50 protein-coding genes, 2 tRNA genes and 1 pseudogene (2 of these 53 running past the window's edge) are annotated in these 57,671 nt (G+C 48.9%); 30 read left to right on the top strand and 23 right to left on the bottom strand.

Annotated features, from left to right (window positions below; translation table 11 throughout):
* Positions 1-1,069, bottom strand: partial view of a two-component regulator propeller domain-containing protein gene (locus GRF55_RS11330; RefSeq protein WP_255563801.1) — the 5' portion only. 1,025 nt of this gene lie to the left of the window's left edge; 1,069 of the gene's 2,094 nt are visible here — the first part of the coding sequence; the start codon lies at positions 1,067-1,069; its stop codon lies beyond the left edge, outside the window.
* Positions 1,070-1,079: 10 nt separating this feature from the next.
* On the bottom strand, positions 1,080-1,286 hold the full coding sequence (locus GRF55_RS11325) for a hypothetical protein (RefSeq protein WP_220368497.1): 207 nt from the start codon (positions 1,284-1,286) through the stop codon (positions 1,080-1,082).
* Positions 1,287-2,170: 884 nt separating this feature from the next.
* On the opposite strand from GRF55_RS11325, the gene GRF55_RS11320 reads away from it, so the two are divergent.
* A complete protein-coding gene (locus tag GRF55_RS11320; protein ID WP_220368496.1) occupies positions 2,171-2,620 on the top strand; it encodes a hypothetical protein in 450 nt (149 codons plus the stop codon).
* An 84-nt stretch (positions 2,621-2,704) separates the two neighbouring features.
* Here the strand turns inward: GRF55_RS11320 and rdgB are convergent, their stop codons facing one another.
* The 4 genes from rdgB to GRF55_RS11300 form a co-directional block, all read right to left on the bottom strand.
* Positions 2,705-3,355 (bottom strand): RdgB/HAM1 family non-canonical purine NTP pyrophosphatase, encoded by a 651-nt coding sequence (rdgB, locus tag GRF55_RS11315; protein ID WP_220368495.1) that lies wholly within the window; start codon positions 3,353-3,355, stop codon positions 2,705-2,707.
* Positions 3,352-4,293: a YitT family protein gene (locus GRF55_RS11310; RefSeq protein WP_220368494.1), complete on the bottom strand. Its 942-nt coding sequence runs from the start codon at positions 4,291-4,293 to the stop codon at positions 3,352-3,354. The genes rdgB and GRF55_RS11310 overlap by 4 nt, the downstream gene beginning before the upstream one ends.
* A 49-nt stretch (positions 4,294-4,342) precedes the next feature.
* Positions 4,343-7,237, bottom strand: coding sequence for a leucine--tRNA ligase (leuS, locus tag GRF55_RS11305; RefSeq protein WP_220368493.1), 2,895 nt, complete (start codon positions 7,235-7,237; stop codon positions 4,343-4,345).
* 171 nt (positions 7,238-7,408) lie between these two features.
* Complete coding sequence (locus GRF55_RS11300) at positions 7,409-7,732, bottom strand: DUF4298 domain-containing protein (protein ID WP_220368492.1); 324 nt, start codon at positions 7,730-7,732, stop codon at positions 7,409-7,411.
* A 405-nt stretch (positions 7,733-8,137) separates the two neighbouring features.
* On the opposite strand from GRF55_RS11300, the gene GRF55_RS11295 reads away from it, so the two are divergent.
* The 7 genes from GRF55_RS11295 (at position 8,138) to GRF55_RS11265 (ending at position 13,750) form a co-directional block, all read left to right on the top strand.
* Complete coding sequence (locus GRF55_RS11295) at positions 8,138-8,575, top strand: hypothetical protein (protein WP_220368491.1); 438 nt, start codon at positions 8,138-8,140, stop codon at positions 8,573-8,575.
* A 384-nt stretch (positions 8,576-8,959) separates the two neighbouring features.
* Complete coding sequence (locus GRF55_RS11290; protein ID WP_220368490.1) at positions 8,960-9,202, top strand: hypothetical protein; 243 nt, start codon at positions 8,960-8,962, stop codon at positions 9,200-9,202.
* Positions 9,203-9,938: 736 nt separating this feature from the next.
* Positions 9,939-10,709, top strand: a complete 771-nt coding sequence (locus GRF55_RS11285) for a hypothetical protein (protein ID WP_220368489.1) — start codon at positions 9,939-9,941, stop codon at positions 10,707-10,709.
* Positions 10,710-10,853: 144 nt separating this feature from the next.
* A tRNA-Gly gene (locus tag GRF55_RS11280) sits at positions 10,854-10,926 on the top strand.
* A gap of 24 nt (positions 10,927-10,950) precedes the next feature.
* Positions 10,951-11,036: transfer RNA gene (locus tag GRF55_RS11275), tRNA-Leu, on the top strand.
* Positions 11,037-11,056: 20 nt separating this feature from the next.
* A complete protein-coding gene (locus tag GRF55_RS11270; RefSeq protein ID WP_220368488.1) occupies positions 11,057-12,739 on the top strand; it encodes a lipopolysaccharide assembly protein LapB in 1,683 nt (560 codons plus the stop codon).
* A gap of 9 nt (positions 12,740-12,748) precedes the next feature.
* Entirely contained in the window at positions 12,749-13,750 is a 1,002-nt protein-coding gene (locus tag GRF55_RS11265; RefSeq protein ID WP_220368487.1) for a TlpA disulfide reductase family protein, read from the top strand.
* Positions 13,751-13,756: 6 nt separating this feature from the next.
* Here the strand turns inward: GRF55_RS11265 and GRF55_RS11260 are convergent, their stop codons facing one another.
* From GRF55_RS11260 to GRF55_RS11245, 4 genes are all read right to left on the bottom strand, one after another.
* The gene (locus GRF55_RS11260; RefSeq protein ID WP_220368486.1) at positions 13,757-14,458 is read right to left on the bottom strand and encodes a hypothetical protein; all 702 of its coding nucleotides are present in this window, start codon (positions 14,456-14,458) and stop codon (positions 13,757-13,759) included.
* Between the two features lie 14 nt (positions 14,459-14,472).
* Positions 14,473-15,645, bottom strand: a complete 1,173-nt coding sequence (locus GRF55_RS11255) for a DUF4369 domain-containing protein (protein ID WP_220368485.1) — start codon at positions 15,643-15,645, stop codon at positions 14,473-14,475.
* A 113-nt stretch (positions 15,646-15,758) separates the two neighbouring features.
* On the bottom strand, positions 15,759-16,949 hold the full coding sequence (locus GRF55_RS11250) for an MFS transporter (protein WP_220368484.1): 1,191 nt from the start codon (positions 16,947-16,949) through the stop codon (positions 15,759-15,761).
* On the bottom strand, positions 16,946-18,121 hold the full coding sequence (locus tag GRF55_RS11245; protein ID WP_220368483.1) for a class I SAM-dependent methyltransferase: 1,176 nt from the start codon (positions 18,119-18,121) through the stop codon (positions 16,946-16,948). The genes GRF55_RS11250 and GRF55_RS11245 overlap by 4 nt, the downstream gene beginning before the upstream one ends.
* Positions 18,122-18,354: 233 nt before the next feature.
* Here GRF55_RS11245 and GRF55_RS11240 point away from each other — a divergent pair, with 233 nt between their 5' ends.
* From GRF55_RS11240 to GRF55_RS11205, 8 genes are all read left to right on the top strand, one after another.
* Complete coding sequence (locus GRF55_RS11240; protein ID WP_220368482.1) at positions 18,355-18,915, top strand: TPM domain-containing protein; 561 nt, start codon at positions 18,355-18,357, stop codon at positions 18,913-18,915.
* The gene (locus GRF55_RS11235; RefSeq protein WP_220368481.1) at positions 18,912-19,781 is read left to right on the top strand and encodes a TPM domain-containing protein; all 870 of its coding nucleotides are present in this window, start codon (positions 18,912-18,914) and stop codon (positions 19,779-19,781) included. The genes GRF55_RS11240 and GRF55_RS11235 overlap by 4 nt, the downstream gene beginning before the upstream one ends.
* Positions 19,782-19,816: 35 nt before the next feature.
* The gene (locus GRF55_RS11230; protein ID WP_220368480.1) at positions 19,817-20,401 is read left to right on the top strand and encodes a LemA family protein; all 585 of its coding nucleotides are present in this window, start codon (positions 19,817-19,819) and stop codon (positions 20,399-20,401) included.
* Positions 20,402-20,621: 220 nt separating this feature from the next.
* Complete coding sequence (locus GRF55_RS11225) at positions 20,622-21,761, top strand: helix-turn-helix transcriptional regulator (protein WP_220368479.1); 1,140 nt, start codon at positions 20,622-20,624, stop codon at positions 21,759-21,761.
* Between the two features lie 1,513 nt (positions 21,762-23,274).
* Positions 23,275-23,688 carry a hypothetical protein gene (locus tag GRF55_RS11220; protein ID WP_220368478.1) on the top strand — a complete coding sequence of 138 codons (414 nt, stop codon included), beginning with the start codon at positions 23,275-23,277 and terminating at the stop codon, positions 23,686-23,688.
* A gap of 56 nt (positions 23,689-23,744) precedes the next feature.
* Positions 23,745-24,137, top strand: a complete 393-nt coding sequence (locus GRF55_RS11215) for a hypothetical protein (protein ID WP_220368477.1) — start codon at positions 23,745-23,747, stop codon at positions 24,135-24,137.
* A gap of 59 nt (positions 24,138-24,196) precedes the next feature.
* Positions 24,197-25,660 carry a potassium/proton antiporter gene (locus GRF55_RS11210; protein ID WP_220368476.1) on the top strand — a complete coding sequence of 488 codons (1,464 nt, stop codon included), beginning with the start codon at positions 24,197-24,199 and terminating at the stop codon, positions 25,658-25,660.
* Positions 25,661-25,775: 115 nt separating this feature from the next.
* Positions 25,776-25,994 carry a hypothetical protein gene (locus tag GRF55_RS11205; RefSeq protein WP_220368475.1) on the top strand — a complete coding sequence of 73 codons (219 nt, stop codon included), beginning with the start codon at positions 25,776-25,778 and terminating at the stop codon, positions 25,992-25,994.
* Between the two features lie 150 nt (positions 25,995-26,144).
* On the opposite strand, the gene GRF55_RS11200 is transcribed toward GRF55_RS11205, so the two are convergent.
* A complete protein-coding gene (locus GRF55_RS11200; RefSeq protein WP_220368474.1) occupies positions 26,145-28,001 on the bottom strand; it encodes a DEAD/DEAH box helicase in 1,857 nt (618 codons plus the stop codon).
* Between the two features lie 358 nt (positions 28,002-28,359).
* Positions 28,360-29,904, bottom strand: coding sequence for a hypothetical protein (locus GRF55_RS11195; protein WP_220368473.1), 1,545 nt, complete (start codon positions 29,902-29,904; stop codon positions 28,360-28,362).
* 161 nt (positions 29,905-30,065) lie between these two features.
* On the opposite strand from GRF55_RS11195, the gene GRF55_RS11190 reads away from it, so the two are divergent.
* From GRF55_RS11190 to ispG, 5 genes are all read left to right on the top strand, one after another.
* Positions 30,066-30,713 carry a hypothetical protein gene (locus tag GRF55_RS11190; protein ID WP_220368472.1) on the top strand — a complete coding sequence of 216 codons (648 nt, stop codon included), beginning with the start codon at positions 30,066-30,068 and terminating at the stop codon, positions 30,711-30,713.
* Positions 30,714-30,821: 108 nt separating this feature from the next.
* Positions 30,822-32,348: an RNA polymerase factor sigma-54 gene (gene rpoN / locus GRF55_RS11185; protein WP_220368471.1), complete on the top strand. Its 1,527-nt coding sequence runs from the start codon at positions 30,822-30,824 to the stop codon at positions 32,346-32,348.
* The gene (locus GRF55_RS11180) at positions 32,341-32,976 is read left to right on the top strand and encodes a phosphatase PAP2 family protein (RefSeq protein WP_220368470.1); all 636 of its coding nucleotides are present in this window, start codon (positions 32,341-32,343) and stop codon (positions 32,974-32,976) included. The genes rpoN and GRF55_RS11180 overlap by 8 nt, the downstream gene beginning before the upstream one ends.
* Positions 32,973-33,479, top strand: coding sequence for a 5-(carboxyamino)imidazole ribonucleotide mutase (purE, locus tag GRF55_RS11175; RefSeq protein ID WP_220368469.1), 507 nt, complete (start codon positions 32,973-32,975; stop codon positions 33,477-33,479). The genes GRF55_RS11180 and purE overlap by 4 nt, the downstream gene beginning before the upstream one ends.
* A 13-nt stretch (positions 33,480-33,492) precedes the next feature.
* Positions 33,493-34,929, top strand: coding sequence for a (E)-4-hydroxy-3-methylbut-2-enyl-diphosphate synthase (gene ispG, locus GRF55_RS11170; RefSeq protein WP_220368468.1), 1,437 nt, complete (start codon positions 33,493-33,495; stop codon positions 34,927-34,929).
* Here the strand turns inward: ispG and GRF55_RS11165 are convergent.
* The 3 genes from GRF55_RS11165 to ychF form a co-directional block, all read right to left on the bottom strand.
* Entirely contained in the window at positions 34,926-36,467 is a 1,542-nt protein-coding gene (locus GRF55_RS11165) for an IS1634 family transposase (RefSeq protein ID WP_172774742.1), read from the bottom strand. The two genes, ispG and GRF55_RS11165, sit on opposite strands and share 4 nt — an antisense overlap.
* A 215-nt stretch (positions 36,468-36,682) precedes the next feature.
* A complete protein-coding gene (gene lgt, locus GRF55_RS11160) occupies positions 36,683-37,543 on the bottom strand; it encodes a prolipoprotein diacylglyceryl transferase (RefSeq protein ID WP_370626723.1) in 861 nt (286 codons plus the stop codon).
* Positions 37,544-37,579: 36 nt separating this feature from the next.
* The gene (gene ychF, locus GRF55_RS11155; RefSeq protein ID WP_220368467.1) at positions 37,580-38,680 is read right to left on the bottom strand and encodes a redox-regulated ATPase YchF; all 1,101 of its coding nucleotides are present in this window, start codon (positions 38,678-38,680) and stop codon (positions 37,580-37,582) included.
* A 131-nt stretch (positions 38,681-38,811) separates the two neighbouring features.
* Between ychF and GRF55_RS11150 the strand changes: the two genes are divergently transcribed.
* The 4 genes and pseudogenes from GRF55_RS11150 to GRF55_RS11135 form a co-directional block, all read left to right on the top strand.
* On the top strand, positions 38,812-40,803 hold the full coding sequence (locus GRF55_RS11150; protein WP_220368466.1) for a hypothetical protein: 1,992 nt from the start codon (positions 38,812-38,814) through the stop codon (positions 40,801-40,803).
* A gap of 81 nt (positions 40,804-40,884) precedes the next feature.
* Complete coding sequence (sufB, locus tag GRF55_RS11145; RefSeq protein ID WP_220368465.1) at positions 40,885-42,327, top strand: Fe-S cluster assembly protein SufB; 1,443 nt, start codon at positions 40,885-40,887, stop codon at positions 42,325-42,327.
* A gap of 23 nt (positions 42,328-42,350) precedes the next feature.
* Positions 42,351-43,406 carry a DUF4421 family protein gene (locus GRF55_RS11140; RefSeq protein WP_220368464.1) on the top strand — a complete coding sequence of 352 codons (1,056 nt, stop codon included), beginning with the start codon at positions 42,351-42,353 and terminating at the stop codon, positions 43,404-43,406.
* 71 nt (positions 43,407-43,477) lie between these two features.
* Positions 43,478-43,627: pseudogene (locus GRF55_RS11135) on the top strand (ATP-binding cassette domain-containing protein); the annotation flags it as partial.
* 101 nt (positions 43,628-43,728) lie between these two features.
* Here the strand turns inward: GRF55_RS11135 and GRF55_RS11130 are convergent.
* Entirely contained in the window at positions 43,729-44,820 is a 1,092-nt protein-coding gene (locus GRF55_RS11130) for a polysaccharide lyase family 1 protein (protein WP_220368463.1), read from the bottom strand.
* 47 nt (positions 44,821-44,867) lie between these two features.
* Positions 44,868-45,872: an IS30 family transposase gene (locus GRF55_RS11125; protein ID WP_255563874.1), complete on the bottom strand. Its 1,005-nt coding sequence runs from the start codon at positions 45,870-45,872 to the stop codon at positions 44,868-44,870.
* Between the two features lie 276 nt (positions 45,873-46,148).
* On the opposite strand from GRF55_RS11125, the gene sufC reads away from it, so the two are divergent.
* From sufC to GRF55_RS11765, 4 genes are all read left to right on the top strand, one after another.
* On the top strand, positions 46,149-46,889 hold the full coding sequence (sufC, locus tag GRF55_RS11120; RefSeq protein ID WP_220368462.1) for a Fe-S cluster assembly ATPase SufC: 741 nt from the start codon (positions 46,149-46,151) through the stop codon (positions 46,887-46,889).
* Between the two features lie 499 nt (positions 46,890-47,388).
* The gene (locus tag GRF55_RS11115) at positions 47,389-48,759 is read left to right on the top strand and encodes a sodium:alanine symporter family protein (protein ID WP_220368461.1); all 1,371 of its coding nucleotides are present in this window, start codon (positions 47,389-47,391) and stop codon (positions 48,757-48,759) included.
* Between the two features lie 254 nt (positions 48,760-49,013).
* Positions 49,014-50,165: a zinc ribbon domain-containing protein gene (locus tag GRF55_RS11110; protein ID WP_220368460.1), complete on the top strand. Its 1,152-nt coding sequence runs from the start codon at positions 49,014-49,016 to the stop codon at positions 50,163-50,165.
* Positions 50,166-50,197: 32 nt separating this feature from the next.
* On the top strand, positions 50,198-50,905 hold the full coding sequence (locus GRF55_RS11765) for a zinc ribbon domain-containing protein (RefSeq protein WP_255563800.1): 708 nt from the start codon (positions 50,198-50,200) through the stop codon (positions 50,903-50,905).
* Between the two features lie 98 nt (positions 50,906-51,003).
* Here GRF55_RS11765 and GRF55_RS11100 read toward each other — a convergent pair whose 3' ends face one another.
* Positions 51,004-51,945 carry a lysophospholipid acyltransferase family protein gene (locus GRF55_RS11100; protein ID WP_220368459.1) on the bottom strand — a complete coding sequence of 314 codons (942 nt, stop codon included), beginning with the start codon at positions 51,943-51,945 and terminating at the stop codon, positions 51,004-51,006.
* Positions 51,946-52,084: 139 nt separating this feature from the next.
* Positions 52,085-52,438 carry an MGMT family protein gene (locus tag GRF55_RS11095; RefSeq protein ID WP_255563799.1) on the bottom strand — a complete coding sequence of 118 codons (354 nt, stop codon included), beginning with the start codon at positions 52,436-52,438 and terminating at the stop codon, positions 52,085-52,087.
* Positions 52,439-52,663: 225 nt separating this feature from the next.
* On the opposite strand from GRF55_RS11095, the gene GRF55_RS11090 reads away from it, so the two are divergent.
* Positions 52,664-53,686 carry a C1 family peptidase gene (locus GRF55_RS11090; RefSeq protein WP_220368458.1) on the top strand — a complete coding sequence of 341 codons (1,023 nt, stop codon included), beginning with the start codon at positions 52,664-52,666 and terminating at the stop codon, positions 53,684-53,686.
* Here GRF55_RS11090 and GRF55_RS11085 read toward each other — a convergent pair whose 3' ends face one another.
* The 4 genes in view from GRF55_RS11085 to sufD are tightly spaced (at most 60 nt apart) and all read right to left on the bottom strand, a layout consistent with a single transcriptional unit that may run on beyond the window.
* On the bottom strand, positions 53,687-54,655 hold the full coding sequence (locus GRF55_RS11085) for a phosphatase PAP2 family protein (protein WP_255563798.1): 969 nt from the start codon (positions 54,653-54,655) through the stop codon (positions 53,687-53,689). It abuts the gene before it with no gap.
* Between the two features lie 26 nt (positions 54,656-54,681).
* The gene (locus GRF55_RS11080) at positions 54,682-55,728 is read right to left on the bottom strand and encodes an NAD(P)-dependent oxidoreductase (protein WP_220368456.1); all 1,047 of its coding nucleotides are present in this window, start codon (positions 55,726-55,728) and stop codon (positions 54,682-54,684) included.
* 10 nt (positions 55,729-55,738) lie between these two features.
* The gene (locus GRF55_RS11075) at positions 55,739-56,641 is read right to left on the bottom strand and encodes a cation diffusion facilitator family transporter (protein ID WP_255563797.1); all 903 of its coding nucleotides are present in this window, start codon (positions 56,639-56,641) and stop codon (positions 55,739-55,741) included.
* 60 nt (positions 56,642-56,701) lie between these two features.
* Positions 56,702-57,671 carry the 3' portion of a Fe-S cluster assembly protein SufD gene (gene sufD / locus GRF55_RS11070; RefSeq protein ID WP_220369707.1) on the bottom strand. 374 nt of this gene lie beyond the right edge of the window, so the window shows 970 of its 1,344 coding nt (coding positions 375-1,344); the start codon falls outside the window, past its right edge; the stop codon is at positions 56,702-56,704.

Here is a 57,671-nt window from a genome sequence, read left to right as displayed (position 1 = left end):
CAGGAAGCAGCGGACTGTTGTCAATATTATGGTGTTTTGAGAGTTTGCCGTCGATAAATTCATAGATGCCGCTCTTTCCGCTCACAGTCACATGGCTGCTGTTAGTGGGATCGACGTCGATGCTGAGCATGTCGTTGTATTGATGTCCGATGCGCGACTGGATATTCTCTTCGAAGCATGTCCATGTGTCACCGCTGAACGATTGTACGGCAGCCGGACGCCCCAGTTCGCCGTGTGCGCTATATCCGCCACCGACGGAGTAGAGCGTATTGTTGGTGAAGCGTATGAAACCGAAGTGGTTGTATTTCGGACCGTCCGGGCGGATGCCTTGAACCGTGATGGTTTTCGAACCGCCACTCTCGGTGTATGCCATCAGCGAGCCGTCGCTGTCGGCAGTCCACCAGCACTTGTTCTTCTCGTCATACACCGTCCGCTTGTCGAAACTCTTCGGCACATAGTCACCGCTGCGACTCCAGTTCTTCTTGTCTAACAGGTTCACTGTCAGCGGTGCCGACCACAATCCGTCGGTCTCGGAAGCGGCAAAGATATTGCCGTTTTCGATGTAGCAGTAATTCACCTTGAAGCCCAGGTTGTAAGAATCGCTCACCTCCACGTTCTGCACATTCACCTTCACGATGCCGAACCCCGTTGCCAAATAGGCATACTGCCCCTGTATATAGACGGTGTTGACAGTCTTGTCCTGCGTCATCGACTTGTTGTAGTAGTCGGACAGGTTTTCCGTCTCTCCGTCAGTGGAGAGCACGTCCATGTTTTGATTGTCGTAGATGATGAGTAGCTTTTTTGCTGCCGGACAGTAGTTGATGTGTGCAATGCCGCAGTCGGAGAGCGCATTGACCTTGTCATACACCTGCACGCTCTGGTCGTTGACGTTGTATGAGAACAAACCGCCCGAGCTGAGCACGTAAACCGTGCTGCCCGCAGGTTCTATCTCCGTGATGTCGCGATAGGCGTAGTAGATGTTCCACGAACCGATAACTGCCGCATGGGTGGCTATGACAGCCCATGCCATCAGCAAAAAAGCAAATATGCGTTTGAATATGCGTTTCATCAAATTCTTTTTATCTGTCGAACAACATCTGGTTGTTCTTGTTATGTTCATACTCCAAATATTCCTGTTCACGTTCATAAATGCCCATTGAGTGCTTGGTGTCGTACTCATCTTCCTCCTCATACAATTCCTCTTCCGGCGTACCGTAGTTGTATTGCTCGTTATATTCCCTGTACGTCCTTTGCATCTCAGCCTCTTCCCGCTCTCGCATCAGCATATACTTCTCAAGGGGATTCCGCCTTCCACAGCTGGTGGAAAGGACCATCAGAGACGCTAAGAGAAATGTCAAACCCCATTTAATCATAAACAGATGAAAATATTTAGATTAACGCATAAAAAGACTTTTTATTATCCATGCTACATGAACACTGCCCCGAAATTGCCTGCAAATGACCACTCAGGAATCATACAGCGAATACAAAATTAGCAAATAAAAAGGAGAAATCAATCGTTTAGCCTTATTTTTTTAATTTTATATAGATATAAATGGTGAAAATTAAACTTATTTTTGAATTAACTTTCAATTAAAAAGTAAAGAACGTTAATAAAACGACGGGTGTCCGAAAATTTCATGAATCGAACTTTTCAATTCTGGAAAAACAAATGAATAGTTTTTGAATAATAATAGTAAAAAGCCACTCTCGTTCAGTGAAAATTCAAGAATTGTCGGGCGAAAGTTGAACTTTGACCTCCCCAAAGTTGCCCTTTCAGGACGCAAAAGTTCCCGTTTTGGAGGTCAAAAGTGGCACTTTCGCTTCCCAAAGTGCCACTTTCAGGGGCAAAAACCTGCATTTTTGGAGAATATTCTTGATTATTTTGTAAATAGTTTTCGTGTGTGTTTCTTTTAATAAGTTGACTGATAATGTTTTACAAACCCCGATGCGCGAGGTTTGCCTGTACGGGTGCGAGGGAAAGTTCGGTGGAAAATATCGCAAGCATTCGCGTTAATAATTGTAAAAAAACGGCAGGAAATTTTTTCCGCCCGTCCAGTTTTCTTTAATGATTTCCGTTTTTCCCTTCTTTGTCTTTTCAACTATAAACCTGCGCTTTTTTGTTTTTAAAAAGAAAATAACTATCTTTGCACCAGTAAATTATGTTGGTATGAGAAGATTGGCGTTTATTCTTTCCCTTTATCTGTTCATAGGATTTGGAAAAACGGGAGCCCAGCAGCTGATACTGAAGAACTACGCATGGCAAGGCGATTCTGTCTACCAGGCAGTGAAAATCGTGCCGCCCATTTATTCATTGTGGAAAAAGAGCTATTTGCTGTCTCCTCCCGGACAAGAATCGACTGGAAGTGTCATGTTGCAAAATCAATATGCTTTGGTGAACGAAGTTGATGTCTCGCCATTTCGTTGCGGTCCGTTTTGGGTTCCTGCACCTCCCCCTTTATTTGAATGCAACCAATATTATGACACGGTGGGAGAGGCTGTCTTTTGCGGATTCATAGAAGGGGCTGTCAATGGAGTCTTTGATGCACTGATGCCTTCGAAGCCTACCAAGAAAGAGCGGCAGAGGGCATTGGCGAAGAAGATATTGTCACACTATTAGTTACACTTTTTTGTTTCGGGCGGGTTGATGCACCGATTGACCCCGATGTCGGGTGTTAGACCGGACGGGGTTGTATAATGATGATTACAGGTTTTTGTCCTTCAGGAACTCCGCGAGCTTTTGCATGGCTCGTGCGCGGTGAGAGATTTGGTTTTTGATGTCTGCTCCCAGTTCGGCGAATGTCTGTTCGTAGCCGTCGGGCTGGAAGATGGGGTCGTATCCGAAGCCGGTGGTGCCGCGACGCTCGCGGATAATCTGTCCGTTGACGATGCCCTCGAATTCCCATCTTTTTTCCATATAAAGAGGAATTTCTGTCGTTGTATCACTGGCGTCGATTACTAATGAGATGACTGTGCGGAAGCGGGCTGTCCGGTTGTCTTCGCCATCGAGTTTGCGGAGCAGTTTTTTCATGTTTGCTTCGCTGTCGTGGCTTTGCTGCGGGTCGCCGTCGATAGCGGCATAGCGGGCAGAGAGTACGCCTGGTTCGCCTCCGAGTGCCTCCACTTCGAGTCCCGTATCGTCGGCAAAGACAGGTATCTTCTCGTCTCTGAAATAATGGCTCCACACATATTCTGCCTTCTGGTAGGCATTTCCTTCGAGCGTATCGGAAGTTTCGGGCAGTTCTTCATGGCAATTGATGTCGGCAAGTGAGAGGATTTTGAACTCGTTGCCGAGGATTTGCTGTGCCTCCTCCAGCTTATGCTTGTTGTTCGTCGCAAAAACAATCTTTTTCATGCGGGTTTGTTTTCTTCTGTTTTCTTGGCTTTCACTTTGATGGCGTCGAATCCCTTTCCATAGACGCCGATGACCGAACTTTGCGAGACGAATGCGTCGGGGTCGATGGTCTTGATGATGCGGAAGATGGCAACGCTCTCACGCTTGCGGGTAAGGATGCAGAGCACCTTCGTCTCCTGTCCGCTGTACCAGCCTTGTCCGTCGAGCAGCGTGATGCCGTGCGAGGTTTCGGTACCGATGGCTTTGGCTATCTCGTTGTATTTTTTCGAAAAGATGAGGAATTGCACAGATTCGCGCCGCGCGTTCATCACGTAGTCGAGCATGAAGTTCATAACCACCATCGTGCAAAGTCCGAACACCACCATCTGTGCGCGCTGGAAGAGTTCGCCGAAGGCAGGGATGAAAAGACAGCTTCCGATGATGCACAGGTCAACGGTGATGAGTACGCGTCCGAGCGAAATGGGTTTGTATTTGTTGATACAAGCGGCGATGATATCCGTTCCGCCCGTGCTGCCGTTGTTGAGGAACACGACGGCGAGCGCCACACCGAGCATGATACTGCCGATGAGGAGCGACATGAAGTCGTTGCCTTCGCCCATCAGTTTGATGAGATTGCCGTTCTCGTCAGCCACCAGTGTCTGTGTGAAACTGAGCATAAACGAGAGCATGAAGGTGGCGTAGATGGTCTTTGTCATGAATCGGAAACCGATAATTTTCAGCGCAAAGACCAGCAGGATGGCATTGATGCCGAAATAGGTGTACTGAAGGGGGATGCCCGTGGCGTAGAAAACGATGGCAGACAGACCTGTTACGCCGCCCGACACGATGTGGTAGGGGAGCAGAAAGAATGTCCATGCCAGTGCGTAAACGACCGAGCCCAGTGTGATGACGGCATAGTCTTTCAGTTCACTTTTGAATTGTTGTTTGGTAAAATTCATATATTTTCTGTCTTCGATTATTTTTTCGTTTCTCTTTTTGCCGTCCGAATCAGCCTTTCACCACGATGTTGACGATGCGTTTCGGCACGATAATCACCTTCACCACCTGCTTTCCTTCCAGATATTTCAGCGAGCGCTCGTCGGCAAGCGCAGCCTTTTCAATCTGTCCGTTGTCGGCATCAGCTGGGAAAAGCATCTGGAAGCGTGCCTTTCCGTTGAACGAGATGGTGAGTTGCATTTCGCTTTCCACCAGATATTTCTCGTCCCATTGCGGCCATTGTGCATCGCAGACGCTACCTTCGTGTCCGAGCATTTCCCACAATTCTTCAGCGATGTGTGGCGCAAACGGTGCCAGTAGCACCACGACCTGTGAGAGCAGTGCGCGGTTGCGGCACTTGAGTTGCGTCAGTTCGTTCGTACAGATCATGAAAGCGGAAATGCTGGTGTTGTAGGAGAACTGCTCAATGTCCTGCGAAACTTTCTTGATGAGCTTGTGCACGCTCTTCAGTTCGTCGGCTGTCGGCTCACCGTCCCAGTGGCTCTTGTCTTGCCAGTAATTGTCTTCGGGCGTGAAGAGTTTCCAGAGTTTCTTCAAGAAGCGGTGGCAACCGTCAATGCCGTTCGTGTCCCACGGCTTCGATTGCTCCACCGGTCCGAGGAACATCTCGTAGAGGCGGAGCGTGTCGGCGCCGTATTTCTCGACAATCATGTCGGGATTCACCACGTTGAACATCGACTTCGACATCTTCTCAATCGCCCAGCCGCATTTGTAGTGGCTGCCGGTGGGAGCTTGGCTGCCTTTTGTGCCGTCTTCGAAGATGAATTCAGCGTTCTTGTATTCCGGGTTCCACGCCTTGAAAGCCTCGATGTCGAGGATGTCGTTCGACACAATGTTCACATCCACGTGGATGGGTGTGACGTCATACTGGTCTTTCAGTCCGACCGATACGAACGTCGGTTGGTCCTTCGCGTGCTCGTCGTTGATGCGATAGACAAAGTTCGAGCGTCCTTGTATCATGCCTTGGTTGACCAGTTTCTTATACGGCTCGTCCTTACAGCTGGTACCGATGTCGTAAAGGAATTTGTTCCAGAAGCGCGAATAAATCAAGTGACCGGTGGCATGTTCCGTTCCTCCGACGTAGAGGTCGACGTTTTGCCAGTATTCATCGGCATCTTTCGACACGAGCGCCTCGCTGTTGTGCGGGTCCATATAGCGCAGGTAGTAGGCAGAAGAGCCGGCAAAACCCGGCATGGTGTTGAGCTCGAGCGGGAAAATCGTTGTGTGGTTGATGAGCGATTTGTCCACCACGCACTCCTTCTCGGTGTCCCAAGCCCACTTCGTGGCGCGTCCGAGGGGTGGCTCTCCGCTTTCCGTCGGTTTATATTCGTCGATTTCAGGAAGCTCCAGCGGCAACTTCTCGATAGGCAACGCGTAGGGCATACCTTCTTTATAATAGACGGGAAACGGCTCGCCCCAGTAGCGCTGGCGCGAGAAAATGGCATCGCGCAGGCGGTAGTTCACCTTCACACGTCCGAGGGCGTGCGCCGTCACAAACTCTTTCGTGCGCTGAATGGCATCTTTCACGCTGAGTCCGTTCAGCGAAAAACCATCCAAGGTCTTCACACCGTCGCAGGGCGAATTCATCACGGTGCCCTCTTTGGCATCGAAACTCTCCTCAGAAATGTCGGCACCTTCAATCAGCGGTACGATAGGCAGGTTGAAATGTTTGGCGAAAGTGTAGTCGCGAGAGTCGTGGGCAGGTACCGCCATAATCGCTCCCGTGCCATAGCCAGCCAATACGTATTCGCTAATCCAGATGGGAATATTCTCTCCCGTGAACGGATTGACGGCATACGAGCCGGAGAAGACGCCCGTCACCTTGTGTCCCATCTGGCGCTCACGCTCCGTGCGCTTCTTCACATAATCCAGATATTCATCGACAGCCGCCCGCTGTTCGTCGGTCGTCAGTTGGCTGACCAGTTCGCTTTCGGGCGCCAGGACCATGAACGTCACGCCGAAAATCGTGTCGGCGCGAGTGGTGAAAATCGTAAACGACAGGTCGCTGCCAGCCACCTTGAATTGCATCTCCGTACCTTCGGAACGTCCAATCCAGTTGCGTTGCGTCTCCTTCAGCGAATCGGTCCAATCCACTTGGTCCAATCCGTCGAGCAACCGCTGTGCGTATGCCGAGACACGGAGGCACCACTGGCGCATCTTCTTCTGCACCACAGGATAGCCGCCGCGCACCGAAACGCCATCCACCACCTCGTCGTTGGCAAGCACGGTGCCCAGTCCGGCGCACCAGTTCACCATCGTTTCGCCCAGATAGGCGATGCGGTAATTCATGAGCACCTGCTGGCGCTCGCATTCGTTCATCGCCTTCCACTCGGCTGCCGTGAACGAAAGTTCTTCCGACTGTGCAGCGTCCAGTCCTTCAGTGCCTTGCTGTTCGAAATGCTCGATGAGCTTTGTGATAGGCTGTGCCTTGCCACAAGTGTTGCAATAGAACGAGTCGAACATTTTTACGAACGCCCATTGCGTCCACTTATAGTAATCAGGTGCACAGGTGCGCACCTCTCTTTCCCAGTCAAACGAGAAGCCGATTTTGTCCAACTGGCTCCGATAGCGGTCGATATTCTCGTTGGTCGTCTTCTCAGGATGCTGACCAGTCTGTATGGCATATTGCTCAGCAGGCAGACCATAGGCGTCGTAGCCCATCGGGTTGAGCACGTTGAATCCCTTCAGTCGTTTGTAGCGTGCGTAGATATCCGATGCGATGTATCCAAGCGGATGCCCCACATGGAGCCCTGCTCCCGATGGATAAGGGAACATGTTGAGTACATAAAATTTCTCACGCTGCTTGTCTTCTGTTACCCGATAGGTCTTCTGTTCAACCCATCTTTTCTGCCATTTTTTCTCAATTTCGCTGAAGTTGTAATCCATATTTGTAAAGTTCCGGTTTCTTGAAAATTCTTTTTACCCCGCAAAATTAAGTATAATTTCCGAGATTATAAGCCTGTATCATAAAGAAATTTCATTTTTAGTGCTGAGGTGCCGCCCATCTTGAACAAGTGCGCCTAAGGGGCAAGGCAGCGTTTTGTCTTCAAATCGAAGTCACATCTTCTTATTATTGCGACCTCGCTTCACAAGGTTTTGCATGCGGGCGATGAGGTCGTGATGGTCGGAGAGCAGGTTCCACACGCCGTCTTCCGACAAGACGCCACGCTTCAAATCGGCAGGCAACAACCCCTTTTCATCGTCAGCGAAGTCCTTTTTCCACTCATCGCTGCCATAATATTCGCCAAGTATGGTCGCCGCCTCTTGCATCTCCTCATACTGTTTCAGGGCAGTTGACAGCCTTTCTGCCGCTTGCGAAAGCTGGTCAAACCGTTCTTCCATCGCCTGTATGCGCTCTATTTGTTCATTGTTGTTCTTCATGGCATGAATGATTTGATGCAAAAATACAACGAAGTGGGCACAAAACAAAATAAAAGCCCGTTTTTATTCGGAACAGAACCGCCAAACGATAACACATTTATACATCTTTCGCTGTCGGGAAGGCGATTATGCAAATAAGTATTTCGATTTCCATACAGATGTATATTTATGTAGAAACATGTCCATTTCCGTATATTTATGTATATATTGGGGCGAAACATGAATAAATATGTTAATCTATTGGAAAAATAAAGCAATTATTTGCAGAAAGAGAGAGTCGAACATATATTTGCACCGAAGTCAAGCCGATGGAGGCAACAGAGAAAAACTGCCGCACGTTCCTTCTCGGGCGGCAAGAGTTTAATCAATCAATATCTATTATTAAATTATTAAAGTAAGACGATTATGAAAAAGGTAATGAATTTGAAGAGCATGATGCTGGCAGCGCTGGCAATGTTCGCAGTGAGCACGATGGCAGTAAACAATCATCACGATGGACCGGTCATCAACCAACAATGGGAAGTGGAAAACATCGCCGCATTCTTCAATAACGACAGCGCTCAGCTGGAGAAATACAGCGGCGTGGTGATCGACCTGACGGAAGCGGGCACCTTCCGCACTTACTACAAGTTCAAGGAAGACGAGAAATGGTACACGATGGGAAGCGGTCAGGCGGTTATTGAGCCGACCGACGAGACAACGGGCACCATCAAGTTGCAAGACGTGACCTTCAACTACACCCTGTCTGGCGAAAACCTCACGCTGACCAACGAGTCCACGACATTGAATCTGAAGCAGACGTCGGGATTCGCTGCAGCGCCTAAGACAAACACGACAGAGTAGGTCTCTGTCCCCGGGCAACACCTTTGCCCGCATTGGTGCAAAGACGTCCGCCTTTTAGCGCGGCACAGTCAGAAGGATTGCACATCGAACGCTGGAGATGGAAGTAAAAACCTATCCATCCAAACTCAAGAAGTCTCTCACCTCTTTTTCTCTCGGGAGGTGGGAGATTTTTTTTGTTTTTCAAAATAAATTCCTATATTTGCATTCGAGTTGTGGTTTATAATACCTTTAACGATAAGCAAAAGCCAACACTCACGTAATATACGGATGCAGCCACAATAATTTCTCGATTTATAATATATGAACTTCAAAAAAATATTAGAAAAGGCATCTGCTGCCATTGCGATAATAAGTATCGCTTCGGCTTTTTTTGTAGGATATGGAGTGGGATTAAGTAGTTTCAAATACTACATCATACTCGCCATCATCTTTGGTACCGTGGCATATATCTTTACCAAGGATGAAGAGACAAGCGGACACCATCTGTTTAATTCATTCAGCATTTCTGCCATGCTCTGTATCATCTTTTTTGTCCTATTGTTTCTTGGGAACTGTCTTGGCAGTTGTACAAAGGGTGGAGGTGACACTCGTCAGCAGCGCATTGAAATGGGATTATCACCATACTAAAGACAAAAAAGCTACGTTTTTTTATTCTTCAGGAGGGTAGGTCTCATGCTCCATTGTTTGCTTCGTTTAGGGGCGGATCGGTGTATCCGCCCGAATTTTTGCATCATCGGACTCGCGAATTGTTAAAATCGGGGCGGATTTTAAGTTAAAAGCGTTAATTTTTCGGCAAATATCTTGACAAGCGATTTTTGGGATTTTAGAAAATGAGTGGCGAGAGGGATGGTATGTTTCGTGGAAAGATATACGGTTTTGCTGTCGGTTTCGCATAAATGTTGCAAGAAATCGCCTTTTCTGTGCGCAAAAGTTGCACTTTTGGGAGGTAATAGTTAGACTTTTGGAGGGTGAAAGTTGAACTTTGAGGGTGCGAAAGTGGCACTTTCGCGCGCCCATCATCATCTTTTCGCAGCGAAAAAGCGGCATCGCCGCTGTAAGATTCTTTGTGTCAGACGATTACGGATGTTGCTGAAAACAGGCGGTTTTCCCGACCGCAAGATTTTATTTTTGAAATATCGCAAGCATTTGCATCGGGCGCGCCAAAACGGGCGTTTTTTAGTTGCAATATGAACACTAACTATCACCCTCGCCATTTCGTTCAAGCCGACACGCCATCCGGCTCCCCACATCGTCTTCCCGCAGGGGCGAATCGGCGTGTCAAAACGTATAATTCTATGTCAAAGATTTGGTGGTTTGTAAAGATTCAACTATCTTTGCAATGATAAACTTATCAAACGGAAGGATGGACGAGCTGAAAGACATTTATTTAGCAATAAAGACTGATGGTTTCAGGCAGTCAACTCTTCTGCAGATAGATCAACTAATTAATGAAATACAGAATGGGACAAGAGACTTTTATCGCTACGATTCTCCAGAGCATGCAGGATTCTGCACGGCAGGTAAGGTCCTCATTGGGGCGGCCATCGTCGCAAGCTACGCGACAGCAAGCATTACGGCAGGTCGCAATGCTGAAGGCGGCAAAGGAAGCCCGGCAAACTGGGAAATAGATGAATATCAGGAGACGCTCATAGAGCAGTGGGCTAAAGCCGCACAATTGTGGGTTGACAATTCGGAACAGATTCTCATTGACACCTTTGGACCGAAGATAGCTCAAGGTGCTGAAGCAAAAGTTTATTATAGGGATGGCGATACCTCTGTCATCAAAGAGCGTGCCTCTATTTATTCAACTACCCAAAAGGCTCTTGATGCCATCGTGCTTCATAATTACCTATTCCCCGAAACAGCTATGCATGTAATTGGATTTACACGTGATAGTGATAACCTCATGCGTATTATCCTTACGCAGCCATATGTTCGTTGCCAGAGGTTGGCAACGAAAGAGGAAATAGACAATATGGTGGCGGCAAAGGGATTTCGCGACAATTGTGACGGACAAGGCATTAGCTATATTTCAGAACGCTTGGCACTCGAAGATATGCACCCCGCAAATGTTTTTATTGATGATGTCAGTTCACGTCCGATTTGCATTGATTGTATCGTGAAATTTAGATGAGGGGGAGTTATTGTCCAATAATGGCATCAAACCTCGCAATTTGTTTTGGAATAAACCGTTGAAAACAAAAATGGACACACAAATTTCGGTAATTAAGAATAAATCATTATCTTTGCAGCCGAAAAACAAGGATAGCCTTGCTTTGCGGCAATAGCTCAGTTGGTAGAGCACGACCTTGCCAAGGTCGGGGTCGCGAGTTCGAGCCTCGTTTGCCGCTCATTATTTTGTTGGTTTTCACAATGCCGCAATGGTGGAATTGGTAGACACGAGGGACTTAAAATCCCTTGGCCAGTAATGGCTGTGCGGGTTCGAGTCCCGCTCGCGGCACATCAAAAAATAGATTGATTATGAGAAAACTCCTTTTTACAGTCATTTGTTCAGCATCCGTTTTATTATTCAATTCGTGTAGCAGTCAGCTGAAACCGCTCGCGGCAGAACAGTTTTTCACGACACCGACACCCATGGAGGTGAAGGGTGGGCAGATTCCCGTGGTTATCAACGGAAAGATTCCTGCCAAGTGGATGCACAAAAAGGCTGTCATAACGATGACTCCGGTGCTCGTCTCGGCTACGGGAGAAGAGCTGCAGAGAGGTGAAAGCGTGACTTTCCAAGGCGAAAACGTCATAGACAACCACCAGGTCATCTTCAAACAGCGGGGAACCAACTTCTCCCTGAACCACGCATTCGACTATACGGACGCCTATCGCAACAGCAATCTGCTGATGACATTTCAGGCAAAAGTGGGCAAGAGAAGCGTGAATCTGCCCCACCTGCATCTCGCCGATGGTGTGATGGCTACGTTGGAATTCTATAAAAGAATACTCGACGAGGACGGATTGTGCCTGTCGCCCGACTCGTTCCAGCGAATCACCAACCAGCGTTACGAGGCGACGGTGAAGTTCCTGGTCAATCAGGCTGAACTGCGGAAGAGCGAATTGAAAAACAATTCCGTGCAGGAGTTTGTGGCTTTACTGAAACGAATCAATGCCGACCGGGAAAAGCTGAACCTGAAAAACGTGGAAGTGCAGGCATACGCATCGCCGGAAGGAGGATTCTCGTTTAACGACCGACTGGCAGGAAAGCGGCAGGATGCCAGCAAAAATTACGTGGAAGACGTGTTGAAACAAAACAAGGTGGACGCCCAGGTGGCAGCACGCTACACAGCACAGGACTGGGACGGATTCCAGCAGCTCGTGAGAGCCTCCAACATCCAAGACAAGGAAGTCATCCTGAGAGTGCTTTCGATGTATGACGACCCGCAGCAGCGCGAGGAGAAAATGCGCAATATGGGAGTCGCATTCAGAGGACTGGCAGACGAGGTGTTGCCCGAACTGCGACGCTCCCGCCTGATTATCAACTATGAAACAATCGGACGTTCGGACGAGCAAATCCGTTCGCAATATCTTTCCGACCCTCAGAAACTCTCGGTGGAAGAGCTGCTCTATGCGGCAACGCTGACAGATGAAAGGGCTGAACAAAAACAAATCTATCAGAAGATAACGCAGGTTTATCCCGCCGATGCCCGTGCCTGGAACAATCTGGGCGTGTTGGCATTCAAGGAAAAGAATCTGGCTGAGGCAAAAAAATATGTTGAGCGCGCGCTGCAAGTCAACGGACAGCTGGCGGAAGCCCGTGCCAACAAGGGACTTCTGACGTTGGCAGATGGTGATTTGGCAGGGGCGGAAGCCGAACTTTCGAAGGCAGCCGGCGGCAATCGTCTTGATGAGGCGACAGCCATCCTCTGTCTGGCACAGGGCAAATACGCAGCAGCGGAAAGTCTGCTGGCTGACAAATCGACAAAAAGTGCGCTGCTGGCATGTATCCTCAACAAGCATTACGCCGAGGCAGAAAAGATTTTGGAAACAATGAAGAATGCAGACGCTACGACCAATTATCTGGCTGCCGTGCTGTATGCCCGCGAAGGAAACAACCCGTCGGCAGCAAACTGTCTGCAGCGTGCTTTCGCGCAAGATGCGTCGCTCAGGGCAGTTGCCGAGAAAGACATCGAATTGAAGAACGTAAGCAAATAGGAAAAAAGGATGCGAATCATACGGTCTCTGGCAATAGCGGCAGCAGTTCTCCTTCTGGCTTCATGTGGCGGGAAAAGCGGTTATTTTAAGATTGAAGGCCGTTTTCTTCACATGAATCAAAGTGAGTTGTTCGTCTATAGCCTTGACGGTACAATCAATGGATTGGACACGATTAAGGTGCAGGGCGGACGCTTTGCCTATGAGATGCCTTGTGAGAGTCCGACGGTGTTGGTCATGGTGTTTCCAAACTTTTCGGAGCAGCCTGTCTTTGCTGAGCCTGGCGGAAAGGTGGAAATCAATGCCGACGCGTCTCACTTGAAAGAAATGGAGATGACGGGAACGAAGAGCAATGAGCTGATGACCAAGTTCCGCCTGCAGATAGCCAATTCCTCTCCGCCGGAAATCTTGAAACATGCCGAAAACTTCATCAACGACCACCCGGAATCGCCCGTTGGCGGATATCTGGTGCGAAAATATTTCTTGCATGCTATGGAGCCCGATTATCAAAAGGCTGACAAGTTGGTGGCAACCTTGCTGGAGAAGCAGCCCAAAAACGGTCTGCTCGTTCAGATGAAACAACAACTCAGCGTGTTGAAAAGAGTCGGGAAAAACGCCGCAATACGCTCGTTTTCAGCAAAAGATGTCAACGGAAATACGTTCTCTGACAAGCAGTTGAACAAAGGAGTCGCCATTGTCAACGTGTGGGCATCATGGAATCATGAAAGCACGACGTTGCAACGGCAGTTGAAAAACCTGAAGCGAAAATACGGAGAGCGCCTGACGCTGCTTGGCATCTGTATTGATGGGGACGTAAAAAAGTGTAAGGAGATTCTTGAGCGGGACACGATTCGCTGGACGACAGTCTGCGACGGAGAAATGGTTGACGGACCGTTGCTTGAGACGCTCGGACTGATGGGGATTCCCGACAATATGCTCTTGAAGAATGGGCGTGTCGTGGCACAAGGACTCGACGAGCAGACCATCAAGGAAGAGTTGGAGAAATTGTTATGACCCCACTTATTTGAAGAAGTGCAGGATAAAGCGCGCCACTTCTTTTCCCAAATGTTTCTTTTGTTCGATGGAGCGCCATGCTGCATCAATGACCTGCGGGTCTTCTCCTTCTGAGTGGTATTCCAGAAGGTGTTGCTCATATTCGGGCACATACTCCGGATGTCCTTGGAAGGTAAGGATGTGGTTGCCTATGCGGACGGCATCGTAGTGGCAAAATTCGCTGCTTGCAAGACAGACAGCATCATGGGGCAGAGCCGTCACTTGGTCGTGGTGATTATAGAGCAGACTCAGCTTTTCGTTCGGAAAGAACCGCTTCATGTCGTCATCGTCAATCTCAGACTCCCGAATTCCCATGCCCCATCCGCCGGGATAACGCTTGACATCTCCTCCCAGCGCAAGACAGATGGCTTGGTGACCGAAACAGATTCCAACCAGTTTTGTATGCTGGCGTGCAGCCCGCTTAATCCATTCAAGCAGGTTTTCAATCCAGGGCAGCTGCGCATAGGCGCTTTGGTTGCAGCCCGTAATCAAGTAAATATCTTCGGGCGACAATTTCTCAGGGAGTTCTCCCTCAAAGGTGCGAAACTCGTCGAAGGTCACGTCTTCGGAGACCGACGAGAAAAGTTTCGTGAACATCGAAGTATAGGATGGGATATACTCAGGCAGCAGTCCCGGGAAAGTGTCGCACAGGAGGATATTGATTTTCATGTTGCTTGTCGGAATTAAAGCTGTGCAGCAATGTCTGCGTTAAGATCCTTGATTTGTCTGGGTGCCTTGATGACGGTATTTTCCCGATTGATGATAAAGTCGCAGGGAATGCTCTTGACCGTCGCCAGATATGCCTGTGTGCGTGTTCCGTTGTCGCGGACGCATATCCACGGCAAGGCAGCTGTCTGTGTCTTCCAGAAATGTTCGTCTTCATCGAGCGAAACTTGGTAGATTTCCAATCCCCGGTCATGATACTTGTTGTATAGTTCGCGCAGCATCATGATGCGCTGCGTGGAACCCTTCCCGGAAAAGAGATGAAAATCGAGCAAAACAACTTTTCCTGCGAGGTCGGTCAGTCGGCGGATGTTTCCCTTATTGTCGGTCAGGGCAATATCGATTAAGTTCGCCATCGACACTTTATCGGCATCAATTTCTATGCTTTGTTCCTGATTTTGCACGATGCGCTGGTCTTTCATGTTTTGGAGCGCGATGTTGTGGAGGTTCTCTCCGCGCAGCGAGCCTGGATAGTAGGTGTCCCAGCTGGTGGCAATCGCAGCGAAAGCCTTGACATCGTCAGGATTCTGGCGTGGATCGAACACCATCAAGTAGGAGTTTCCTACGACAATACCCTGGAAGAGCGCAAAATAGGCGTACGACTTCATGGGCTCTTTATAGATAAAGTTCTTTTTGATATCGTCCTTGTAGGTGTCTATCATCTTAAAAATACTGTCTTCTACGGCATTGATTCCCAGTTGCGGATTGTTGACAACGGCTTGTGCTTGCGCCTGCAGTGCCATTTGGCGAAGTGTGAGCTCCTTGATTTTCAGGTTATTCTCAGAGCCTTCAATCGTGTATTGGGTTGCCATGGACGGGTAGGCGGCATTGACGTTGACGGTCTCCGTCGAATCAATGGCGACGTTGATGATTTGACCGGCAATTCGCAACCGGTAGAACTCTGGGGCGTCTGGTGCAACTCCATCGAAAGAAAAGCCTCCGTCACCATCCAGCTTGACGGAATCAACGATTTGCGGACCGTCAAGCGACATGTTTTCAAAATAGAGCACCGAGTCTTTTGCTTGTGCGATTTTTCCCGTTACATGGAATTTCTTTTCCGAACAAGCGGTCATGGCTGTTACGACGAGCAGTGCATAGGCTGCCTTTGAAAGCGATTTCATTGTCAGTTTCATATTTCTTATTGTTTTGTTTCTCGTTTACTCTTTCGCCTGAGTATCAGGCAAACAATGTGGCGCAAAAGTAAGAAAAAAAATTAAGTGCCGCAAATAAAAGCCCGACGAATGTTCTACGGAAGGTGTATTCTGTGTTTGATGTAGGATTGCCGAACCAGCAGGAAATAGACGGCAACACCGGCAATATGCACGATGACCATGCTCCAGAATGCAGCACCATAGTCGAAAAGCTCTGCCAACACGCCACCGAGCAGGATGCCCAAGCCGACACCCAAGTCCCATGCCGTGAGCAGGGTAGAGTTGGCTGTGCCTCGCTCGTTGTGGTGCGCCATGCCGATAATCATGTTTTGGATGGCTGGCCACATGTGACCATTACCCAGTCCGATGAGCAGTGCCGAGCCATAATAACCCCACATGCTGTCGGAGATGGTAAAGAGCGTATATCCGATCGTGGAGATGAGTACGCCCTCGCTGGCATTACGGATGAGGCGTCCTTTGCGCAGCGCGGTGGCTCCCTGCAGACGGGAGAGGATAAGACCTAAGGAGAGGAGCATGAAATAGGTGCCTGTGCCACTGGTGATGCCCAACCGTTCTTTGCCGTAGATGGCGAGGTAGTTGCTCAGGATGCCGTAACAAAGTCCGAAGCAGGCGATGGCGAGAGCAAGCGTCCAGCCCCGTAAGAGGAAAAACCGGTCGAGGGAGAGGGGACGTTTGCCGCTTTCCGGCTCCCGCTGTGGAGTCTGGGTGGTTGCAACCACAGCCATGCCGAGAAAGGCAACGACAAATGCCATCCAGAAAAGCATCTCGAAATTGCCCGTCATTTTATAGACGGAGATGCCGATGGTGGGTGCTATGGCTGTGGCAATGTTGTTGCTTATCCCATAGAATCCGATTCCTTCGTTTCGCCGACTGGACGGCAGCACGTCGATGGCGATGGTGCTGTTGGCAACGGTAGCGCCTCCGAAAGGTGCACCGTGCATGGTCCGGACAATGGTAAAGAGTAAAAGGGTGGAAGCGGCGAGGTAGCCTAAAAAGAAAACGACGTTGAGCAACAGGCAGAAGAGCAAAACTGCTTTTCGCGAAAACGTGTCAACGATGTAGCCACTGAACGGGCGGAACAGCAGTGCCGTGATGGTGTAGCCCGAAAGGACCAGTCCGATGACGTCTTTCGTTGCCGCAAAATGTTCGCTCAGATAGAGCGGCAGCAGTGGCGTGAGCACATAGAAAGAGAAGTTGAGGGCGAAGTTTGAGAACATCACCTTATTATAATTAGCGTTCCAAAGCCGTTCTTTTTCCATTTTCATTCTTCATTTTTGCGACAAACGAGAAGGATGTGTTGCCGCTTGTTAGTTGTTGTTCCAAAAACATAAATGTCTCCTCCATCTTTCAGGTGGAGTTTTTGTTTCAGTTCGTGAGCGCTCATGGGGAAGTTTCTGACGCTTACATTGGCTTGTCGTATTTCCGTGAAAAGGGTTTTGAGCGACTGCTTATTCATCGATGAAATGGCGGAAATTTGAAACTTCCGTCCAGGAAACGACGGGATGTCTTTCTCTGAAACGAACAAGTGGCTATGCGGTGCGATGGCAGCCACGCCCCACCGGTGAGCCACTTCATCGAAACAGCCGGCTTTCATGACAGAACTGTTTGGCTCATAAATGAACTGTCCGCAGGCTGGTTCGGCAAATGTTCTTTCTGCCGGTTTTGTTTCCGGGAAGAACTCAAACACGTCATCGTCGTTTGCACAGACGACACGCAGTCGTCGTGCATCTTGGCGCGACAGCAATACCAGCAGTTCCTTGCACTCGTTCTTCGTGCTGACAATATGCACTTCGCAGACATACTCTAGCTGTTTTGTCGCCTCTCTCCAGTCGAACATCGGCGAGAGTTTGAGCAATAGGTAATCGCATTTCGTCAGTAAATGTCTGTGCAGAGAGACCACGTCGGGCGAACAGTCTTCCAGCGCATAGGTTCGTCTGCCGTTCAGGTCGCGTCGTGCTGGGTCAAGAAACAGCAGGGAAACGTGTTCGATGGAGTTGATATAGTCGATGGAATCGGCATTTTTTATATCAATATTGTCAATTCCGAGTATCGGCATGTTGTGTGTTGCCAGTTCGCAGAGGAGCGGTTGTTGTTCCACATACACGGCGTGTTCAAATTCCCGTGCCATGAATGAGAAATCCACTCCGTATCCTCCCGTTAGGTCAACCATCGTCTGCCGGCTGTTCAGCTTTCGGCAGAGTTGTGCTTTGTATTGTGCGGTGTGCTCGCTGGAGCACTGCTCCATATTCAAGTGTGGGGGATAGATGATGGACTCGGTTGCTGCCCATGTCGGCAACTTGCGCAAAGCCATTTGCCTGCCGCTGATTTGTTCGAGAGCAAACGTCAGGTCAACGCCCTCTGGAACGCTTTTAAGAGCCAGTTGGCGCACGTCATCTTCTGCGTGTTCTACGATATATGAAGCCGTTTCTCGATTCATGCCTGCAAAGGTACGATTAAGCGAGAACAAAACAAAAGAAAGTTTTTCTTTTTTTGTCGAGCGTGAGTACCTTAGGCGTGAGCCAAAGACGATTAAGCGAGGACAAAGCAAAAAGAAACTAATTCTTTTTGTGCTTTTCCGAAGGTGAAATGGTTTTTTCTTTAAAAGAAGTAGCCAATTGAAAATAAATGATTATATTTGCAGTCCAAACGATAGAAATAAAGCATACGGTTATGAAAAATTTCTTGTCTATTGTGGCTGTCTTGATTTTGATGGCAGCATGTTCGGGTAATAAAAAACCTGCAGGAGAGTTGATGAAAGACGAGTTGCCTTCTTGGGGAGCTGCCGACATTGAATTGGTTCACCAGAAAGACACGGCACAGTTTGTTTCTGACCCAGACGGGTTTATTCTTCCGAAAGATAAGGACAAGCTGAACAAACTCATGAAGCGCCTGGAGAAGAACAGCCAGATACGTTCGGCTATTGTAGTGGTCGGGCGCGCAAAGTCGGCTGACTTAAACAGTTTTGCCGAAGAGTTGGGAGAGCGTTATGCAACGGGTAACGGACCGCATCGCGACATGGTGATTGTTGTTGCTGTGGAAAATCGTCAATGGGGCATTTTCAAAGGCAGAGGCATGGGGCATGAGTTGCCCGACAGCTTTGCTGCGAAGGTGATGAACGAAAAGCTGATGCCCAGCATGGAGCGCAACAATCCGAATCAGGGTGTCGTAGAGATGTGCAAAGAACTGTACGATAAACTCAACAAGAAAAAGGACGAAGAATTTACTCAATGAATTCATTGATATCCCCCAAATATGTTTTCATAGGGTTTTGTGTCCTTTTCCTCTGTATCTTTGCTTTAGGCGGTAATTGCGGAGGCAGCCCGGAGAGAGAAGCGGTTCGGGAAGAGAAGGTTTGGAATGCGGAGAATATTGAAATGGTTCATCTGCGCGATTCCGACCAATATGTTTCTGATCCGGATTCCATCATGGACCCCATCATGCGCGATTCAGCGAACATGTATCTGAGGAAATTGGAGACAGAATGCGGCATACAGTCGGCGTTCATCATTGTCAGGCGAGTGCAGAATCAAGATGCGTACCGCATGGCTCAGGATGTGGGCGCCAAGTATGGCGTGGGAGGAAAGGAGTCGCGCTCGGGACTGATTGTTGTCATCGCGACGGAAGATAAGCAGTATTTTATAGCACCGGGACAGGGGCTGGAAGCCTATCTGACTGATGCGCTTTGCGGGGAAATCGGACGGGTGTATATTGCAGAGAACATGAAGCTCTACCAGCCTAATCTGGCGGTGGTTCAAACCTGTAACGTCATCTATAACAAGATGAAGACAGGAAAGGTTGTGATGACCGATCCTTCTGAAGAACCGGGCAGTTCGTTCTGGTCACTGGTCATTACGGTGGGTCTGTTCACTGCTATTTTTATTTTCATACGCAGGGCGATGAAAAACGGTGGCGGATTTGATGGAGGCTATGGCGGTGGCAGCTTGGGCGGCGGTCGGTTCGATACCGACGGAGGGATTCGTTTCCCGCGCGGTCCAAGATACGGCGGCGGTCGTGGAGGCTCCTTCGGTGGTGGCAGCCGCGGCGGGTCCTATGGTGGCGGAACGTTCGGGGGCGGCGGTGCCGGAGGAAGCTGGTGAAAGAAGTAAGTATCAACCATAAAATAAGGAAAACAATGAAAAAGAAGAGTTTTATTGGATTGGCAGTGGTTGCTGTAATCGTCTTGATGGCAATTTCTGCTTACAACGGAATGGTAAGTTCACAGGAGAAGGCTACACAGACGTGGGCTGACTTGCAAGCCACTTATCAGCGTCGGGCTGACCTGATTCCGAATCTCGTCAACACCGTGAAAGCTTACGCCAAGCACGAGAAGGAAACATTCGAAGCTGTCGTCAACGCAAGGGCAAAGGCAACGCAGATGAATATCGACATCTCCAACGCCACTCCGGAGCAAATCAAGCAGTTCCAGGAGGCGCAGGGCGAACTGAGTTCGGCACTCAACAAGCTCATGGCTATCACCGAGAATTATCCTGAACTGAAAGCGAACGAAAACTTTATGGCGCTGCAGGACCAGCTTGAGGGTTCGGAAAACCGCATCAACGAGGCACGCCAGAAGTATAACAAGGCAGTGACGGACTACAACACCAGCATCCGCAGCTTCCCCAAATCGCTCTTTGCCGGCGTGTTCGGATTCAAAACGATGGATAAGTTCGAGGCTGAAGCCGCTGCGCAGAAAGCTCCGACCGTGAATTTCGACTAACAGCGTGAGCTGACATGCAGTAGAAAAACCGCACTGAAAGGCATACCTTCGGTGCGGTTTCTTTTGTGTAAATTCGGAAGTATGGGAAATTACATGTTGTGTTAATAAGTGTTTAAATAGGTGTTTGTTAAGTTTTTTTTATTATTTTTGCAACCAAATTTGACGAGTTTGTTATAATGAAATAAAGCAATGCTTTAGAAAGGTAAGTCTATATAAGCGTATGCACACCTTATTTTATATAATGACGGGAATTGATTTGGTGGTGTCGATCGTGTTCTCGATACTCCTTTTCTTCGTGGGACGCAGCATCACAAATCCTGCCTTCCGCTTCCAACGGGTGGTGTTCCTCGTCCTTTCGTTCTTCGTTGCTGCATATTTGGCGATGGAACTGGGATTCTCCAAATTCAATGACAACCACCATGAGGTTCTGTCAATCGGCTCGTTGCTGATGATTTATTTCCTTTATGAGAGTTACTTTTTCTCGTTCACGGCGCTGTTCCATGCCGATTATCACAAGCAGAAGAGCTATCTGATTATGCTGAATGTCAACGTGCTCGTCATAGCCCTCCTTGCCTGGTGGAACATGTCGAAAGGGGATATTCACTCCTATTTCTCGCTCACGGAGTTCGCCGTAGGGGCTTCTCGCACTAATCTCCACTTCAGTGCACGCCTCTATCTCTTTGTCATGCTGCTGTTAAACATCATTTTCATGGCGCATCTGATTTATCAGATTTATAGGAAATACAGCCATGTGGTCAACGAGCTGAACATCAACACCTATGATAACCACGAGAAGCGGATGAGTGGCTACCTCACATTTTGGGGAATAGGCATTATCGTCCTTTTCATCGGGCAATTCTCCAATTCCATCCTCTTCCACATCGTTCTCAAGTTTCTGTTGCTGGCACTGATGGTTGCAACCTTTGCCGGGCATTTGAAGTTCCGTCAAGCCATCATCAAATACGATATTGTGGACAGAAAATTGAAGTTTAAGGACTTGGAGCGCAATGTCGAAGAGTGGCTTCAGCAGGAACCTTTCCCCCTACTGCAAAACAACATAACGATGGACGATGTCGCCGACACGCTGAATATATCGCGTGACGACCTTTCCAGTTTCCTGTCCGACGAGTTGGGTATCTCATTCAACGGATGGCTTGCTGAAAAGCGCATCACGCGCTGTGAGCAACTTCTTTTGAATACCGACATGACGCTTTCGGAGGTTGCTTATGAATGCGGTTATGCCGATTTGCCCACGATGAGCAAGGCTTTTAAGCGGAAATATGGCTTCCCACCCAGCAAATTCAGGGTCTATAAAGACGCTAAAAAACTGATGCAGATGCACGAAAATCCTATGAAGTAGGCAAAAAACAGGAAAGATATTCCAAAAAACGCTCCATGGATGCGGAAAAATTCGGATAAAATTATGTGTTTTTTGGCAATGAAAAGCTTATTTTATTGTAACAAATAAGAAATTTATATCTGACAAACGTGTTTTTCAAAGTGGGAGGTGTATTTTTATATAAATGCTTCAGAACTTCTGTAAATAAAGCATTTTACGATGATTTTAATATTTTGATTTATCATTAAAATCTGTGTGACAAATCGCAAAATCATGTTATGACAAGTTTTCAAATGCGTGTGACAACCTCCGAAAGCGAAAAAACCGATACCTTTGCGTCAGAATTATATAGACTCGTATTTTTAATTATTGCCTGTGAAGGTAGTAACTTTTAAACTTAAACATTTCACTTTTTATTTTAAAAGCTGAGAGTAATTTTTTATAATAGATATTTTTTGAGTAATTTTTTGCTACATTGCAGTCGAGATGATTCCGATGTAGCATTTTTCTCTCAGTCTAAGGTTGTAAATTGACGAACACAACATGATATATAAGGTCAGACGCATGTATAATGCAGGAAGTTCTTACCAGACACATGAGGTAATTTGAGAGAGACAGACTTAAATTGATACACAAGTTACGAATCAGATGCGGACTTCTCATTTCGGTGAGCGGTTCGTATTTTTTTTGTGCCTATACGCCAGCCACTCCGGGCGGTATCAATTTGGCGGCATCGGTTTGGTGGATGGTCCAGGGTGGGGAATGTGATTGGCGACGACTTGGTCTGAATATTTGTTAAAACTACGCTCATGTTGCGAAAAAGCGCAACATGTTGACTGGCAGTTGATGAATTAAAAGTGAATATAGTGTGAATAAAAGGTGGAAATCGGAGCTTTCTGGATGCAAAAGTCAGGGGGCTGTTTTCCAAAAGTTGAACTTTGGGAATGCGAAAGTTCAACTTTGAGGGCGCGAAACTTCAACTCTTAGGCAGTGAAAGTTGCACTTTTGCCGACCCTTTTGTGAATATTTCCGGTATATATGGTAAGTTTTAGGCATTCTTCGGGTGTTTTTAGACCCTCGAAACCCCGATGAAAACGGAATTTTTTCGTAGAATCGCCTATCTTTTTCTCGGTGGACTGATTGTCCGGAGAGACAGAAAAAAGGGCAGGAAGCGCGTTAATTTTTTTAAGAAAACAGCAAGGATTTTGCTTCCATTTCGTAATTTGCATTGTTCTTTTTCAGTGAAAAATGCGCCTGGCGTGACACATTTCAGGCGTGTCTTGTCGGTGACGGTAATAGATTCGTAGTGTTTTTTGAAAGGGAAGCAGCGGCGTAAGGGACACGAAGCGGTTCCTGTTTCTAAGTATCTGGTATGCGCCGTATGGAGATTGCAGGAATTTTGTCAGGAAAAGGCAGCGGCATGTTGTTTCTTGAGTGTTGTCTTTCTTTCCCTATATAATAATTATGTGTGGGAAATGTTTCGTTTTGTGCCGTTTTTTGTTTATCTTTGCAAATAATTATCAAAAACGGTAAGGTGAAAACAGTTCTGATGCGTCTCGTTTTTGTCGCTTGTTTCTTGTGCGGCTTCCTTGATTCCCATGCGGGCATCAAGCAGCAGCCGGTGGCTTTGAGCGGTGAGAAAGCAGACCTCTTGAGGGGGTGCGACGACAGCGACAAGAGTGCGGTTGAAGGCTGCCGTTCATCGTTCCGCGACATGTTGCGCCCGGCGTCATCGTCACATCGCGTCTGTTCATCCCGCCCTGTCCGCCTGTTGCCCACCTATGGCGGAAAGTCAGGATCATATACAAGTCCTTGGGCAAAAAGTAAATCGTTAAATCTTAGTAAGTATGCCAGTCTGCTCCTGTCGCGATATTGCACCTATTTTCGCGCTGGAGTTGCGTCTCCGCGTCGCTATTACGTGATTACGCTGAGGCGCTTGCTTTGTTAGTAAGTTCTTTCCGTAGAAGAAGTGGAAGAATCATTATTAACAAAAAACATTGAAACATGGCAAAAATAAAGAATTTACGGATATGGGAGACCCTGCGTTCCGATAGCCGTATCACAGTGAGCAGTTCGTTGTTCGGGCTGCGAACCACGGTTGTTTATCAACCGACAGGCAGCGTGGTGGATGCACGACTGCTGGAGTATACACCTGCTGACGGCGAGCGACTTAAGAAAATCCTCGAAGCGGTTCGCGAGTCACTCATCAGTGCGATTGGCGAATTTCACCCTACGCCGACCGTAAACGGCAATTACATTGCAGAGGTTTGCGTCTCGAGGGACCAGGCATTTGTCGCTTTGCAACTGAGTCAGTTCGTGCGCATGAGTTATGAACCTGTCACGGAAGTGCTCACCTTCGAGGGTGATGAGGCGCTGTTAATCAGCGAGTTATTCTAATCATTCGGTCCGCCGCTGCGCATAGGTGGGGCGGCGGACCTTAAAATAAAGATGGTCAAATGAATTTTACGGCAGAGAATATCTTTTTCATGGGTGCGGTGCTCGTTTTCGTGAGCATAGTCATCAGCAAGTGGGGCTATCGTTTCGGAGTGCCCACACTGTTATTGTTCCTTTTCACGGGCATGCTTTTCGGCAGCGACGGCTTGGGATTGCAGTTCCATAGCCATGAAGATGCGCAGCTCATCGGTATGCTTTCGTTGAGTGTCATCCTGTTTTCCGGCGGCATGGACACCAAGCGTCGCGACATCGAGCCAATAGTGGCTCAGGGGCTGATGCTCTCTACTGTAGGCGTGATTCTGACGACGGTCATCACGGGACTGCTCATCTATTACCTTTCCGAATGGACACAGCTCGACATCGGTCTGTCGCTTCCGTTGTCGCTGCTCTTGGCTGCCACGGTCTCATCCACCGATTCAGCATCCGTTTTCAACCTGCTGCGCTCACAGGGCATCGGGCTCAAGCACAACCTCCGTCCGACACTCGAGTTAGAGAGCGGGAGCAACGACCCGATGGCATACGTGCTCACCATTGCGCTGGTCAACCTGATTGTCTCCGCAGGCGAGTTTTCCGGTATGGAGTTGGCGACGAAAATCGTTGCCCAGCTGGCTGTCGGTGCGCTCTTGGGCTATCTGAGCGGCAGGGCGTTGGTGTGGATTGTGAACCACATCAACCTGCCCAATCCGTCGCTCTATCCGGTGTTGGTGCTGAGTATGATTCTCATCATCTTCACGCTGACCGACCTGCTGCACGGCAATGGCTATCTGGCGGTATATGTTGCCGGACTGGTTGCGGGCAACAGCCGGCTGTCGTACCGTCAGGAGACCGACACTTTCATGCAGGGGCTCACGTGGCTTTTGCAGATTGTGATGTTCCTCACGCTCGGTCTGCTTGTCAATCCGAGTCAGATGGTCCGGGTGCTGCTTGTGGCGGTAGCCATTGGTCTGTTCATGATGTTTGTTGCGCGTCCGATTGCCGTGTTCCTGTGTTTGCAGCCATTCCGCGTGCCGGTGAAAGCCAAGCTCTTTCTTTCCTGGGTGGGCTTGCGCGGCGCCGTCCCCATCATTTTTGCCACTTACCCAGTCATTGCGGGCATCGAGGATGCCGATTTCCTGTTCGATGTGGTGTTTGTCATCACGCTGCTCTCGCTCTCGCTGCAAGGCACCACCATCACGGCGTGTGCCCGTTGGCTCGGACTTGCCACGCAAGAGCCGAAGACGGGCAATGAGTTTGGAGTGGAACTGCCCGACAAACTCGGGTCGCGACTGTCAGAGATGACGCTCTCCGAAGCCGATCTCGCCAGCGGCAACCACCTCTCGGACATGCATTTTCCTGAAGGGACGTTGGTCATGATGGTCAAACGCGGCAATAGTTTTATCGTGCCCAACGGGCGTCTGGAGCTGCGCAAAGGCGACGTCTTACTGACCATCGAAAGTGACGAAAAGCCCCATTCCATCGAGACATAAAGGTTAAATCCACGCCTCTTTGTGGGGTGGTGAGAAAAATTGTGCATCAAAAATTTGGAGATGCTTTGGCGAAGTTTTAACTTTGCAGGCAGAAAACGTAAAAAAAGAATAAGATATGAACGCATTGATTTTTTTTGCGGCGATTGTTGCCGTTGCCCTGATAGGTTGGGCTTTTGCAGAACTGAAGAGTAAGGCTTGCACTTACCATAACGACGATGCTGAGTTGGAGGCACAGCAGCGTGTGCTTGACAGCCAGAAAGCGAATGATTACATCGAACAGGACATCAACGATGTGGTGAAGAGCATCAGCACCAAGGGCTTTGATGCCATTTAGTCAATCTCACCTTATTTATTATATAGGACAGACATACCTCTACAGCTTTACAGTGTAGGGGACGGTTGATGTGTCCACGCCTGAGAAGGAGACAACCCGGGGGATGTGAATCGGGCGAATCCTTTTTCCCGTTCCCATGCCGATTGGGGATTATTTTTTCTTTTTCTTCGGTTTTCTTCGTGCCCATCCCTCTTCCGAGAAGTCGGGCTCTTCGCCCACGAGTTGGATGTCGTGTCCTTGGAAGAATTGGCGCCAGTCGTCTTTTCTGCCGCTTTCCATGCGGATTTCCCGTTTGTTTTTTCTTCCTTTGCGCTTGCTGTTGCGCTCTTCTTTCGGCGGGGTTTGCTTTCCGTGCTTTGCTTTTCGCTGTTCGGAGGGGTTGTCAGCGTCGTTGCAGCGCACGTTGCGGTTTCTGTAGGCGGCACCGTTCAGTCCGTCCATCACGCGCCGTGCATCGCGTTCAGACACTTCGATGTAAGCGATTTTTGCGAGCAGGTCGATATGTCCCACAGCCACTTTTTTGCCTTCCACGTTGCGATTGATGAACTGCATGATTTCGCCCGGGTAGAATCCGTCGTCTTTTCCAAGGTTGATGAACAGCCGGCGGAATCCCTTTTCCGGTTTGCGGTTGCCGCCGTCTTTCCCTTTGTTCTTCTCTTTTTTCTCTCGTTTTGCGGGTTCCGGCTTTGATATTTCCGGAGCATCCGCATAGTAGGCGAGGAATTTCCCGAACTCGAGTGCGACAATCTTCTTGATGAGTTCCTCCTTCTCCATGTAGTCGAAGCGCCGGTTGATGTCAGCCATGAAGGGCGCAATCTGCTCTTCATCGACGTCGGTCTTGTCGATTTGGTCCATCACCTTGTAGAGTTGTTTGGTGCAGATGTCTTTCGGCGATGGGATTTCGCCTTCCACAAACTGTTTTCCGATTTCCTTTTCGATTGCCCTGATTTTGTGTTTCTCACGGCTGTGGACGATAGAGATAGACGTTCCCTTCTTTCCTGCGCGCCCTGTTCTTCCGCTGCGGTGGGTGTAGTTTTCTATGTCGTCGGGCAGTCCGAAGTTGATGACGTGCGTCAGGTCGTTCACATCGAGTCCGCGTGCCGCCACGTCGGTGGCTACGAGCAGTTGTGTGAGGTGCTGCCGGAATTTCTGCATGGTCAGGTCCCGCTGTTGTTGCGAGAGGTCGCCGTGCAGCGATTCGGCGTTGTAGCCGTCGCGTATGAGTTTGTCTGCAATCTCCTGCGTCTCGAGTTTGGTGCGGCAGAAGATGATGGCGAATATGCGCGGGTAGTAGTCCACGATGCGTTTGAGTGCGAGATATTTGTCTTTGGCGTTCACCATGTAATAGATATGGTTGACGTGTTCGGCGCCCTCGTTGCGGCTTCCCACCACGATTTCCTTCGGTTCGTGCAGGAAGGTCCGTGCGATGCGTTCAATCTCGCGGCTCATCGTGGCAGAGAAGAGCAGCGTGTTGCGCTCTTCCGGAACGCCCGAAAGAATCTCGTCCATATCCTCCTTGAACCCCATGTTGAGCATTTCGTCGGCTTCGTCGAGCACCACGTTGTGCACGTCGTCCAGCTTTGCCACGCCCCGTTTCATCAGGTCGATGAGTCGTCCCGGCGTGGCGACGATGATGTGCACGCCCCGTTTGAGTGTGTTGATTTGGTTGACGATAGACGTTCCCCCATAGACTGCCGTCACGCGGATGTCCGTCATGTACTTGGAAAAGTCTTTCAGGTCGTCGGTGATTTGGAGACAGAGTTCGCGTGTAGGACTGAGCACGATGGCTTGCGTCTTTTTCTCAGCCGTGTTGATGCGTTGCAGCAGTGGTATTCCGAATGCAGCCGTCTTTCCGGTTCCTGTCTGTGCGAGTGCAATCACGTCGTTGCGGTTGCCCAGCAGATAGGGAATCACCTCTTCCTGGATGGGCATGGGTTGTTCGAAACCGAGTTCTTCGATGGCACGCCGTATCTCTGCGCAAACTCCTAATTCTTCAAATGTCTTCATGTAACGTCTTTTTAATCAAACTTTTAAATCAGGCTGCAAAGGTACGATTAAGCGAGGATAATACAAAATAAAAGCCTGATTTTATTTTTATTGTCGAGCGTCAGTACCTTATGTAAAGGTACGATTAAGCGAGGATAATACAAAATAAAAGCCTGATTTTATTTTTATTGTCGAGCGTCAGTACCTTATGTAGTGGTACGAAAAATCGGTTGGAGAACGAAACAAATTCGTTTATTTCTTAAGATGCGGTGCTTGCCTGCTTCGTATTCGGGAAAAGCAAAGGAGACGGAGTTTACCATCAGACAACAAAAAAGCCCCTCGCAAGGGGCTTTTTCGTTTGTATGAATGCGTTGTCAGTTTATTTGTTCAAACGCTTCTTGCCGTTCTGAATCACAACACCCTTGTAGCTGTCTGTCACCTGCTGTCCTGCGAGGTTGTAGATAGGAGCGTTGGCGTCTGCAGCGTCGGCATCAATGTTCTTGATGGCTGTCGCATCGGCAGTCTTTTCGAAGCTGATGAGATAGAGCTGCGGAGTGGTGTTATATATGGCTCCCATACCCTCGAGGGTGTAGGTAGCACCCACCTCCAAGCCGTCAATAGCCACGTTGGTCCAGTTCTGGCGAACGATGAAATCGGTCTCATCGGCAGTGAAGGTCAAGTTCCTGCCATCAGCACTCTTGTAAACAGCATTTTCAATCTTCAGATATGCGTTCATGGATGAAACGAGAGGAAGCATTAACGGAGTGGTAATGGTTTCAGGTGTAACCGTAGCACCGCTGCTTTCTACCTGGAAGTTGTTTTGTGTGACAGCGAGTTCCAGCAGTCCGTTGTAGGTCTTCAGGTCGCCATAGATAGGAGCATATTCACCGCCACCCTGGTCGCTGGTAATGACATCGCCTTTTTGGAATCCCAAACCACTTCCAAAAAGCAGTAGGTTGTTATTGTAATCGTCTTTGATATAGGTGTAAGAACCGTTGACATAAGTCACTGTAGGATTGCTTACGAACAACATACCGCCTCCATAGTCTTCTACCATCCAGAGTGAAGTAGGAATGCCTGCACTCCAGTCTTCTTCACCTTTGTTTTCAAAATCTTCTAAGATTTCTGCAATATTCATGCGGCCTTTGTAAACATCGATGGTGTAGCTTTTTGTACTTGGCTGATAGGTTGTTGCATCACCAGCATATGAAGCAGTAACGTTCAACTTTCCATATGATTGGTTGGGAATTTCAATCTTATTGCCGTTGATGGTGGGAATGAGTTTGTCGTTTCCTGAAACTTTTTCAACAGCCCATGTTACAGCGGCACCGCTTACTGTGCTTCCGTTAGCTTTTACGGTAGCAGTAGGCAATGTCGGCATTTCGTTAGGACCATAGGTGAATTTAGTAACATAACCACCAGAAAAATCGATGGATGTAGCAGTACGGGTGTCTGTAGAAGCAGAATAATCGATAACGATAGTTTTGATTCTTACTTGTATGTTTGAGGTGTTAGCATTTCCTAATACAAAAGAAGATGCATTGATATTATATACCCCATCCGTACCAGTGATAGTACTTCCTCCTGCTGTTACAGAAACATTGTTGTAAGAAGCTCCTGTAAAAGTTATTGTAATGGAGTTAATTGTAGCATTTTCAAGAGAGGTCACGGTAATCGTGTTTCCACCATTCGCATGCCAATAAAGGCGAATGTCACCAGCTTTATTTAAGCCAGGGAAATTATTATTGCCTCCTTTGTCTGCCACAACAGACCATTTTGCTGCATCTAAACCTACGGTAGCAGCATCATTTTCCCCCGTCATGTTTCCTGTTTCTGTGCCAGAATATTGGAGAGTTACGCTTTCCGCAGCAACATTAGCTGCAAACACAAGCATCATTGTAAATAAAGTAAAAAGTTTTTTCATAAGCATTTTGTTTTTGTTATTAATAATTTATTGATGTGCAAAATTAGGTATTTCTTTTGAACTATGCAAACATTTTCGTAAACAAAAAGATTTTTTGTTTATATTTTGCTTTTTCGCTGATTTTTAATAACTTTGGCTGCGTAACGAAATGAAAGAAGATTATGGGAAAACATTTTAACTGGTCAGACGAATACTGGCTGCTGCTCATGCAGCTCTATCTGAAAAAGCCGACAGGCTTGAAACCACTATACTCCCGCCAGATGGTGGAGCTGAGTATGGAACTGCACATCCCTCCGCAGATGCTCTACGAACAGATGTTCCGCTTGCGACAGTTAGACACACCGCAACTGGAGCGCCTCTGGGCGAAATATGCGAAAAGTCCGCAACGTCTGGCGCGGGGAGTGAAACTGCTCCGCCAGATGAAAGGCTTCGGACAGGCAGGTATGTTCTACGACGGTGTGGAGGAAAACGAAACATTCGAACGCGACTTCCGCCCGATGGAAGGACATCCCCACCTCAAACCCGCCATGCTCATCCTCGTCCTCGACCTCTATTTCCGACTGACACCCAACACGATGGTGCCCGAGACGCCGGAGATTATCGAACTGGCTAAGAAGATGAAAATCAAGCCCGAAGAGGTGGTGGAACTGATGGAATGCTACCAGCATTGCGACCCTTACCTGAAGAGGAACGCGCCGGCAGACCATCCACTGATGGCGGCGTGCGAGCAAACATGGAAAAGGTTTGGCAACGACAGTCCCGAGAAACTGGCAGCCTTGGCAGCGCAAATGGTGGAATACTTTAAGTGAGGGGGAGATTTTTAGAAACCGAAAACTTGAACAAGTTTTTATCTCAACTGGTTTATAATCTCGGAAATTTTATCTAATTTTGCACATTATATTAAAGAGCGTCTCGTTATGCCTCAAAAACTTGTCAATATACAGGAGCAGAAACAACAGCAGGTGCAGCGCCTTACAGCGCAGCAAATGCTTAATGTGCACTTGTTGGAAATGCCGCTGACAGAACTTGAACAGAGTATCAATGCGGAGATTGATGATAATCCGGCATTGGAAATCAGTGAGGAAGGCAGAGAACTGAAAGGACAGAACGAGGAAGCGAGAGACGATAGCACAGAAGAAACCTTCGAACAACAGACGGAACGAGAGGAGCGTGCCGATGCCTTGGATGCAGCGTTGGAAAGCATTGGGAGCGACGACCAGATGCCCGACTATCACAGCCCTTCATACAGCAAGCAGACAGCCGAATATGAAGAAATAGTGTATGGAGACCCCGTGTCGTTCTATGACAAACTGAGAGAACAGATGGGCGAGCAAATGCTTACCGAGCAACAACGGGAAATCATGGAATATCTCATCGGTTCGCTCGACGACGACGGACTGCTCCGAAAAGAACTCGACACCATCGCCGACGAACTCGCCATCTACCACCACATAGATGTGAGCACGGCTGATATAGAGGAAGTGCTGCGTGTGCTGCAAACGTTCGACCCGCCGGGAATTGGGGCACGCAACCTGCAGGAGTGTCTCCTGCTGCAGATACGGCGTAAGCCAGACTCTGTATGGAAAGAACGTATGGAGAAAGTGGTGAGAAGCCATTTCGAAGCATTCACGAAAAAAAACTGGAACAAGATTGTTGCTGCACTGGGACTGACCGACGAGCAGGCAGAAACCTTGCAGACAGAAATACATCGACTGAACCCGAAGCCCGGAGCAGCGTTGGGAGAAACGGAGGGCAGGAGCATTCAGCAAATAACGCCCGACTTCATCGTGGATACAGGCGACGACGGAACGCTTACGTTTTCCCTTAACCGAGGCGATATTCCGGAGCTGCACATCTCACCCACCTTTACCGAACTGCTGAAAAACTATCAGGAAAATAAAGAGACGATGACCCGCAAAGACAAAGAGGCGCTGCTCTATACAAAAGAGAAAGTCAGCAAGGCGCAGGACTTTATCAATGCGGTCAGACAACGGCAGATTACAATGGTCACGACCATGAGGGCGATTATCGACATACAGCGGAAATTCTTTCAGGAAGGCGACGAGACAGAACTCCGCCCGATGAAACTCAAAGACGTGGCAAAGCGGACAGGACTAGACCTCTCTACCATCTCGCGCGTCAGCAATCTTAAGTATGTGGAGACACGCTGGGGAATCTTCCCGCTGAGATTCTTCTTCAGCGAAGGCTATACCACTGCCGACGGCGAAGAATTGTCAACACGGAAAATGAAAGTCATCCTAAAAGAAATCATCGACAGCGAAGACAAGGACGAGCCGCTGAGCGACGAAGCGCTCACTGCCATCATGAAAGAGAAAGGTTTCCCCATCGCCCGACGCACCGTGGCAAAATACCGGGAGCAGATGGGAATGCCCGTGGCGCGGATGAGGAGAGAGCGCAAAAAGAAACAGGAAAGTCATGAATAAACGGTTAATCATACAAGCAGCAAGGGTGTTGAGCATCATCTTCACACCTTTCTACCTGCCCTTGTTGGGGCTGGCACTGTTGTTTGTGTTCAGTTATCTTCGTATGTTGCCGTTCATGTATAAGATGCAACTGCTGCTGTTGGTATATGTCCTGACGATATTGATGCCCACTTATCTGATACGTCTTTACCTGAAATATCAGGGGTGGAGCCATTATCACCTTGGACAACGGGAGCGACGGATGGTTCCCTACGTGATTTCCATCCTCTCTTATTTTACCTGTTTTTATCTGATGAATATCTTGCACGTGCCCCATTTCGTCAGTAGCATACTCGTTGCAGCCCTTCTGATACAGATTATCTGCGCCATCATCAACGTGTGGTGGAAAGTTTCGACCCATACCGCAGCGATAGGTGGAGTGGCAGGAGTCCTGATTGCCTATGCGCATCTCTTCTTCTTCAATCCCCTTTGGTGGCTGTGTCTGGTGATATTGCTCGCAGGACTGGTTGGGTCGAGCCGCATGATTCTCCGTCAACACACGCTGCTTCAGGTAGTCGTCGGCTTCCTGACAGGGTTCGTCTGCGCCTATTTTTCCGTTATGAAATTATCTATCAATTTAATTATATGAAACCACTTGTAAGTATTATCATGGGCAGCACCAGCGACCTGCCCGTCATGGAGAAAGCCATGAAACAGCTGGAAGAGTTGCAGATTCCTTTCGAGGTGAATGCCCTCTCTGCACATCGCACCCCCGATGCCGTTGAAACTTTTGCTAAGAATGCTCAGGAACGAGGCGTGAAAGTTATTATTGCCGGAGCCGGAATGGCTGCCGCCTTGCCTGGAGTGATTGCAGCTCAGACAAACCTTCCCGTCATCGGAGTACCCATCAAGGGGATGCTCGACGGACTGGATGCGCTGCTCAGTATCGTGCAGATGCCTCCGGGAATACCTGTGGCGACGGTCGGTGTGAACGGTGCAGCCAACGCGGCAGTGCTCGCAGCGCAGATGATAGCGCTGGCTGATGCGAATATTGCCGTGAGGGTAGCCGAACAAAAAAAGAAACTCGGGGAAAAGATAGAGAAAGCAAACAAAGAACTTGCTGAAATAAAGTATCAATTCAAAACCAATTGAATACAGCGAAAAGATGACAGAACAACCTTTCGGATACAAGCGACGGCAAAGTGACGAAGTGTGTGTGGGCGATTTGCGCATCGGGGGCGATAACCCTATACGCGTTCAATCGATGACAACCACTTCAACACTCGACACAGACGGGTCTGTGGAACAGGCTTGCAGGATTATTGATGCCGGCGGTGAACTGGTGCGGCTGACCACACAAGGGACAAAAGAAGCGGAGAATCTCAGAAATATTAGCGCCGGTCTTCGGGAAAAAGGCTACCACACACCAATCGTTGCCGATGTGCATTTCAATCCCAATGTGGCTGAAGTGGCTGCGCTGTATGCGCAAAAGGTGAGAATCAATCCGGGAAATTATGTCGATCCTGCCCGCACGTTCAAGCGGATAGAATATACCGACGAGCAGTATGCCGACGAACTTCAGAAGATAGAAAGGCGGTTCCTTCCATTAATCAATCTTTGCAAAGCACATCGCACGGCACTCCGGATAGGCGTGAATCACGGTTCGCTCTCCGACCGCATCATGTCGCGCTATGGCGATACGCCCGAAGGAATTGTAGAGAGTTGTATGGAGTTTCTCCGGATTCTCAAGCGCGAACGATTCAACGATGTTCTGATTTCCATCAAGGCATCCAACACCGTGGTGATGGTGCAGTCTGTCCGCCTGTTGGTGGAATGTATGGAGAGGGAACAGATGCACTATCCGCTGCACCTCGGTGTGACGGAGGCTGGTGAAGGAGAGGACGGACGTGTTAGGAGTGCCGTGGGAATAGGAGCCCTGCTGACGGAAGGCATCGGCGACACCATCCGTGTGTCGCTCAGTGAGGAGCCCGAAGCCGAAATTCCCGTAGCCAAGACTTTGGTGCGACTGATTGAGCCTTGTGCGAAACTGCGGGCGATGGCAGAGAATGGGGAATGGAACGAAGATGGGGAATACTGTCGTCTTGATGGCGATACGATACGTTTGCATGTTCAAGCCACCGATTGGGAAGAATTGCAGCTGAAGGCATCGATGGCTTGTGGGGCACTGTTGATTGACCGCAAGGCAAAGGACTTGGTCATCACCACCGATGACGCACGTTTCAGCGCAGAGAAATTGCAGGCGTTGGCAGACAATATCCTGCAGGCTGCCCGTATCAAGTTTACGAAAACCGAATACATCTCTTGTCCGGGTTGCGGGCGCACATTATATAATTTAAGGGATACGATTCTCCGTATCAAAGAGGCGACGCAACACCTGACGGGTTTGAAAATTGCCATCATGGGATGTATCGTCAACGGACCCGGTGAGATGGCTGATGCCGACTACGGATATGTCGGGGCGGCACGCGGACGGATTTCTCTCTACAGGCAGAAAGTGTGTGTAGAAAAGAATATCCCCGAGGAAGAGGCGGTAGAAAAACTGCTGCAACTCCTGACTTCGTCAATGCGCCACCCAAATTAAGATTTGTTGCCAGATATGTCGAAAAGTGGTTTCACTGCGAGGTGCTTCTCCGTCAAGAAGAGTGTCTTAGTGAAGTAAGTCCCGTTTTTAGGCATCCTTACCCTGATTGTCGTGATAGTTTTGGCTGCCTCAAGCACCTTATCGACACTCATCCCAATCTTGTTAATGGCAATGAGTCGCTCCAGTTCCTTATATACCTTATAGGCGATGAAGCAAATGCAGACATGTGCCTCTATCCTACGTTCTGTAAAATGAAACATCGGACGCATTTCCAGAGTTCCTTTTGAAATACGGAATGCACGTTCCACCACCCAGAGTCCATGATACTCGGCAATGACACGCTCGGCGTCAAGGTCTGTATTGGTGATGTAGCCCTTGAGTCCGTCCCACTGGCAGTCCTCTGCAATCTTCTCTTCGCTGATGACGACTTCTATGTCCTTGCTGATTTCAAGAAACTTGTTGTAGCCACGCTTGTTCACCTGACTCTTCGTGATGCGTCCGGTCTTATAGGCTTTTCTCAATCGGACAATTCCGCGGTCACGGTTGTAGGCATCCTTCTTTGCACGCTTGTCGGAATAACTGACGATAAGTCTTTCCCCATTCTCACGTTTGTAGTCGTAACAGGCTTTATCAACCTTCTCTAAAGAGAGAATCCATTGCTTCACGCTTGCGCTCTCGCTCTTGATGCGGGCTCCAAGTATGTAGTTGTAGCCAGCCTCCTGCAGCAAAGTGACATTGTTCTTGTTCATCAAGCCTGAGTCTGCCACCACAACAAAATCTTTCCCCAGATTGAAACGCTGCTTGAAGTCATCTATCATTGGTATCATGGTGAAGCCCTCATACTGGCTGCCGTTGAACAGAGAGTATGAAAGCGGGTAGCCTCCTTCTGATACAAGCAGACCGAGTATAACCTGTGACTCTGCCGTCTTTCCATCCTTTGAAAACCCCGGTTCACGCAATACGTCCGTCTGTGCTGTCTCAAAGTAGAGCGTCGTCACGTCGTAGAACATCAATCCAATCTTGCCTCCGAACAGTTTCCGGGTGTGCTCTACGCTAATCTGCTGCGCAAGCTCCATCTGGGTATTGTAGAGCTTGTCCATGTAGCGATAGATGTGGTTGAGGTCAACATCTTCATCATAATATGACTTCAGGTAATCTACTGTGGCAAGTTTGCTTCTGGGCTGCGACACCCTTGCGATTACCAAATGACGCAGAATCTCATCGGGAATCCGGTTGAAGCCGATGCTGTCATAGACTTGATCAAGCAGAAGCCGAGTACCGTTTATCAACACGTTGTCAATATTGCTAAGGAAACGCTCTGTCTCCTCGACTTCCTTTCCCTTGCGGTCATCAAAGTCAAGTTCTTGCTGACCGCCAAATGAACGTATCCATGCAGCAGCCTTATCGCATAATGAATGTATTTCCTCTTCGGATGTAGAGGAGCCAAACGATTTTATTTCTTTATACTTTCCACTCGCTTTACTGACCACTACCACACTTGTAGAGCCGGAACGATTGTGTTTCTTGCGTACATACATGGTGCAAAGGTACACGTTTTTCGCTTGCGCCACCCAAACCACCCAATAATTTTACGTAACTCGCTGATTATCATTGTGCGCTATATGATGGCGCAAAAAAGTGATGAAGTCAGGAAAAGAATATCCCCGAGGAAGAGGCGGTAGAAAAACTGCTGCAACTCATTCAAAATGATCAAGCTGCAGCAGGTAATGGTGTGAGCGGATAAAGAACTTCCTTACTTCGCTCCCAGTCTTTTTAGCCATTTCCCGCCAGTCATACAGGCAATGCCGATAACGATGAAGGGGAGGCTAAGCAGTTGTCCCATATTGAGAAGCATGCCGCTTTCGAAATCCACTTGGTCTATCTTGGTAAACTCGATGAAGAATCGTGCGGTGAAAATAAGTGTCAGGCATAGTCCGAAGAAGAAGCCCGTGCCGACTTTCTCAGGTCTCTTTCTGTAAAGATACCAGCCGATAAAGAAAAAGACGAAGTAGCAGATAGCCTCGTAGAGTTGTCCCGGATGTCGCGGAGCGTCCGACAGTCCCCGTCCCGCATTTTCAAAGACAAATGCCCAAGGAACGTCGGTCACCTTGCCGATAATCTCCGAGTTCATCAGGTTGCCTAAGCGGATGAAGCAAGCTGTCAGCGGAGTGGCAATAGCGATGTTGTCGAATACAATCCAGAGATTGAGATGTGTGCGGCGATAGTACAGATAAAGTCCCAGCATCAGTCCGAGCGTACCACCGTGTGATGCCAATCCTTCGTATCCGGTAAACTTCCATCCCTCAGCCGTATGTTTCATTGGGAGAAAGACTTCGAGGAAGCGGTCCCAACTGCTCAGATATACATCGGGCTCGTAGAAGAAACAGTGTCCCAACCGCGCACCGATGATGATACCGAGAAAACAATAAATCAACAGCGGGTCGAACAGTTCATCCTTGATTTTCTGTTCTTTATATAGTCGTCGGACGATGAGAAATGCCAGCACGAGACCAATCAGCCAGCAGAGCGAGTACCAACGAAACCCAAAGCTGCCAATCTGGAATGCAATCTCCGACGGTGCCCAGTTGATGTAGTTGATAAAATGCGTCATCATTTATTTATTATTTGTCATTTATCCTTTAACAAAGCGCTACACATTGAACCGGAAGTGCATGATGTCTCCGTCTTGGACGACATATTCCTTTCCTTCCACAGCCAGTTTTCCTGCTTCGCGCACGGCAGCTTCCGATCCGTATTGGATATAGTCATCGTATTTGATGACCTCTGCGCGAATGAATCCCTTTTCAAAATCGGTATGGATAACACCGGCACATTGTGGTGCTTTCCATCCTTTCTTATAGGTCCAAGCCTTCACTTCCATCTCACCGGCGGTGATGAATGTCTGCAGGTTGAGTAGTGCATAGGCTTTTTTAATGAGTCGGTTCACGCCGCTTTCTTCCAATCCCAGTTCGTCAAGAAAAAGTTTCTTGTCTTCATACGACTCCAGTTCGGCGATGTCCTCCTCTGTTTTTCCTGCGATAATCATAGTTTCTGCTCCCTCTTCAGCCGCTAACTGTTCGATGCGACGGGCGTATTCGTTGCCAGTTTTTGCGGATGCCTCGTCCACGTTGCACACATAGAGCACGGGCTTTGACGTGAGAAGGAAAAGATTGCGGGCGGCATCTTGTTCCTCTTTGCTCTCAAACGTGACGACACGGGTGTTTTTCCCTTTTTCCAAAACTTCTTTGTAGGCTTCCAGTACGGTCATGAGCACTTTGGCATCCTTGTTGCCGGCGGCGGCCGTCTTTTGTGTTTTGGCGAGTTGTCCTTCTATGGTTTCGAGGTCTTTGAGTTGCAGTTCGGTGTCGATAATCTCCTTGTCACGCACAGGGTCTATGGTTCCGTCCACGTGGGTGATATTGTCGTCGTCGAAGCAGCGCAGCACATGGATGATGGCATCAGTCTCCCGGATGTTTCCGAGAAATTTGTTTCCCAGTCCTTCGCCTTTTGATGCCCCCTTTACGAGTCCGGCGATGTCAACAACTTCGCACGTTGCCGGCACGATACGTCCGGGGTGAACAATCTCTGCAAGTCGTGTGAGTCGCTCGTCGGGCACGGTGATGACGCCGACGTTGGGTTCTATCGTGCAGAAGGGAAAGTTGGCTGCCTGTGCCTTTGCGCTCGACAGGCAGTTGAAGAGTGTTGACTTACCTACGTTTGGCAGTCCTACGATGCCACATTTTAATGCCATATCTTTCAGAGTTTTCTAATTGTGTGCAAATGTACATAAAAATTTTGGATTAAGAGGCTTGTCGAAAAAAAAAATATTATTGTTCATTTGCGGAATTATTTATACCTTTGCACGGATAGAAGGCGACACAGATGAAAAACTGGATGAGAATCGTATTCAAGATATTGAAAGGACTGGGAATTTTCTCGGTCGTGATAGTCGTGCTGACAGCAATCGGTGCCTATTTGCTGAACACACCGGCTGTGCAGAATTACATGATGGGGAAGGCGACCGGATTGCTGTCTGAAAGACTGAATACGCGTGTGAAGGTGGACAGTGTATCGATTGATTTCTGGGGTTATGATGTGTTTCTGCATGGTCTGACGATAGAGGACCAGGAGCATCGTGAAATGTTGGATATGGATGTGCTGGTTGCTGATGTGGATCTCTGGGCGCTATTGAAAAAGAAGGTCATTGTGAAGCGTATCAACATAAAGGGACTGAATGCGCTCTTGCTGAAACCATCGCCCGACGAACCCGCCAATTATCAGTTCCTCATAGATTCGTTGGCTGGCGGTAGGGATGCGGGAAAGCATAAGCAGTCGAGAAAAATGGAGATTGATATCAGCAATGTCAAGTTGCAAGACGTGTGTGCGCAGTATAACTCATCGGAATTTTCGTTGCGGCAAGTGACGTATAAAAAGCGACGCAAAAACAGGCATGCGGTGGAGATTGAGGGTCTGAACGTGAAGACGGACAATAAGAAGCCGCGCAAAAACGTGGGGAAGCCTCATCGTGGTTTCTTCGATGTGGGGCATCTCAACATGACGGCAGACATGAAATTGGAGATTGATTTCCTGAAGAAAGACTCGGTAAGGGCTGTCCTTGAGAAATGCCGATTGATAGATAAGACAGGAGGAATAGATGTGTCCGATTTGCGCACGACGATAGATTTCTATCACGACAGTTTGTTTTTCAAGGATATATTTTTGCAGCAGAAGTCAACGGTCGTAGAAATAGCTGACGCGCAGGTGCAGCTGCCCAATAGAAAGACGGGTAGGCGTTTGAGTTTTTCTACCGGTAATATTTCCGGCCGTGCTTATCTCAAGGATATTTCGAGAGCTTTCTCTCCTCCGCTGAAACATTTCAGTCTGCCGCTTAATTTCCAGGCGCGGATGCGTGGTTCGGAGGACGAGCTGTCGTTCAGTGGCGTGCGTGTGAAGACGGATGACGGACGGCTCACGGCGAGCGGTGCAGGGAAGGTGTCGCAACTGAGAGGCAAGAAGAAGTTGGGTGTGCATTTCAATGTGAGCGACCTGCGTGTGAAGGGCGATATGAAGGAGAAAATCATCAATCAGTTTGTGGTGAAAAAGCTGATGATGGGGCAAGTTCGCAAGTTGGGAAATCTCCATGCCAAGGGAAGTTTCGACGTGCATTGGAAGCGGTTGGACTTTCAAGGGTGGCTTCACACAGCAGCAGGAAGCCTGAACTTCTCGTTAGGCATAGACAATCTTCATAAATATCTCACAGGCAGTGTGAAGAGCGATGCCTTCAAATTGTCGCAAGTGGTGGATCTTCCCAAGTTGGGAAATCTGGCTTGTCAGGCGAGTTTCAAGATTGACATATCGAAGTCGCGCACGGCGAAGATACGTCGGACACAGGGAGGGAAGTTACCCATCGGAACGGTCGATGCGCAGATTGACGACTGCAGCTATGGGGGAGTCCACATTCGGAATCTGAGGGCAGACATCAAGAGCGACGGCGCCATAGCTGCCGGCAACCTGATGCAGCTGGGCAAGCGTAGGGCGCTTTACTGTTCGTTCAGTTTCACCGATACCGACAATATGCGGGATATGAAGATAACGAATCCCGGTATCATGTTCTATAAGCACAAGGACAAGAGCGGACAGGAAATGACCGAAGAGGAGTTGTTGCGGATGAAGGCAGAGAAGGTGGCAAAAAAGCAAGCCGAAAAAGCATCAGAGCAGGCTGCGCGAAAGGAGGAAAGGGCGCGAAAGGCATTGGAGAAGGCTGAACGAAAGGAGCAAAAAGCGGCTGAAAAAGCAGCGCGGAAGGCGCAAAAGGCTGCTGAGAAAGCGGAGCGAAAAGCACGAAAGGCGACGGAGAAAGCTGCGAAGGAATGACATAATTGGGGAGGAATAGTTATTTTCTCAATCTTTTTTAGTATTTTTGTAGCCACTTTTTATAAGGAGTTTTCATTTTTTATGAACGACAATAATAGATTTGTACGGCAGGTTGCAGAACGGAAATATGAGTTCGGTTTCACCACCGACGTCAAGACCGAGATTATCGAGAAGGGCTTGAACGAGGATGTTGTGCGCCTGATTTCAGCCAAGAAGAACGAGCCGGAATGGCTGTTGGAGTTCCGTCTGAAGGCGTTTCGCTATTGGCAGACGCTCGAACAGCCTTCGTGGGGGCACGTCCGATTGCCAGAAATAGATTACCAAGACATTTCTTATTATGCCGACCCGTTGGCGCAGAAGCCGAAGGGGACGGGCGAGATAGACCCCGAACTGGAAAAGACATTCGACAAACTCGGCATTCCTCTCGAAGAACGGCTGGCATTGAGTGGCGTGGCTGTCGATGCCATCATGGACTCGGTCAGCGTGAAGACTACTTTCAAGGAGAAACTTTCCGAGTTGGGAGTGATTTTCTGCAGCATCGGTGAAGCCGTTCAAGAGCATCCCGAGTTGGTGCGTAAGTTTTTAGGGACGGTGGTTCCCTATCGCGACAATTTCTTTGCGGCGCTCAACAGTGCGGTCTTTTCCGACGGTTCGTTTGTATATATTCCCAAGGGCGTTCGTTGTCCGATGGAACTGTCGTCCTATTTCCGCATCAATGCCCGCAACACGGGGCAGTTTGAGCGTACGCTGATTGTGGCGGAAGATGACAGTTATGTTTCTTATTTAGAGGGTTGTACGGCACCGATGCGCGACGAGAATCAGTTGCATGCCGCGATTGTTGAGATTATTGTGATGGACCGTGCCGAAGTGAAATATTCGACGGTTCAGAACTGGTATCCCGGCGATGAGAAGGGTCGGGGCGGTGTGTTGAACCTCGTGACGAAGCGGGGAGAGTTGCGCGGTGCGCACTCCAAACTCTCATGGACGCAAGTGGAGACGGGAAGTGCCATCACGTGGAAATATCCGTCGTGCGTCTTGCGTGGCGACAACAGTGTGGCAGAGTTTTATTCGGTTGCCGTAACAAACAATTATCAGGAGGCAGACACGGGGACGAAGATGATACACATCGGCAAGAATACCCGTTCGACGATTATTTCGAAGGGAATCTCTGCCGGTCATTCGCAAAACTCGTATCGCGGACTGGTGCGTGCGACGTCGAACGCCGACAACGCCCGCAACTACTCGTCGTGTGACTCTCTGCTTTTAGGCAGCGACTGTGGGGCGCACACCTTCCCCTATATGGATATCCACAACGAGACCGCTATCGTGGAGCACGAAGCGACTACGTCGAAAATCAGCGAGGACCAGCTCATGTATTGCAACCAGCGAGGCATTCCGACGGAAGCAGCGGTGGGACTCATCGTCAATGGCTATGCGAAGGAGGTGTTGCAGAAACTGCCGATGGAGTTTGCCGTCGAGGCTCAGAAACTGCTCTCCGTCTCGCTTGAAGGGACGGTGGGATGATGGGAAAACCAACATTTTTATAAATGAAAAGGATATATATATTAACAGTATTGTTGTGTTTCGCTGTCTTTGAAGCACAGGCACAAGACAATGAGAAGGCGCCATGGGGAAAGCGGGCTGTAAAGACCGTGAAAACATTCCTCGACAATTTGGCGTTCAGGAATTTGGATTCGACTTACCTTGAATTGCCGAAACATGGGTGGAAAGTGTCCGTGACAACCAATTTCGCCGGCATCAGCGCCAGTGTGGAAGGACATGATATTCCCACTTATCAGGATATCAGTGTTGACATGCGTTCCAAACTGAGCGGACAGACAGCCATCATGATGGGTTACCGTTCGCTGTCAGCCAGTTACTCATTCGACGTTGCGCACGGATATTCCAGCGATTTCAACCTCGCATGGTTTGGTAAGCGGTTCGGAGTAGAGTTTCGCAGCCATTCCACAGAAGGTTTGAGGGGAACGCTCGATGCCACTGCCACCGAAGGGAACCTGCCCATCAAGGAAGGCGACACGCGGTTGAAGGCTACCATCATCAATGGTTACTATGTGTTCAACTATAAGAAATATTCGCTGCCCGCAGCCATGAAACAGTCGGTCATACAAAAACGGTCGGCAGGTTCGCTCACGGCATACGCCCTCTTTCTCTCCGCCCGCCTGGATGGTAAGAACCAAATGGCTTCAGCCATGCTGAACGGCTTGAAGAAAATAGAGTTCTATCAGGCTGCCGTTGGGTTGGGTTATGGCTACAACTATACGCCTAATCAGGGACGTTTGCTGATGCACATCTCGGCAGCTCCCTTGTTGGTGTTTTTCAATAAGAACTTCATCACTGCCGCCGTCGATGTTCCGCTGAGCGATGGAAGCAGGTTTCAGACAGACATCAGTAAGGAGGTTAAGACCAAACACAAGTATTTCCTCACGGGAGTAGCCCGCGCATCGGTGCATTATAACCTGAGTAAGCAGGTGTATGTGGGTGCTGCCGCCCTAGTCAACGACATCCGTTTCTCCTCAGCCTCGGGAGTAGAGATGCAAATGGACGACTGGATTGTCAACGCCAGCGTGGGAGTGAGGTTCTGACAGAGATGAAAAGACGAGCCATCGAACGGCAGTGAGAAAAAAGAATCAAGACTAAGAAGAATAAAGAAAATATGTTAGAAGTACGCAATCTGCACGCCCGTATCGGCGACAAAGAGATATTGAAAGGCATCGACCTTGTGATTAAACCGGGTGAGACGCACGCCGTCATGGGACCTAACGGCAGTGGTAAGTCAACACTCTCGGCTGTGCTCATCGTCAATGGCTATGCGAAGGAGGTGTTGCAGAAACTGCCGATGGAGTTTGTCGTCGAGGCTCAGAAACTGCTCTCCGTCTCGCTTGAAGGGACGGTAGGTTAATCGCGTTATTTGTATTGGATATTCAATGTGGCACCTGCACCTGTACTGGCATCGGTCAGTATGGTAGCAACCTTGTTGGCATCATATGAGAGATAGTCGTATGTCGGTACGAACTGAGTTCTGTCACCCTGATGCAGTTCGGTATCTTCCAGTCCAACACAACCTGTTATTTTGACATTGAAGTCTTTATCTCCGTGCCAGTCACGAAGAGCGTTCTTCTGTGCCTCTTCAGTTGTGAAGGCACATTTTTCTACATAGATATTGCTATATACTCCATAGCCTATGCAATAGTTGTAATCGGTGCCGTCATATAGGCAGTTGACCACATGAACCTTTCCGAAACGCACACGCGGACAGCGTTCTATACATCCTGAACCCCACCAACAGTTGATAAACGTGCAGTTAAGATGACCTTCGTCAACGTCTGCCGAATTATTGCTGTTGCCTATCAAATTGCTATTGCAGTGCTTGTCGTTTTCTCCGCTGCCGCCAGCCTTGGGCTCTATCAGATAGCGGAAGCGGGTCCAACTACAGCAGATGTTGTCTGAACCCGACACAATGTCGAAGTTGCCGTCAATGCCATCCTGAATGTCACAGTGATCTACCCATACATTCGTGGCATTTGTCAAGGAAATGTTGTCGCCATCGTTCGCGTCTATATCGTATGCGCCAGGACCAAGCAGTGTGAGGTTGCGTATAATGACATTATTACTGCCAACCAGCAGGAAGATGCCGGCATTCTCGTCACGGTTGGCATTTTTTACTGATGCGCCTGAAATACCGAGTATCGTCTTGTTCGAACCCACCATGATTCTTGTACTTAGTGAAATATGCCCTTGAATATACACTGTGGCTGGCTCTGTGCCGCTCACGGCATTCCTCAGCTCTGCTTCTGTGGTCACGAGGACAGGATTCTGGTTATTGCTACCCGTCACCTCTTTTCCGAATCCTACTGGTCGGTTCATGTCATAAACCGACAGGTCTGGCTTTTCTTCTTCTCCAATGGGGGTGTCAGCGTTGTCAGAGCATGACGAGAACACTAGGACTGTACCGAGCAAAAGGGCTACCGATACTGATAAATAGAATCTTTTCTTCATATGTCTTATATATTACTCTATTGAATACGGATGCAAAAATACGCATTTTATTTTAAAAAGGCGCAAAAAATGGTAACTGTAGATTCCAGTAGCAAGTGCAAAGTTATGTTATTTTTTTTGAAGAATTCAGCAGTAGGTGTGGAAAAGTTCAGTTTTTTTCTTGGCCTACGGTTTATTTTATGTTGTATTCTCTTTATTTGTTCCTCTGAAATATGTTTAAAGTCAGTTCCTTTTGGTATATATTGCCTGATGAGTTTGTTGGTGTTTTCTATGTTTCCTTTCTCCCATGATGAGTATGGATGTGTGAAGAAGATCTTTGTTTTGAGTCTCTCTGCTATGTATTTGTGCTCAGCGAACTCACTTCCGTTGTCTGTGGTAATACTTTTTATCCTTCCTATGTACGGTGTCATCATGGCTACTACGGTTTTTGCCAGCTGCTTTGCGTTTTTCCCGTGTCTGAGTTTTCTCATCATGAAGAAGTCCCGGCTTCTCTCGACAATTGTAACGATTGCCCCTTTTCCGTCCTTTCCGATGATGGTGTCCATTTCGAAATCCCCGAATCGTGTTCCGTCAGCCTCTTCTTCCCTCTGTTCTATCATTACCCTGTCCTTTATGGCAGTATGTGCAGTTTCGGCAGTCCTTCTGATGTTCTTCAGGCGGTGCCTGCAGTGTTTGTAGAGTTCTCCTCCGCACTTGCGGTCAAATCGGATATATTGATAGATGGTTTCTACTGAAACGCACTTTTCCCCATTCCTTTCCATCCATCCCTTGATTTGTTCCGGCGACCACTGCTCACACACCAGGAGTGAGACGATTCTCTTTCGCATATCTATGGAGAACTTGCGGTGTTTCCTCATCCTGTGCTTACGCTCGTCACACTTATGCTGGGCTATACCATAATGGTAATGGTGTGTGCCTTTGTTGCGTTTCAACTCACGATAGACTGTGCTGTAATGCACTCCTATCGTATCAGCGATGTCTTTTATCGCTACATTCTTTTGCCGTAACACGAAAATTGTGTACCTTTGCTGTGAGGTTAGTTGATGATACATCATTACAATACAAAGTTAACTAATCTTTGGGAGACAGCAGTCTCCCTTTTTGCTTTTTTTGTATTGCTACTGGTGAATCAATGTCTCGCCGGGGCTGTCTGCCCCTTGCCGACGGCGTTCCACGAGTGTTTTACATGGTTGAGAGCTTACAATTGAAAACCATTTGCACTTCTTATTGGAACTTATGAACTACATATCTCACAAACAATGTTGCGGATAATTTGCATGGCTCATTTTTTATTTGTAATTTTGCAGCCAATTACAGATTGAATAAATATGTTAGAAGTACGCAATCTGCACGCCCGTATCGGCGACAAAGAGATATTGAAAGGCATCGACCTTGTGATTAAACCGGGTGAGACGCACGCCGTCATGGGACCTAACGGCAGCGGCAAGTCAACACTCTCGGCTGTGCTCGTGGGCAATCCGCTCTACGAGGTGACCGACGGCACGGCGGTGTTCAACGGCAAGAATCTGCTCGAGATGACACCCGACGCCCGCGCCAACGAAGGACTCTTCCTCTCGTTCCAATATCCGGTGGAGATTCCGGGCGTGTCGATGACCAATTTCCTGAAGACAGCCATCAACGAGAAGCGCAAATATCAAGGCTTGCCCGAACTGAAGGCTGCCGATTTCCTGAAACTCATGAATGAGAAACGGCAGGTGGTGGAACTCGATTCGAAGTTCACCCGCCGTTCGGTGAACGAAGGCTTCAGCGGCGGTGAGAAAAAGCGCAACGAAATCTTCCAGATGGCGATGCTCGAACCGCGTCTTGCCATCCTTGACGAGACCGATTCGGGGCTCGATGTTGATGCCATGCGCATCGTGGCTGAGGGAGTCAACAAACTGCGTACGGCGGACAACTGCCGCATCGTCATCACCCACTACGACCGTCTGCTCGAAATGATTCGCCCCGACGTGGTACACATCCTCTACGACGGGCGCATCGTCCGCACCGGCGGCATGGAACTCGCACAAGAGATACAAAAGCGAGGTTACGACTGGATTAAAAAATAGGAGTCGGTAGCGAGGCATTACCCTCCCTCACGAGGCACTTCGGCACTCCTCTCAAAATGTATATTTATTCAGTCTGCGCGTTTGTGGAGGCTGTTTTGTAATATTTTGATTTACAGGTAGTTAAAAGGTGCTTTCCAAAAGTGCCACTTTCGCGTCCTAAAAGTGCCACTTTTGGAAGCTAAAAGTTCCCCTTTTGGAGCCTAAAAGTTCCCCTTTTGGAAAACGATAGTTCAACGACGGGAAAACTGCATAAACATTCTGCCTTTCTGTATGAATATACAGTCAAGGAAAAAGCGGAAGTTTGAGTTCCTTTTTCGCTTGTTTTCCAGAACCGGGTTGTTGATTTTTGTTTTACAAAAAGACCCGCACATCGTTGGTGTTTCCAAAGAAAAATACTATCTTTGTAAAAAATAAGCTGCATCTCAGCAATTTCAAGCGAGCTTGATTGCGTTCGATTTGCATTATTTTTGTAGAAAACAATAAAAACGACTACGCATATATGGAGACTATCAACCACTTTCTCACCCAAGCCAGTGACTTTCTATGGGGATGGCCGATGATTATTCTCTTGCTCGGCACGCATGTCTATCTCACCATCCGACTGCGTTTTCCACAGCGCAAGATTTTCACCGCTATACACCTCAGTGTCGTTCCCGACAAGGACGCCAAGGGCGATGTGTCGCAGTTTGGAGCCTTGGCAACAGCCTTGGCGGCAACCATCGGTACGGGAAACATTATCGGCATCGCAACGGCGGTGTCGCTGGGAGGTCCGGGAGCCGTCTTCTGGTGCTGGTTGACGGGCGTGTTTGGCATCGCCACCAAGTATAGCGAAGGGCTGTTGGCTATGAAATATCGTGTCAAGACAGCCCAGGGCACCATGCTCGGCGGTCCTATGTATGCCTTAGAGCGCGGTCTGGGATGGAAGTGGCTTGCTGTGCTGTTCGCCGTCTTTGCATTTATGGCATCGTTCGGCATCGGGTCCACCGTGCAGGCGAACGCCATTTCCGTCATGGCAGAGGAAGGTTTCGGCATCTCTCCCTGGGTTACGGCAGTGGTTGTCACCCTCCTTGTGTCACTCGTCGTGCTGGGAGGCATCAAGAGTATCGCCAAGGTGTGCGGAGCGCTGGTGCCTTTCATGGCAGCGTTCTATGTCGTAGGCTGCATCTATATCCTCTGTGTCAACGGTGCGTTTGTGCTGCCAGCCATTAAGCTGATAGTCGTTTCAGCCTTTTCGTCAGAGGCTGCCGGTGGCGGCTTTGTGGGTGGTTCGATTATTATGGCGGCACGTTACGGTATTGCGCGCGGGTTGTTCAGCAACGAGTCGGGACTGGGTTCGGCACCCATTGCTGCAGCCGCCGCACAGGCACGCAACCCAGTGAGGCAGGCTTTGGTGTCGGCAACGGGAACCTTCTGGGACACCGTTGTTATCTGTGCGCTCACGGGCATCGTGATTGTGAGCAGCATATTGATGCATCCCGACATCGACTATAGCCATGGCGGCACACTCACCAAGATGGCATTTTCCAAGATACCCGTCGTGGGGACACCATTTTTGTCGATAGCCCTATTCACTTTTGCCTTCAGCACCATACTGGGCTGGTGTTATTATGGCGAGCGCTGTGTGGAATATCTTGCACGTCGCAAGCCGAATACCGCCGTCATCGCCTATCGGGCGGTATATATTGTGACGGTGTTTGTGGGCAGTGTGGTCGGTTTAGGCATGGTGTGGAACCTCGCCGACTGCATGAACGCGCTTATGGCGTTGCCCAACCTCGTCTCGCTGTTGCTGCTGAGCGGAGTGCTGGTGCGCGAAACGAGGAAATATCTTTGGGAAGACCGGCTGCACGAATGGAGTTCCGACCACAAATAATGGAGCCGTTGGGAGCTTGAAAATAAACGACACATTATTTTGTGTTTAGGGAAATTTATGTTATCTTTGTAGAAAATAAGCTGCATCTCAGCAATTTCAAGCAAGCTTGATTGCGTTCGATTTGCATTATCTTTGTAGAAAATAAGCTGCATCCGTAGGGGTCGATCAATGTATCGACCCGCTGATTGCGTTCGATATGGCATCTTACTTCATGGAAAAGCATAGACTAAATTATTCATCAAAACAAAAATATTATGGAAAAAGTAACAAGATTATGCCCTGTTTGCGGTGAGCTGATAGATGCGCATGCTCAGATTTGCCCTATCTGTGGCGAACCGACGGGTTTCCCTGCTGAAATTCCGGTGCAACCCTCACCACAAGAGGAAGAAAAAACAATTCAGGACTCATCGTTAATTGATAGTCAGGAAGAATTGGTGTCGGCAATTGAAAATCAGGAAGTGATACCACCATCAATTGATGACCAGGAAATGATACCATTATCAATTGATGACCAGGAAGTGGTGCCGCCCCCTATTGTGGAAACACCTGTGCCTGAGGTAAAACCGGAAGCTGTAGTGACGCCTCCGCCCATCCCCAAGCCTGCGGCAGTACCTCCACCCATTCCACCTGCAACACCCGTTCCGCCAACTCCCGTCGTGGAGGAAAAGAAACAGTCGTCATGGGGATGGATTGCCTTCACGCTGTTGCTGCTGGCGGTCATCGGCGCAGGAGTCTATTTCCTCTTCTTAAACGACAATAAATCGGACACGCAGGAAACTGTTCCCACTGTCTCCGTGGCAGAGAAGTCGGCAGTGGAAGTAATTGACAGTATTCAGAAAGTGCTGCCGCCAGGTGCACAGACCGTACTACGGGTGACGAGCGGCGATGCGCCCTGCCTCTTCTTCCTGAACAACGGACATTTCCATCGTTTCGATGCCAAGGAAAAGCAGACCATCGAAATCGACCTCGCATCGTTGAACCCCGAAGCGTCGGTAGATATTTTGAAAGGTGGCATCATCAAAGCCACACCAACACCCGACGAGAAAGACATCTTGCTCGTGGTCACTCCCAAAGATTCGGAGAGAGCCCTCTATAAATATAATGTGGAAGGGTCACGGGTGGACGTGCTCGGCGTAGGCGAGATAGAAGAATACGGCAGTGGCTACATCATCCACGGCATCAACAACGAACGCCACATCGACAACACGGGAAACATTACCCGCGAATTTGACCCGGGACTGCCCGAGGAACTCCAGAACACTGAGAAAGAAAGTAAGCCCGCTCAGACAAAGCCGAGGTCTCAGACAAAGACCCCGAAGCCTTCGGAACCGGCAACAGCTGCGCCCTCTGAGCCCGAGCCGCCAGTGGAAAACCAAGGGACAGGCTTCCGCCTCGAACCGATTTAAATAGAATCATCCACTTAAAAACAGAAACGACTATGGAAGAAACAAAGAAATGCCCCTACTGTGGCGAAGAAATCAAGGCAGTAGCCAAGAAATGCCGCTATTGCGGACAGTGGCTGGACGACGTTGATACGCAACAGCCATCAGAGGAGCCTGTTGCCGAACAAACGGCAACCATGCCGCCGCCACCTCCACCGAAAGAGGAATTTGCGGAAGAGGCAAAGACGGCAGTGGACGACCTCGGCAATCAGTTCAAAAACATTGCCGACGATTTCGAAGGACAGAAATCATCTATCACCAAGGCGTTTTGTGATGGGTTGAAGAACACGATGAACAATCTGTTCGGTATTTGCATGACGACCATTGCCCTCTTGATTCTCATCATCCTGCTGAAAGGCGTAGGCGACGAGATGGTCGGCGGTCTCGTGGGAGGAATGATTCCCTTCTTCCTCATCATCGTAGGCTGGGGCATACACGTCTTTTACATGTTCAGCAAACTGGACAATCCGCCCGCTGCCATCGCCGGTGACAAAAAGAAAATCAAAGGCTATAAGTTCGTGTCGATGGTAGTCAGCATCGCCGTCTATTTTGCCTATGCGATTGTTGCCGCCATTATGATATGGCTCTTCGGAAAGGTAATCGACGTTTGGATTCTGTTCGTGCTGGTCGGTATCCTGCTGTTTACTATCTATGTAGCCCTGCTCGTCGGATGCCAGAAAGCGATTGACGAGAGTGTGAAGTAGCGGAAGGAATAGCGGCTTTTGATAAAACAAAAATGGGGTGTACTGATAGAAGTGCACCCCATTTTGTTTTCAGTGAAAAGAAGCGTCTTATCAAGAGTCTAATCGTCTTTTGACTGTCTTTTTACGACCCGTCCGTCCACCACCTCATATTCACGGTTGAACTCCTCGCGCGTGCGCTTCCATCGGTTGTGGCTCCAGAGCCAGTATTGCGGGTCGCGGCAGATGGTCTTTTCTAATTCGCGGAAATACATTTCTGTGATTTCCCATGTCTCTTTGCTCTCCGGTTGACGGGTGAGAACACGCATCTCGCAAGTGTAGTAGCCCCGCTTGATGCGATGCACGTCGCCATAAACCACCGCCAGTTTCGTCGCTTTGATGATGCGTTCCGCCCCTGTGAGCACGGGAGTATCTTGATGGAGGAACGTCATCCAATGGTGTATGTTGAGCCAAGTGGGCGTCTGGTCAGAGATGAATCCAATCATGTACGTATTTCCTTGCTGCTTCCATTCTGCAATTCGCCGGAGCGTCTCTTTCATGGGGATGCAATGGGCATGATGGCGTTCGCGGACATACTTGAACAGGCGGTCGAAATATTTGTTCTCAAGCGGATGGTATATCTGTCCGCAGACAACATTTTCTTGAATCCAATAAGGAGTTGACGAAATCCACTCCCAGTTACCGTAATGACCAAGATAGAACGCTACCGACTGTCCCTCACCGAGTATTTTTCTCACCTCTTCCATGTTGGTGAAGACCATCCGTTTCCGGATTTGCCGTTCGCTCATGGTCATCATCTTGATTGTTTCCACGAGGTAATCGCAAAAGTAGTGATAGAACTCTGTCTCTATCCTGCGCAAATCCTTCTCATCCTTCTCAGGAAAAGACTTTTGCAGGTTTTTCCTGATGATATTCCGGCGATACTTCAGAATGTATCGGACGATGATATATATGATATCTGACAGCACATACAACGCGCGCAATGGTAACAGGGACATCAGATACCAGAAGAGATAGGATATGTAATATAATATTCTTTTCACAATGTAATGATCATAACTAACTTTCCAACAAGGCGAAAATTTCTCTGATTCACCCTATTAGAGTTGCAAAGATAGAGTTTTTTACAGAAAACTGCAAGAAATGTGCAGAGTTTTTTTACCAACCCTTCAAAAACACCGTTCACTGTTCTTTATCTATCATGGATTCGGGATTCCATAAAAATTGTTTCATGTCAACGTGTCCGTTCGGTTTGAACATGACGCCTTCGCCCTCGAGCAGTATGCGCTGCTGCCCCCATCCGGGAGCTGTTCGCCCAACGGCATTCACAACCCGATGGCAAGGCAATGAGATGGCTTCTGGCGCATATCGCAAAATGCGTCCCACCATCCGCGCATGGCTCGGGTATCCTGCCAGCGTGGCAATATAACCGTAGGTCGTGACACGTCCGGAAGGTATTGCCTTCACAATGCTAAGCACATCATGCTGAAACATTTGTGCCTGCTCGATATCCATTTTTACAAAATGATCCTTCATCGTCATTTCAGTTTACTTGATGCAAAGGTAGTGCAAACTGAGCGGAGAACAAAGCAAACCTCATTTGCTTTTTATCCCGAAGTGCAGCCTACTTGATGCAAAGGTAGTAAAAAGAAAGGGGAAATCTTTTTAACTTGCACGATTTGTGCTATCTTTGCAGAAAGTAAACCGCATTTTTCAAGAATGTATTGGCGGTGTTCGGTTTACATAACCTTTGCGAATCTGATGAAAAGATTATTTTTGTTGTTAGCGGTGGCGCTGATGGTGGTAGCATGTAGTGAGCCCCCAGTACAGAAGAAGCATTTTAAGACAGAAGTGCTTCTGAAGATGACGCCTGTAAAGAACGCAAAAGCGGAAGGGCTCGGTTGGATTTACGGAATGCTTGCAACTATCGAGACAGAGCGTCTGATGCTGGGAGACTCCGTCAATTTGTCTCCGGCATACTTGGCACGCTTGTATCTGATGGACCAGGTTGAACGGCGGTATCAGACGCATGGCGCTCAGGAAATCACCGTTCAAGGGACAGGGATGGCAGCCTTGCATTTATTGGAGCGAAAAGGTGTCATAGCATTTGATAGTTATCGGGTTTCCCAGTCTTTAAATTGGAGCTTGCTCATCCGCCAACTGACCATGATGACTGATGTGTCGTGGGCTCATCGGGGGAAATGGGAAGAGCTCAGAAACGAGGTGGGCGATTTGCTTGACAGGAAAATGAGTCCCGCTCCGCGCTTTGTTTTTATGTATGGTTGTGAATACACGCCGCTTCAGTTTGCGCAAAGTGTCTGTAAGAAAGACGATTTTTTACCGCTGACGAGTTTCACGCATCATCCCTTCGGTAGTCCGTTTGCCCTTGAAACGCCTGGCAACTACGCTCAGGAATACTACCAGAATGTTCCGATTGACACACTTATCAGCACGATGGAACAAACGCTTCGGGCTGAGCATGCCGTGTATTGGGAGGGTAATGCCGTTGACGGTGAATATTCTTTCAAGGAGGGAATTGCCCGAATAGAAGAAGCGTCCGAACCGGTTACTCAGGAAAAGCGTCAGGCGGCTTTCGAGAGATTTCGCGGAGAGAAGCTCCACGGCTTGAGTATGATTGGGCTTGCGGTTGACGGAGAAGGGCAGAAATACTTCATCTGTAAGGATTCAAGAGGCATTAAGAATCCTTACCGTGGCTTGGTGTATATGTCGTTTGATTATGCTCGTATGCACACCTTCTCGGTGCTTGTGCCCAAGAATGTGTGACTATGATTTTTTTCGTTGCTGCTCGCCAAGTCGTCGAGTCAGGTTCCACATTATTATATATATAAGGACACCGCTGACGAGTCCGGCTATTGCGTCGATAGCGTAATGCGCCTTGATGTACACGGTTGCGAAGCACATCAGTATGAAGAAGGGCATCAGTATCCAAAAGAAGTGTCGGTTACGCGTGTGCCATGCCAGTAGCATCAGGATAGTTGTGATGCCCACATGGCTGCTGGGGAAGGCGGCTGTGGGGCGTTCACCGGCATTGTGCGCATCTTCTACGAGTTGATAGAAGATTCCGTCGGTCCATCCGGGACTGATCATTCGTTCGTTGTGGGTGTTGAAATAGTCGTGCAGGTTGGGGAAGATGCCTTGTGCGATTTGGTGTTCGCCCACCGCCTGGAAGTAGTATTGCGGTCCGGTAACGGGCAAGAAGACGAAAATCACGTAATAGATGAAGAAGGCTCCAAGTATGATGGTCGTGGCGCGTTCAAACTCTTTGTACCTGCAAAAGAAGTAAAAGCCCGATACGAGTGCTATCATGGGGAAGTAGCTGGCATATCCGAGATCCATCAGTTCACTAAAAATATGGTTTGGAATGGCTTTTGAGAACAAGAGTGCAGGTTGAAAGCCGAAGACTGCCTGTTCCCAATTTGCAAAGATATGGTCTAAGTTGGGCAGCACCCGATTGAGCTCGTATGTGTCAGGATACCACCATGACAGCAGTGCCAGATGGGCAACGACGCGTGTCAACCTCGTGAAACGGCAGGGGTAGAGGCGATAGACGCCCCACAACGCCAATGTCATTGCAAGGATTTTCGTTCGTCCTAAGAGCATAGTCTCGGGATGTTTCATGCGGGTGTACATAAAAAGAATCATGAGCGTTGTTCCCAGCAGGTATGCCAGTACTATCCATTCAAACGCCATGAGTCCCCGACGAGCTTTCTTTTCTTTTGCAAATAGTGTCATGTTTTTTATTCTTTCATCTGTGCAATTTAGAGCCATCCGGCTTTTTTGTACCATGCGACGCACCGCCGTACTCCTTCTTCCAACGTGACTTGCGGTTCGTAGCCCAGGTGTTGGCGTGCAGACGTGATGTCGCATCGCCAGTTGCGTTGTTTGAGTATATGGTATTTGTCGTTGTTGAGTGCTGAGATTTTACCTGTCTTCTTGCCGATGAAGTCGCCTACCATGCAGGCGAGGCGTAAGATGAACAGCGGTGCTTTGATGCGAATCCACCATGGACGTCCGAGTTCTTGGTGGAGCAGGCGGCTGAAGTCGGCACTCGTATATACCTGTCCGTCGGTCAGGAAATAAGCCCGACGATCCACTCCCTCTTTCTCCAATGCTAAGAAGACTGCCTGTACCACGTCGTCCACATAGACGAACGTGATGTCCTGCTGTTTGAATCCCACGGAGAAATCGACATGCTGTTTGATAGACTTCGCCATGAGGAAGTAGTCTTTTTCGCGTGGTCCGTAAACACCCGTCGGTCGCAGAATGACGTATGGCAGTGTCTGAAGAACCGCCGCTTCGCCCTCTACGTCCTTCAACGTTACGGTGTATGGCTTGCGGACGGCAGCTTCTGCCTTGAGTTTACTCTTTCCGTAGTCCGTATTGGGGCGAGGCTTGTCCGTTTCTTTGATGTCCTCATAGGGCATTTCTTCGCGAATGGCTCCAAAGACGCTCAGTGACGAGAGGAACACGAATCGCTTAAGATGCGTTTGTGAGCAGTGAACGGCTTTTACAAAGTGTGCCGTGCCTTCCGTGTTCACCTTATAAAAATCGTGTTTGTCGGCACATTTCGTAACACCGGCAGCGTGGACGATATAGTCGAACTGCGTGTCTTTCAGTTGCTCATACAGTTTGTCTGTATCCGCAAAATCGAGTTCTATGAAATGGATACGCGGGTCCTGAAGGTATGTCCGTGGGCTGTTTTTGCGGACGGCTGCCCATGTCTCGAGCCCTCTCCTGAGCGCTTCTTCGACGATGAACGAGCCTATGAAGCCGCTGGCGCCTGTAATCAGAATACGTTTCTCCATAAACTTTCGTTCAATCAGCCTTTTCTTCCTTTAGCGGTTCGGCATGAATGATGACGTGTGTCATCTCTCCGAAACGCATTTTTAGTTGTTTCTCTATATTCGTAGTGTGCTCATGGGCATCAAGCAACGAGAGATTTCCGTCCATTCGCACGTGCATTTCGATGGCGTAGTGATTTCCGATGCAGCGTGTGCGCAGGTGGTGCGTCTTGCTCACGCCGGGTTCGCGCTCCGCTATCTGCACAATCTCGTCCTCAACGTCTTTCGGAAGACTTTTCTCCATCAACTCTCCTAATGCTTGGTCTATCAGATAGTATGCTGTCCGGATGATGAAAAGGCAGACGATTCCTGCGGCTATGGGGTCGAGTACCGTCCATTTGGAACCTAAGAAGATGGCGCCTCCGATGCCGAGCGCGGTGCCAGCCGATGAGAGGGCGTCCGTGCGGTGGTGCCAGGCATTGGCGATGACCATGTGCGACTTCTCTGTTTTTCCGCAGCGCACGGTGAAGCGATATGCCCATTCTTTCAGGGCGATGCTCACGATGGCGGCTATCAGTGCGATGATTCCTGGAGAGGGGATGGGAACGCCCCGGCTGAATGAAACGATTTTCGCAATCGCATGATACCCGATGACGATTCCTGCTATCATGAGCAGCATGCCGATGATGACCGTGGCGAGCGTTTCAAATTTTCCGTGCCCGTAGTCGTGGGTTTCGTCTTGTGGCTTGTTGCTGAGTTTGAGGAAAATCAGTACGATGATGTCGGTCAGGAAATCTGAGAGTGAGTGCACGGCGTCGGCAATCATGGCTGCCGATGCTCCTACGATTCCTGCTACCAGTTTGAATACGAAGAGGACGATGTTGACGAGGCATCCCCAGAGGGTTATTTTTGTGATTTGCCGTGTTCTGGTTGCCATTTGACGGTTTGTTCCTTCCATAGGCTATTGTCTTGGTTTTGTTGATTCAAAAGGATGTCATCATTTGCACAGCTTGCAGCCTTCGCATTTGCTGAGTTCGCCTCGGAAGCGTTTTTCTACGAGGTAGTGTAGGCGGTCGCGCAGAGGGTCGAGGTCGATGAGATTGATGACCTCGTTGATGAAAGCGATTTCGAGTAACAGCCGTGCCTGTTCGATGCTGACGCCTCGCTGTTGCATGTAGAATACGGCGGCATCGTTGAGTTGTCCGACGGTTGAGCCGTGCGCACACTTCACGTCGTCGGCATAGATTTCGAGCATCGGCTGTGTAAACATGCGCGCTTCGCGTGTGGCACAGAGATTCTGGTTGCGCATTTCCGACTCTGTCTTCTGTGCGCCATGCTCCACAAGCACCCGTCCGGCAAAGGCACCCACCGCCTGATTGTCGAGCACATACTTGTAAAGTTCGTGGCTCTTGCAGTTGGAAACGTGATGCGTGATGAGCGTATTGTTGTCCACGTGTTGCTGCTTGTCGGCTATCACGCCGCCGTAAAGACCGCATTCGGCTCCCTCGCCTTGCAGCATGACGTCGGTCTGGTTGCGGGTCGTGCCGTTGTGCAGCGTAACGATATTGTGCTTCACGCTGCTCTCTTTCTTCTGTTCGATATATACGTTGCTTACGCGCGTATTCTTATAATGTGTTTCTTCGAGGCAATAGAGTTCGAGTTTTGCCCTCTCGTCCACGAAGGCTTCTACCACCTGCGTGGTGAGAAACGCATGGTCGTCGGCGGCATGGTCGCAGAAGAGCAGGCGCACCGAGGCTTCCGGCTCTGCAATGACGAGCACGCGGCGGTTGACCATCAGCGGCACATCGCTCCGCAGGATGTTGATGACCTGTATGGTCTTTCCCACGTCAACCCCCTTCGGCACATATACCACCAGCCCGTCCTGTGCCAGCATCGTGTTGAGTGCCGTGAGCGCGTCGCGTTCCGTTCGGGCAATCTTTCCGTAATGGCGCGCCACGATGTCCGGT

This window comes from Prevotella sp. Rep29 (genome assembly GCF_019551475.1).
Taxonomy (GTDB): domain Bacteria; phylum Bacteroidota; class Bacteroidia; order Bacteroidales; family Bacteroidaceae; genus Prevotella.
Note: the sequence above shows the minus strand (reverse complement) of the source record. Positions and strands in the feature narration are given on the sequence as shown.

Coding starts and splice junctions, on each gene's coding strand:
- GRF55_RS11325 (WP_220368497.1), bottom strand. CDS start 1,286: ATGCTGATGCGAGAGCGGGAAGAGGCTGAGATGCAAAGGACGTACAGG.
- GRF55_RS11320 (WP_220368496.1), top strand. CDS start 2,171: ATGAGAAGATTGGCGTTTATTCTTTCCCTTTATCTGTTCATAGGATTT.
- rdgB (WP_220368495.1), bottom strand. CDS start 3,355: ATGAAAAAGATTGTTTTTGCGACGAACAACAAGCATAAGCTGGAGGAG.
- GRF55_RS11310 (WP_220368494.1), bottom strand. CDS start 4,293: ATGAATTTTACCAAACAACAATTCAAAAGTGAACTGAAAGACTATGCC.
- leuS (WP_220368493.1), bottom strand. CDS start 7,237: ATGGATTACAACTTCAGCGAAATTGAGAAAAAATGGCAGAAAAGATGG.
- GRF55_RS11300 (WP_220368492.1), bottom strand. CDS start 7,732: ATGAAGAACAACAATGAACAAATAGAGCGCATACAGGCGATGGAAGAA.
- GRF55_RS11295 (WP_220368491.1), top strand. CDS start 8,138: ATGAAAAAGGTAATGAATTTGAAGAGCATGATGCTGGCAGCGCTGGCA.
- GRF55_RS11285 (WP_220368489.1), top strand. CDS start 9,939: ATGGACGAGCTGAAAGACATTTATTTAGCAATAAAGACTGATGGTTTC.
- GRF55_RS11270 (WP_220368488.1), top strand. CDS start 11,057: ATGAGAAAACTCCTTTTTACAGTCATTTGTTCAGCATCCGTTTTATTA.
- GRF55_RS11265 (WP_220368487.1), top strand. CDS start 12,749: ATGCGAATCATACGGTCTCTGGCAATAGCGGCAGCAGTTCTCCTTCTG.
- GRF55_RS11260 (WP_220368486.1), bottom strand. CDS start 14,458: ATGAAAATCAATATCCTCCTGTGCGACACTTTCCCGGGACTGCTGCCT.
- GRF55_RS11255 (WP_220368485.1), bottom strand. CDS start 15,645: ATGAAACTGACAATGAAATCGCTTTCAAAGGCAGCCTATGCACTGCTC.
- GRF55_RS11250 (WP_220368484.1), bottom strand. CDS start 16,949: ATGAAAATGGAAAAAGAACGGCTTTGGAACGCTAATTATAATAAGGTG.
- GRF55_RS11245 (WP_220368483.1), bottom strand. CDS start 18,121: ATGAATCGAGAAACGGCTTCATATATCGTAGAACACGCAGAAGATGAC.
- GRF55_RS11240 (WP_220368482.1), top strand. CDS start 18,355: ATGAAAAATTTCTTGTCTATTGTGGCTGTCTTGATTTTGATGGCAGCA.
- GRF55_RS11235 (WP_220368481.1), top strand. CDS start 18,912: ATGAATTCATTGATATCCCCCAAATATGTTTTCATAGGGTTTTGTGTC.
- GRF55_RS11230 (WP_220368480.1), top strand. CDS start 19,817: ATGAAAAAGAAGAGTTTTATTGGATTGGCAGTGGTTGCTGTAATCGTC.
- GRF55_RS11225 (WP_220368479.1), top strand. CDS start 20,622: ATGCACACCTTATTTTATATAATGACGGGAATTGATTTGGTGGTGTCG.
- GRF55_RS11215 (WP_220368477.1), top strand. CDS start 23,745: ATGGCAAAAATAAAGAATTTACGGATATGGGAGACCCTGCGTTCCGAT.
- GRF55_RS11210 (WP_220368476.1), top strand. CDS start 24,197: ATGAATTTTACGGCAGAGAATATCTTTTTCATGGGTGCGGTGCTCGTT.
- GRF55_RS11205 (WP_220368475.1), top strand. CDS start 25,776: ATGAACGCATTGATTTTTTTTGCGGCGATTGTTGCCGTTGCCCTGATA.
- GRF55_RS11200 (WP_220368474.1), bottom strand. CDS start 28,001: ATGAAGACATTTGAAGAATTAGGAGTTTGCGCAGAGATACGGCGTGCC.
- GRF55_RS11195 (WP_220368473.1), bottom strand. CDS start 29,904: ATGAAAAAACTTTTTACTTTATTTACAATGATGCTTGTGTTTGCAGCT.
- GRF55_RS11190 (WP_220368472.1), top strand. CDS start 30,066: ATGGGAAAACATTTTAACTGGTCAGACGAATACTGGCTGCTGCTCATG.
- rpoN (WP_220368471.1), top strand. CDS start 30,822: ATGCCTCAAAAACTTGTCAATATACAGGAGCAGAAACAACAGCAGGTG.
- GRF55_RS11180 (WP_220368470.1), top strand. CDS start 32,341: ATGAATAAACGGTTAATCATACAAGCAGCAAGGGTGTTGAGCATCATC.
- purE (WP_220368469.1), top strand. CDS start 32,973: ATGAAACCACTTGTAAGTATTATCATGGGCAGCACCAGCGACCTGCCC.
- ispG (WP_220368468.1), top strand. CDS start 33,493: ATGACAGAACAACCTTTCGGATACAAGCGACGGCAAAGTGACGAAGTG.
- GRF55_RS11165 (WP_172774742.1), bottom strand. CDS start 36,467: ATGTATGTACGCAAGAAACACAATCGTTCCGGCTCTACAAGTGTGGTA.
- lgt (WP_370626723.1), bottom strand. CDS start 37,543: ATGATGACGCATTTTATCAACTACATCAACTGGGCACCGTCGGAGATT.
- ychF (WP_220368467.1), bottom strand. CDS start 38,680: ATGGCATTAAAATGTGGCATCGTAGGACTGCCAAACGTAGGTAAGTCA.
- GRF55_RS11150 (WP_220368466.1), top strand. CDS start 38,812: ATGAAAAACTGGATGAGAATCGTATTCAAGATATTGAAAGGACTGGGA.
- sufB (WP_220368465.1), top strand. CDS start 40,885: ATGAACGACAATAATAGATTTGTACGGCAGGTTGCAGAACGGAAATAT.
- GRF55_RS11140 (WP_220368464.1), top strand. CDS start 42,351: ATGAAAAGGATATATATATTAACAGTATTGTTGTGTTTCGCTGTCTTT.
- GRF55_RS11130 (WP_220368463.1), bottom strand. CDS start 44,820: ATGAAGAAAAGATTCTATTTATCAGTATCGGTAGCCCTTTTGCTCGGT.
- GRF55_RS11125 (WP_255563874.1), bottom strand. CDS start 45,872: ATGTATCATCAACTAACCTCACAGCAAAGGTACACAATTTTCGTGTTA.
- sufC (WP_220368462.1), top strand. CDS start 46,149: ATGTTAGAAGTACGCAATCTGCACGCCCGTATCGGCGACAAAGAGATA.
- GRF55_RS11115 (WP_220368461.1), top strand. CDS start 47,389: ATGGAGACTATCAACCACTTTCTCACCCAAGCCAGTGACTTTCTATGG.
- GRF55_RS11110 (WP_220368460.1), top strand. CDS start 49,014: ATGGAAAAAGTAACAAGATTATGCCCTGTTTGCGGTGAGCTGATAGAT.
- GRF55_RS11765 (WP_255563800.1), top strand. CDS start 50,198: ATGGAAGAAACAAAGAAATGCCCCTACTGTGGCGAAGAAATCAAGGCA.
- GRF55_RS11095 (WP_255563799.1), bottom strand. CDS start 52,438: ATGAAGGATCATTTTGTAAAAATGGATATCGAGCAGGCACAAATGTTT.
- GRF55_RS11090 (WP_220368458.1), top strand. CDS start 52,664: ATGAAAAGATTATTTTTGTTGTTAGCGGTGGCGCTGATGGTGGTAGCA.
- GRF55_RS11085 (WP_255563798.1), bottom strand. CDS start 54,655: ATGACACTATTTGCAAAAGAAAAGAAAGCTCGTCGGGGACTCATGGCG.
- GRF55_RS11080 (WP_220368456.1), bottom strand. CDS start 55,728: ATGGAGAAACGTATTCTGATTACAGGCGCCAGCGGCTTCATAGGCTCG.
- GRF55_RS11075 (WP_255563797.1), bottom strand. CDS start 56,641: ATGGCAACCAGAACACGGCAAATCACAAAAATAACCCTCTGGGGATGC.